Here is a 53,979-nt window from a genome sequence, read left to right on the forward strand (position 1 = left end):
CGCGTCCTCGGGCTCCCCCTCGGGCTCGTCCGGCCCCTCGGGAAGGGGCGACTCGTCCGCCGTACCGGCCTCGTCCTTGGGGTCGCGGGAGCGGTTCTGCGGGCGTTCGGCCTCCTCGGCCGGCTCCGGCTCATCGGCCTCCGGAGGCGCTTCGGTCTCCGGTTCCGGGGCGGGCTCCGGGTCCGACTCCGGCGGCTGATCCTGATCCTTGCCACGGCCAGGGGTGAAGAAGTCCACGACGTCCCGGCCGAACTGATCAAGGGCAGGGCCGAGTCCCAGCGGGTCGAGCGGGTTGAAGTCCGGGCGGCGCTGGTCCCCCTGCTCCGGTTCGGCGGGCGGCTCGGGGCTCTCCGCGTCCGGTGCGGAGCCGGCCCCCGGAGCGGGCTCGGGGGCGGGCTCCGGGTCGGTCTCCCGGCCCTGCCCGGCATCGGGGCCGGGGGCGGGGGCGGGGGCGGTGTCCGGTACGGGGTCGGCGGCGGACTCGCGCTGCTCCGCGGCCCGTTCCTCCTCCTGGCCGGCCGCCGTCCCCCCGTCCTGGTCCCCGGCGGTGGTCTCCTGCCGGGCGGGCGGCTCCTGCGGCCCCTGGACGGGCGGCGGGTCCTGGATCTCGGTGATCTGCTGGTCCGGCAGCTCCACGCAGGCGGTGCCCGAGAACGGGTTCTCCGGCTGCGGGTCGGCCTTGGCCATCGAGGAGGTCAGCCCCATGCCCAGCAGGGCGGCCGAGGGCATCGCCGCGAAGGAGATGGGCATGTGCAGCCGGCGCAGCAGGGACTTGCGCGGCGCGGCGTGACGCGGGTTGCTGCCCGCGTCGTCCGCTGTGGGTATCTCCTCACTCGGCACGGTTTTTCCCCTTCTCCGGGTCGGTCCCCCGCTCCGTGGTGCCTCTGGCGAAGCCGGCGAGCGCGCTGCCCGTGCCGGGCGACGCGTGCGGGATGTTCATGGCCGGCGCGGCCGGTACGACCGCTGCGGCCGGGGCCGTGTCCGTATCCGTACCCGGCGGGGCCTCGGCGGCCGGCTCCCCCGGGACCCAGGCGATGCTCATCCCGCCGCCGACCAGCCCCAGCACAAAGCCGATCCCGAAGCCGCCGACGTTGGAGACCACCAGGGAGACCAGCACCAGCATGATGGAGGCCACCCCGGCGAATATCCGCGAGTGCGGCTGGAACCACATGGTCTGCCCCAGCACGATGAGCAGCACCCCGATGACCAGCGAACTGCCGCCGGCCGTGGTGGCCATGCGGATGGTCAGATCCGCGATGGTGACCGACGCGTACGGGAAGTACACGATGGGCAGCCCGGCGAGCGAGGTGAACAGACCCGCCCAGAACGGGCGGCGCCAGCGCCAGTGCCGGAAGGCCACCATGGCTCTGGCCGTCCGCGACGTCTGGAGGTCTTCCTGGGTGGTGGTGCTCATGTGCGGGTGCTCCCCTGGCGTGACACCGGACTGCGGCCGTCGGCGGACCGGACCCGGCGGGTTGTCTAGGTGCTTCGGCGGGGCCGCCGGGGGCGGGAGCGGTGCTGCCTCCTGCCCCCGGCGGACCTCACACCGTCAGTAGCACTCGTTCTTGCCCCGGTGCAGGTTCAGGCTGAGCCCCGGCAGCTTGAAGGTACCGGCTGACGTGGCCCACGCCGTCTGCTTGACATTCGTCAGCACGGCCCGGTCGGACTGTTGTGCGAACGAGCCCGACTCGTATCTCTCTCCGTCCGGCGGCTTGGGGCCCTTGCTCACGTGGTCGACGCTCACCCCGATGTCGATACCGGTGAACTCGGCGGTACCGGCATCCAGATTGGTCAGGTCGATGAAGAGATTCTGCGCCTCCACCGGCCTGGAACCATAGCCCGCGGTGAGTTTCACCGTGATGTTCCCCAACGGGGTGGGTACGACGACCGACTGACACAGGCCGGTGATGGTCGCCTTGTTGAACGAGGAGACCGCGACCGGAATCCGCTCCCCGTCGTGTCTGACGTCCACCGCCCCGTACTGGGTGAATCCAGTGCCGTCCAGCACCTGGGTGGTGACCTTGAACTGCTGTCCGGAGACAGCGAATGACGCCGCGAGCGCCCCTTGGGCGAACGCGATGCCTATCGCGGCGGTGGCGGCCACGCTCGGCACCATGACCAGACCGAAGCGCTTCCATCTGGTGCCGCCGCGAGGCTGTGACTCCATGAATTTCCTCCTTCTCGGACGAACTGCTCCGGCTCCGGCGCCCGATGGTCCGGGGGTGCCCCCTCTCGGGGAGGACCGCCTGGAGGCCAGGAGGGAGAAGCATTGCCACCGGGCTGCACCCCGACGACAGCCACTGACCGCCGACTGCACGGTCTCTCCGGGGACCAGGACCCGCCGTTGTGACGGCGCGTACCCCCCTGTTCCCCGACCGGTGCGTGGCTCCACCGGTCTGGCCGATCGTGGTGCATCTCACGGAAAGGCACAAGGGGCTGGTTACCCGCCGGTAAATGCCTTATCGCACTGGGTTGTTGACCATCCTCCCCGGTACACGGAGAGTGAGACCCACAACTGCGCCCGCAAGGCCCCCAACTGGACATCCGCCCGCCCAAACGTGAGGCACACCACAGAACGTAGCGGCGGCCGTACAGTGCCAAGTTTTGGCAAAGCACGACCGCCGCCGCTGCTAAGCAGATGACCAGACTATGACTCAGAAGAGCACCCGCGCCAGCGACCCCCGGGCAGCGGTCACCCGCGGATCGTCCGCACCGACCACCTCGAACAGCTCAAGCAGCCGGACCCGCACCGTGTCCCGCTCCTCCCCCGCCGTCCGCCGCACCGTCTCCACCAGCCGGCCGAAGGCGTCCTCCACATGGCCGCCCACCAGATCCAGATCGGCGACGGCGAGCTGCGCCGCCACATCGCCGGGGTCGGCGGCGGCCTCCAGCCGCAGCCGCTGCGCGTCCGCGCCCTGCACCCGGTCCAGCAACCGCGCCTGGCCCAGGCCCAGCTTGGCCTCCTCGTTGGCCGGCTCATCGGCCAGCACATTCTCGTACGCGCGGATCGCGCCGCCCATGTCCCCGGCGTCCAGGGCGGCGTGCGCGGCGGCGAGCGTCGGGTTCGACGGCGGCTCGGGGGCGGCGGGGCGCGACGCGGCGGCCCCCTCGCCCGGCGCGGCCTGGACGCCCACGATCCCGAACCGCTCCTCGGCGGCCTGGATCAGCTGATCGAGCACCTGCCGGATCTGCTGCTCGGGCGCGGCCCCCTGGAACAGCGGCAGCGCCTGCCCGGCGATCACCGCGAAGACGGCGGGGATGCCCTGCACCCCGAACTGCTGGAACAGCATCTGATTGCTGTCGACATCGATCTTCGCCAGAACGATCCGGCCCGCGTACTCCGCGGTGAGCCGCTCCAGTACGGGGCTGAGCTGCTTGCAGGGCTCGCACCACTCGGCCCAGAAGTCGATGACCACCGGCACCTCGGTGCTGCGCTGCAACACCTCCTGCTCGAAGCTCGCCTCGTCGACATCGATCACCAGCTGGGCGCCGGCCGCGTCGCCCTGCCCCTCCGGCTGGGCCGCCCGCTGGGCCCTGGCCTGCTCGGCCTTCTGCTTCGCCTCGGCGGCGGCCTTCACCGCGGAGAGATCGACGGCTCCGCTCATGGACATATTGCGTGGCTGCATGACACCAGTCTCCCCCGTCGCCGCACCGTTCCGGAACGCGGCCGGGCCCATGGCGCTCGCACACCGCCCGCCGACCGTGACGCAGCGTTCAGCGAACGCTTATCGGGGGCGGGTTGACTACGCTGTGGCGCCCGTGGCCGGACGTGCCACGACGGGGGGAGGGCGCGAGCCGAAAGGGAACGCTCGGTGCCGACCAACCAGTTCCACGGACCGGGGCTGCCCGTTGCGCAGCCGTTCGAGCAGTGGCGCGAGGCGGCCTTCGCCAGCCATGCGCCGTGCCGGATCAGGGCGGAGGACACGGATCGCTTCCGGGCCACGATGCGGGCCGTGCGCCTGGGGCCGGTGACGGTGACCGTCACCGACTGCCCGGCGCTGCGCTCGGACCGCACCGCCGAGCTGGTCCGGCGCTCCGACCCGGAGCAGTACCAGCTCTCCCTGGTGCTGCGCGGCCGGGTCGGCGTCTCCCACCTGCGACGGGATGCCCTGCTCGGCGCGGGCGAGCTGGTGCTCTCCGACACCTCACGGCCCTACTGGGGCCGGATCTGGGACGACGAGGGCCCCACCGGTCCGCGGCCGGCCTCGACCATCCACGTCATCGTCCCGCACACCCTGCTGCCGCTGCCGGCCGCCGCCGCCGACCGGCTGCTGGCGACCCGGCTGTCCGGGCAGGACGCGCTGGGCGCGCTGCTCACCCAGTTCCTGGTACGGCTGATGGCCGGCGCCGCCGGGTACGGGCCCGCCGACGCCGCCCGGCTGGGGGTCGCGGCACTCGATCTGATCGCCGTGCTGCTCGGTCATCACGCGGACGCGGCGGCGCCGCCGCAGGCGCACCAGGACGCGCTCATGCTGCGGGTTCGGGCCTTCATCGAACGGTGGCTGGCCGATCCGGCCCTCACCCCGGGCCGGATCGCGGCGGCGCACCACATCTCCACCCGCTATCTGCACCGGCTCTTCCAGCGGCACGGGCTCACCGTGTGCGGCTGGATCCGGCACCGGCGGCTGGAACGCTGCCGCCAGGACATCACCGACCCGGCGCAGTCCCGCACCGCGGTGCACGAACTGGGTGCCCGCTGGGGTTTTCCGCAGGCCGCGGCGTTCAACCGGGCGTTCAGCGCGGCATACGGCCTGCCGCCGGGGGCGTACCGGCGCCGGGCGCTGAGCGGCGGCGAACCGGTCGCCGGGGGCCGCCGAGGGGGTGCGGTCGGCGTCCCGGAGTGAGTGCCGGCGCGGGTACGACGGCGGCCCACGGGGGGACCGGGTCCGCGACGGGGCAGGGAGTCACGTTCACGATGTCGACGGCGCGCCTGGTGGTGCGACGGCGCCACGGTCAGCAACTGTCGCCGGCCGTCCGGTCGGTGGCGGGGGCCGGTGGTAGCGGTCGGTGCCGGTGGCGTGCCAGTTGAGCCAGCCGGCCACCAGGTCCCCGACGGCCGTGGCGCAGCGGTTGGCCGGGGCGGGTCCCGGGGGCAGCCGGTGCAGGGCGGCGGCCAGGCCGGTGGCGCGGTCGTCGATCAGGGTGCGTACGGCGGCCCGCGCCGCCGGCCGGTCCAGGCCGCGTTCGTGTTCCAGCACCAGCACCAGGTTGGTGACCAGGCCGCAGGCGATCTCCTTGTCCAGGGAGTACAGGTCATTGGTCCAGGCGCTGACGTCGATCGCGGCCCGTACGACGCGCTGGTAGTCGGCCGAGTGGTAGACGTCGGGGGGCAGTTCGGCGTCGTGGCACAGCTCAAGGATGTCGATGGTCGGGACGAATCCGCTGGTGTCGCGGCGCAGCGGCCGGTACTCGTCCAGGGTGGGTGGCAGCCCGGCGTCCCGCAGTTCGATCTCGCGGCGTACGGCGGCCAGGGAGTCCGCCATGTGCCGGGCGAACCGCTGCCGCCAGCGGGGCGAGGCGTAGGGCCGCAGCCGGGTGAGCAGATCGGCCAGGGCGTGGATCAGCGGCGGTGCGCCGGGCGGCGGGGGCTGGCCGGCGAGGAGGGACCGTACGGAGCCGGTCACCCCCGACCAGGCGGGCGCGCTGCCGCCGGACCCCTCCTCGTACTGGTCGTCGACGAAGAAGGTCCAGGTCATCCAGCAGGCGGCCAGTTCGGCCTGGGGCCAGTGGGCGTCGGGCAGCATGGCGGCGGCGAGCGCGGCGGGGGCGCCGCGTTCCAGTGCCCGGGCCTGTTCCTCGCCGTGGATCAGGGCGAAGCGCTCGGCCCACTGCCGGGCGCCGAGCGTCATCCGCCGCTCCTGGGGGTGCCGGCGGGCCGGGCGGGGTGCGGGTACGCGGGCGGGGTCGGGGGCGGGGTCGGGGGACGCCACAGCGGGCCGCTCCTGGGGGGTAGCTGACGGGTACGGGGGAACCCTTACGCCTTTCCGCCCGTAGTCCCTTCCCCAAACCACTCCGGAGAGTGAAGCGGCGGCTCCCGATCGCGGGAGGCCGGTCCGCGGAGTCACCACGCCACCCCCGTGCGCACTCATCATCGGTCGGGCCCTTCACGCAAGCTGGCCCAGAAGGCGCTAAAGTGCCCATGACTGCGTAGGGATAAGGGCGATGACCGCTGCTTTGCTGGAAGCGCATCGGGCCATCCGGGAGTACAGCACTACTTGGTACGTGCCGGTGACCACGATGCCGGCGGGACTGAACGAAGCACTTTCATCGGCTTATCTGCTTATGCGGGCGATCGATGAGATCGAGGATCATCCCGAACTCCCCCCCAAGGAAAAAGACATCCTGCTGTGCGGCATCAGCGCCGTACTGCAAGAGCGCTGCCGCCCCGAGGACTTCAAGGCCGTCCTCGCCGACTGCTCCGTGCCGCTCCCCGAAGTCAGCCTGCGTATCGGCGAATGGGCGGCGCTCGCACCGCCGCAGATCGCGCCGCGCATCCGGGAGACCTTCGCGACCATGGCGGAACGGATGGGCGGCTGGGCGCTGCACGGCTGGCACATCCACACCGAGCGGGATCTGGACCGCTACACCTACGCCGTCGCCGGCACCCTCGTCCTGCTGCTGAGCGATCTGTGGAGCTGGTACGACGGCACCCGCTCCGACCGTACCCTCGGCATCGGGTACGGCCGGGCGCTCCAGGCGGTCAACATCTACCAGGACAAGGGCGAGGACCTCGGCCGTGGCGTGGACTTCTGGCCGGACGGCTGGGACGCCGCGCGGCTGCGCGGCTACGCGATGCGGGAACTGTCGCGGGCCGACCGCTATCTGGCGCAACTGCCCGCGCACGGACCGGCGTTCCGGTTCTGCGCCCGCCCACTGGCCGCCGCCTGGCGAGCGGTGCGCGGCGGACCGGGACCCTGAGACGCGGCACGGCACGGCGCAGCGCGGGGGCGCGATCGGGTGCGCGCGCGCCATCGCCAGTGCTTCCGTGCGCGGGCGCGGCCGGGTGTGGGCGGCCTTCCGGTGGAGCAGGGGTGCATCCGTGACCGTTGTAACCTCACTCCCCCTCGCCCCGGGCGCCCTGCCGTTGCTCGGGCACGCCGTGCCCCTGGTGCGCCGTCCGCTGGACTTCGTCTCCTCGCTGCCCGACCACGGCGGCCTGGTCCGTATCCGGATGGGTACCCGCTCGGTGGTCATGGTCTGCGATCCCGGACTGACCCGGCAGGTCCTGCTGAACGACAGCGTCTTCGACAAGGGCGGACCGCTCTTCGAACGGGGCCGCGAGGTGGCCGGGAACAGCCTGCTCAGCTGCCCGCACGACATGCACCGCCGGCAGCGCCGGCTGTGCCAGCCCGCCTTCCACGCCGACCGCTTCCCCGGCTACAACGTGGCGTTCGCGGATCTCGCCGAGAACCTGGCCAAGTCCTGGCAGGACCGCCAGGTGGTGGACGTCACCGAGGCGCTGACCCGGCTGACGGCCGAGGTCGCGGTGGAGACGATGTTCGCCCGCTCACTGCCGTCCGCCGTCGCCTCGCAGATCCTCGACGACTTCATCATCCTCAGCGAGGGCATCTTCCGGCGGGCCGTCACCCCCGCCACCCTCAACCGGCTGCCGGTCCCCGCCAACCGCCGCTATCGGCGGGCGCTGCACCGGCTCAAGGCCACCGTCTTCGACATCATCGCCGCCCGCCGCTCCGCCACCACCGACCACGGCGATCTGCTGTCCTCCCTGGCCAACGCCGTGGACCCGGACAGCAAGGGCGGCGGCTACTCGCTGTCCGACGAGGAACTGGTCGACCAGGTGATCATCTTCCTGTACGCGGGCTCGGACACCACCGCCGCGACCGTGGCCTGGGCGCTGCATCTGCTCGCCCAGCGCACCGATCTGGACATCCTGCTGTACGAGGAGGGCCGCAAGGCCCTGCGTGACACCCCGCTGGTGCTGGTGGATCCGGGCGGCCTGGAGATGGCCAACCGGGTACTGGCCGAGACGCTGCGGATGTACCCGCCGGCCTGGCTGACCACCCGTACCGTGGCCAGCGACACCGAGCTGGGCGGGGTGGTGCTGCCGGCCGGCACCATCGTCGGCTACAGCCCGTATCTCATCCACCGGCTGCCGGACCTCTACAAGGAGCCGGACACCTTCGACCCGGACCGCTGGCTGTCGCCGCCGGCCGACCGCAGCGCGTACATCCCGTTCGGGGCGGGCGCCCGCAAATGCATCGGGGACCGGTTCGGGATGGCGCAGGCCGCGCTGATCCTCACCGCGATCATCTCCCGGTGGCGGCTGATCCCGGCCGGCGGGCGCCCGGTGCGGGCCGCCGCGAAGGTGACGCTCATGCCCAAGGGCCTGCACATGCGGGCGCTGGCCCGCGAACGCCCGTACTGACCCCGGCCGACCCGCGCCGACCCGTGCCGGCACCGAGCGGCACCGAGCGGCACCGAGCGGCGGGATCAGAAGCCGGGCGGCTCGGTGTAGACGCCCCACTCGTCCTTGAGCACACCGCAGATCTCGCCCAGGGTGGCCTCGGCGCGCACAGCGTCCAGCATCGGCTCGATCATGTTGCCCTCGGTCCTGGCCACCCGCACCAGCTCGGCCAGGGCGGCCCGTACCGCCGCGTCGTCGCGGGCGGCGCGGCGGGCCGCCAGGACCCGTACCTGCTCGTGCTCCACCTCGTGGCTCACCCGCAGGATCTCCAGCTCGCCGGTGACGGACCCGGTGTGGCAGTTGACGCCGACGATCCGCTTGTCGTTCTTCTCCAGGGCGCGCTGGTACTGGAAGGCCGCCTCCGCGATGTGCCCGGTGAACCAGCCGTCCTCGATGCCGCGCAGCAGCCCCGAGGTCATCGGCCCGATGGGGTGCTCGGCGCGCCCGGCGCCCAGTTCCCTGATCTGCTCGAAGATCTTCTCGGCGTCCGCCTCGATCCGGTCGGTGAGCTGCTCCACGTACCAGGAGCCGCCCAGCGGATCGGCGACGTTGGTGACACCGGTCTCCTCCATGAGCACCTGCTGGGTGCGCAGCGCGATCTCGGCGGCGCGCTCGCTGGGCAGTGCCAGGGTCTCGTCCAGGGCGTTGGTGTGCAGGGAGTTGGTGCCGGCCAGGATGGCGGACAGTGCCTCGACGGCGGTGCGCACCACGTTGTTGTACGGCTGCTGGGCGGTGAGCGAGACCCCGGCGGTCTGGGTATGGAAGCGCAGCCACAGCGCCTTCTCGCTGGTGGCGCCGTACACCTCGCGCATCCAGCGGGCCCAGATCCGGCGGGCGGCGCGGAACTTGGCGATCTCCTCGAAGAAGTCGAGGTGGGCGTCGAAGAAGAAGGAGAGCCCGGAGGAGAAGGTGTTGATGTCCAGGCCGCGGCTGAGGCCCAGCTCGACGTAGCCGAAGCCGTCGGCGAGGGTGTACGCCAGCTCCTGCGCCGCCGTGGCCCCGGCCTCGCGGATGTGGTAGCCGGAGACGGACAGCGGCTTGTAGGCGGGGATGGCGGCGGTGCAGTGCTCCATCAGGTCGCCGATGAGCCGCAGGTGCGGCTCGGGCTGGAAGAGCCATTCCTTCTGGGCGATGTACTCCTTGAAGATGTCGGTCTGGAGGGTGCCGTTGAGGATGGCCGGGTCCACGCCCTGGCGCTCGGCGGCCACGATGTACATGCAGAAGATGGGGACGGCCGGTCCCGAGATGGTCATGGAGGTGGTGACCTCGCCGAGCGGGATGTCCCGGAAGAGGATCTCCATGTCGGCGGCGGAGTCGATGGCCACCCCGCAGTGGCCGACCTCGCCGAGCGAGCGCGGATCGTCGGAGTCGCGGCCCATGAGGGTGGGCATGTCGAACGCCACCGAGAGCCCGCCGCCGCCGGCGGCCAGAATCATCCGGTAGCGCTCATTGGTCTGCTCGGCGTTGCCGAAGCCGGCGAACTGGCGGATGGTCCAGGTGCGGCCCCGGTACCCGGTGGGGTGCAGCCCGCGGGTGTACGGGTACTCACCGGGCCAGCCGATCCGCTCGAATCCCTCGTAGGTGTCACCCGGACGGGGCCCGTAGACCGGGTCGACGGGGTCACCGGAGAGGGTGGTGAAGTCGGCGTCCCGCTTGCGCGCGGCGTCGTACCGGGCCTGCCAGCGGAGGCGGCCGGCGGCGATGGCATCGGCGTTGGTACCCATGACGCCAATTTACTTGGACGTCCTAGTAAATGTCGAGCGAAGTGCGCCGGTGGCTGCCGCGGGCAGGCACCGGCGCGGGCGTCAGACCTTGCTGAGCGAGGTGGACGCGTCCTGCGCGTCGTCGTCCTCGCCGTCCGCCGCGATCAGCGGCCTGACCTCGGCCACCACCCGCGGCTCCACGAAGAACGCGGCGAACGGGATGCTCCCGGAGACCAGGATCCACAGCAGCTTGCCGAACGGCCAGCGGGCCTTCTGCCCCAGGTCGAAGGCGAACACCAGATAGACCATGTACAGCAGGCCGTGGATCTGGGACACCACGAAGGTGACGTCGTGCCCCATCTTGAATCCGTACTTGAAGACCATGCAGGTGCTCAGCACCAGCAGCATCACAGCGGTGACATAAGCCATGACCCGGTAGCGGGTCAGCACGCTCTGCTTCATGCGGCGCAGCCTATCGGGTCATTCCGGGCGGCCTGCGGCCGGGTCACTCCGCCGCGAAGTCGCCGGACGCCACCCGCAGCGGGCGCAGCATGGCGAAGATCTCCGCGCACTCCTCGGTGTCGTACGCGCCCAGGCCGAAGTCCATCGCCATCAGATCCCGGGTGGCGTCGTCGCACACCTCGCGGCCCCTGCCGGTGATCGAGGCGAGGGTGCCGCGCCCGTCGTTCGGGTTGGGCCGCTTGGTGACCAGGCCGGAGCGCACCAGCCGGTCGATGGTGTTGGTGACCGAGGTCGGGTGCACCATCAGCCGTTCGCCGATCTTGGACATCGGCAGTTCGCCGGCCTTGCTGAACGTCAGCAGCACCAGCGCCTCGTAGCGGGCGAAGGTCAGCCCGTACGGTTTGACGACGGCGTCGACCTCGGCGAGCAGGATCTGCTGGGCGCGCATGATCGAGGTGATCGCGGTCATGGCGGGGGCGGGGCCCCATCGGCGCTTCCACAGTTCGTCAGCGCGGGCGATGGGATCGAACGGCAGGCTGAGCGGCTTCGGCACAGCAAGACCCTACCCGCTGGTCACATCCGGCGCGGTGGCGTCTCAGCCCTTGGCCGGACAACTCCAGCCGTCATCCGGCACACCGAGTTCGCCCGCCATCAGCACCGCCATGCAGGTGTAGGTACTCTCGTCCGGGCCCAGAGGCCAGTCGGTCGCCCAGGGGCCGGCCGGGTCCTCCACGTGATAGGCGGTCTCGGAATCCCGTTCGAGGAGGGTGCGCTGCACCGCGACCTGGTTGCCGCGCTGGGCGATCAGAGTGGTCGCCTCCAGGCCGGACGCGGTCTCCAGGCGCTGCCAGGCCAGCCAGACCACGGAGCCGTCCGCGAGATCGATCTGGCTGTCCTCGCCGGTCTCGCCGGACGCGATCAGCCCGCACCGCTTCGGGTCCCCCTGCAACCGCATGAGCGCCCGCCGCGCCGTCAACTGGTCGGCGAAGGCCATCGCCTCGTAGGAGGCCCACGCGCCGCCCCGGAGTTCACGGTAGAAGTCCGCGCGGTGGGCATCCGCGCCCAACGCCTCGGCGGTCAGCGGCCAGCCGCACTCCGGATCGTCGGTGAACTCCGACAGCCGCTTCTCCACGGCCCGGGGCGGTTCGGCCGCCTCCCACTTCCAGCCGCGCCAGGTGCCCAGCAGGGCCTTGGGCGGCATCTCCGGGAGATCCGCCGAAGAGGGGTCGTCCCGGTCGTCCGGCGGGGCGGGCTGGGCGACGGACGGGGGCGGGTCGTCGTGCCAGGGCGCATGCTGCCAGCCGCCGACGCCGAGCGCGGCCAGCAGGGCGACCGACAGGGTCACCCCGGCCGTGCGGCGGCGGGCCCGGCGGCGGGCGCCGCGCCGCCGCACCATCGCCGGGTCCGGCAGGGCGACGCCGGGGGCGAGGTCATCCCGCAGGGCGCGGAGTCCTTCGTCGAGGCCGTCGTCACTCATGCTGACGGGAGTCCCTTCCGGTTCCGGTGATGGGGGGTACGGCGCGGGGCCGGCGTCCCGGCCGAGGGTCTGTCGGTGGGGCCGCCGTCCATCCGGACGGCGAGCGCCTTGCGGGCCCGGCTGAGCCGGGTGCGGATGGCCATGTCGGTGGCACCCATCTCCCGGGCCACCTGTGCCACGGGCAGGTCCAGCAGGTGATGCAGCACGACGGCGGTGCGCTGATCGGCGGGGAGCGCCCGTACCGCCTCGATCAGCGCCACCCGGTCCGGCGCGAGCGCCGGCACGTCGGGCGGCGGGCCGTGCCGGAACTGGGCCCGCAGCCGGTTGCGGGCCTTGCGCCAGGTGCTGACGGCCAGCCGCAGCGCGACCGTACGGATCCAGGGCGCCGGGTCCCCCTCGGCGCACAGCTTGTCCCACCGCAGCCAGGCGCGCGCGTACGCCTCCTGCACGGCGTCCTCGGCGTCGGCGAGATTTCCGGTCACCGCGTACACGGCGGAGGTCAACCGCGCGGCGGTCGCGGTGTAGAAGGCGTCGAACGCCTCATGATCCCCGCCGCTCACCGGCCGCCTCCCGCCCCGGCTCGCGCCGGAGCGGCACCGGCGCGTCGGGATGCGCGTACGCCGGGCGGCCGGAGGGCCAGGACCCCGGTCGCCCCGGCGCCGGGCGAAGCCGTGGCGCCCCGCCCGGTCAACCGCCGTCCCCCGGCACCCGGCACCGGCACCGGCACCGGCACCGGCGAGCCACCGTCACCGCCCGCCTCGGACCGCCGCCGCCCCGGACCGCCGAAGGGCGGCGCGGCGGCGCAGCCGGCCGGCCGTGGCCGGCCACCGCCGCCGAAGGGCGGCGCGGCGGCGTCGGTCCGTCGCCGCCCCGCCGCGCTCGGACCTCGCCCGGAACGGCCGCCGAGGGACCCGCCCGGCCCCGGCAGGGTCACGCCTCGCGAAACCGGACCACCGCCACCCCGCGCACCCGCCGCACCCGCCGGGTCCGTGGCGCCCCGCCACCGCCGGCCCGTCGCGCGTCCACGGAGTCGGTCCCCGGCCGCCGAACCCCCTGCGGGGCGGCTCATCAGTGGGCTCCCTTGCCGCCGCCTCGGCGGCCCAGCACGGCGCGGGCCCGTGCCGTCAGCGTCGCCACCTCCGTGATCCGCAGCGGGCGGGCCAGCAGCAGGACGGAGGCGGCCAGGGCCAGGGCGCCGGTGAGGAGGCCGGCCGCGTTGGCCGCCAGGCCGAAGCCCAGCCGGTCCGTGAACAGCAGGCCCAGGCCGTACGCCGCCGCCGCGCCCGGGGCGGCGGCCAGCACCAGCCGCAGCTGGGTGCCGGACGTGGCGGGCCAGCGGCCGATGCGCCGCGACAGCACCCGTACCGTGCACAGCAGTCCCACCGTGCAGGCCAGCGCGTACCCGGCCGCCATGCCGGCCACCGCCCACCGGGCGGGCAGCAGCAGATAGCTGGCCACCGCCGCTCCGGCGTTGATCGACGCGATGACCACGTTCAGAAAGAAGGGGGTACGGGTGTCACTGAGCGCGTAGAAGCCGCGCGCCAGCAGGTACTGCCCGGCGAAGGCGGGCAGCCCCGGGGCGAAGGCGATCAGGATCCAGGCCAGCGCCCGGACGTCCGCCTCGCTCGTCTGCCCGTGTCCGAAGACCACACCCATCAGCTGCGGGGCCAGCGCGACGAACCCCAGCACCGCCGGGATGATCACCACCGCGTTGCCGCGCAGCCCGCGCGCGATGTCCCGTCCCACCGCCGCCAGGTCCCCGTCCGCCGCCTTGGCGCTCATCCTCGGCAGCATGGCGGTGACCAGCGAGACGGTGATGATGCCCTGCGGCACCACCCACAGCAGATAGGCGTTGGTGTACGCGGTGAAGCCGACGCCCTCGGCGATGCCCTCGGCCGCCGCCCGTACCCCCGCCGAGGTGGACAGCCGGGTGACCACCCAGTACGCGGCCTGGTTCACCAGCACCAGCAGCACCGTCCAGATCGCCGCCCGGAACGGGGTGCCGAGCCCGGAGTCGCGCCAGTCGAAGCGGGGCCGCCACCGGAAGCCGGCCGCGCGCAGCGCCGGCAGCAGCGCGAGCACCTGCACCGCGATCCCGGCGGTGGAGCCGAGCCCGAGCAGCATCGACTGCCCGTCCGTGATCGCGCCCGCGTCGGTGACCTGGCCGGCGATGGCGATGTAGAGGCCGAAGACGCCGATCACCACAAGGTTGTTGAGCACCGGCGACCAGGTCATCGCCCCGAACCGGCCGCGCGCCGTGAGCACCTGCCCCAGCAGCGTGAACAGTCCGTAGCACAGCACCTGCGGCAGGCAGTAGCGGGCGAGCGCCACGGTCAGATCGCGCTGCGCGCCGGTGAAGCCGGGGGCGTACGCGGTGACCAGCCACGGCGCGGCGAGCACGGCGGCGGCGGTGAGGAGGAGCAGGGCGAGGACGCAGGCGGTGAGCAGCCGGTCGGTGTACGCGGCGCCGCCGTCGTGGTGTTCCTTGGCGGCGCGCACCAGCTGCGGCACGAAGACGGCGTTGAGGGCGCCGCCGATGAGCAGGAAGTACAGGATGTTGGGAACGGTGTTGGCGACATTGAACGCGTCGCCGAGCAGTGTGGTGCCGAGCGCCGCGACCACGATGGCGCTGCGGACGAAGCCGGTGGCCCGGGAGACCAGGGAGCCGCCGGCGGAGATGGCGCTGTCCCGGGCGAGCGAGCTCTTCGGCTGTCGCGGTGTGGCGGCGGCCTCGCCGCTCGTACTCGTGGCTCTTGTTTCCACGGTCACCGTGGTCGGCCCCCTCAACTGATGCTCAGAGCACAGGATTGTGCCCGATGCGATGAGCATCAGAACACTCAAACCTCTGTCGGAAAAATCTCTGTCACATCCCCCCTCCCCCGGACGTGACACCGGATGAGTGGGCGGAGCGCATCCGGTGCGCCCCGCCATCCGTGAAGGGGATGACCCAATGGCGATCATGACCGCGACGCCCCGGCCCGAGCACCGGCACACGCCGCATCCCGGCGCCGCCACGCTGCGGGTACGGCCGCTGTCCGCCGACGACCACCTGGCCTTTCTGCGGGGGCGCCGGGCGCTGACCGACTCCGGGCGCGGCGGCCAGGTGAGTTTCTTGCAGACCCCGGCCTGGGCGCTGGTCAAGGACGGCTGGCGGGCGGAGTCCCTGGGCTGGTTCGACGAGCTCGAACATCTGGTCGGCGCCGCCCTGGTGCTCTACCGGGAGGCCCCGGGCGTCCGCCGGTCCTTCGCCTATCTGCCCGAGGGCCCGGTCATCGACTGGGCCACCCCCGATCTGCCGGGCTGGCTCGATCCGCTCATGGCGCACCTGGACCGGGCCGGGGCGTTCGCCGTACGGATGGGCCCGCCGCTGGCGTACCGGCGGTGGCACGCCCGTACCCTCAAGGACGCCACCGGGCCCGGCCGCCGGGTGTTCGATGTGCTGCCGGACCGGGTGGAGCCGGTGGGGGCCGTGGTCGCCGACCGGCTGCGGGCGGCCGGCTGGGAGCGCTGCGACCCCGAGCAGGGCGGCGACGCCCAGCCGCGCCTGGTCTTCGAGGTGCCGCTGGCCGGCCGCGATCTGGAGGCGGTGTGGCGCGGCCTCAACCAGGAGTGGCGGCGCAACATCAAGAAGGCCGCCACCATGGACGTACTGACAGAGGTGGCCGGCCCGTCCGAACTGCCGGTCTTCCACGAACTGCTGGGGATCACCGAACGCCGCGACGGATTCCGGCTCGGGCGGTCCCTGGCCTACTACCAGCGCCAGTACGCCGTACTCGACGCCCAGCAGCCGGGGTACGGGATGCGGCTGTACACGGCGCGCTACGCGGGGGAGGTGCTGGCCGCCCACACGATGCTGTGCTCGGCGGACATGGCCCGCGTCTGGTACCAGTCCGGCGCCTCGGCCGACCATCTGCGGCACGTACGCCCCAGCAACGCGCTCCAGTGGCAGATGATCCGCGACGCGCACGGGATGGGCGCATCGGCGTACGACATGCGGGGCGTGCCGGAGACCCTCGACCCGGAGGTGCGGGCGTTCGGGCTGCTGCGCTGGAAGCTGGGCACGGGCGGCGACACGGTGGAGATGCTGGGTGAGTGGGAGCGACCGCTGCCGGGCGCGGTGAACCGGTCGCTCCACAAGGCGATGCGCAGCTATCTCGCCCGGCGCTGACGCGTGGTGCGCCGGGCGGTACGTGGGCCGCGGCCGGGGTGCTCCGGGGAATCCCCTGCGGGGTTCCCCGCGGGGTTCCCCGCCGGGGACTTGGCGGGGTCCTTCGAATGGGCGAAATCCGGCCGGTCAGGCGTTGACGACGCCCTCACGGCGGGCGCGCAGCGCGATCAGCGCGTCCTCCTGGGTACGGCGCAGGCTGCGCTCGGCGAAGAACCCGCCCAGCGGGACCACCGACATCGCGAAGTACCAGGCGGCGGTCTTGAGCGGCCACTTCGCACGGTTCCAGGCATCCGCCCAGAACAGGACATAGCCGATGAAGAGGATGCCGTGCACCATGCCCATCACGGGCACGGCGTCGAAGTCGGTGGTGCGCTTGAGCACGGAGCACACGAGCAGCACCAGGAAGGAGATCGCCTCTGGGGCGGACACCAGCCGGAGCCGTCGCAGGGCGGAGACGGTCTTGAGGTCCATGCACGGAATTCTCGCAGCCGCCCTGACGATCATTCCGGGCGGGGGCGGGGTGGGGAGGCGCGGCTATTGTTCGGGCTTATGGACACCGACACCGGCAACAGCTGGCTGACCGGGGTGGAGCAGCGCGTGTGGCGCACCCATCTCGATGTCAGCAAGCTGCTCATGTACCAGCTGGAGCGGGATCTCCAGCCGTTCGGCCTCACCATGAACGACTACGAGATCCTGGTGAACCTTTCCGAGTCCGACGAGCGCCGGATGCGGATGAGCGATCTCGCCGCGGCCACCCTCCAGTCCAAGAGCAGACTCTCGCATCAGATCACCCGGATGGAGAAGGCGCAGCTGGTGCGCAGAGAGCACTGCGACTCGGACAAGCGCGGTCTGTTCGCGGTGCTGACCGATCATGGCTGGGACACGATGCGCAAGGTCGCCCCGCACCACGTGGCCTCGGTACGGCGGCACTTCGTCGATCTGCTGCCGCCGGAGTCGCTGGACGAGCTGTACCAGGCGCTCGCCCCCGTCGCGCGGCACCTGCACAGCGAGCGCGCCGGGCGGGCCTGACCTCTCCCCTCCCCGTCTCTCCTCCTTCTCCCTTCTCCCTTCTCCCTTCTTCTCGTCTCGGATCAGGGACGGACCGGCGCCACCGGCAGCACCAGCCGGAAGCGGGCGCCACCCTCCGGGGCGTCCTGGACGGTGAGCGTCCCGTGGTGGCGCAGCACCACGTCGCGGGCGATGGCGAGACCGAGGCCGGCGCCGCCGGCGTCCCTGCTGCGGGCGTCGTCGAGCCGCACAAACCGTTCGAAGATCCGCTGCCGCTGATCGGGCGGCACCCCCGTCCCGTCGTCGGCGACATCCAGGACGGCCTGCCCGTCCGCCGCACGCAGGGATACCCGTACCCTCCGCACCGCATGCCGCACCGCGTTGTCGAACAGATTGCCGACCGCCCGGCTCAGCTGCGCCCGCGAGCCCTCCACCGTGACCTCGGCCAGTTCGGTGTCCACCCGCAGCCCGGCCCCCGCCAGCAGCGCGGAGCGCGCCGCCAGCTCCTCCCGTACCAGGGCCGCCAGCTCCACCCGGCGGCCCGAGAGCGGCTGCTCGCCCGCGTCGAGGCGGGCCAGCAGCAGCAGATCGGCGGCCAGATGCTGGAGCCGGATGGTGTCGTGGACGGCGCCGGACAGATCCAGCAGATCCGGGTGCGCCTGCCCCACCTCCAGCTGGGTACGGAGCGAGGCGATCGGGCTGCGCAGCTCGTGCGAGGCGTCCGCGACAAACCGCCGCTGCCGCTCCCCCGACGCTTCCAGCGCGGCCAGCGTCTCGTTGGTGGTGACCGCCAGCCGCCCCACCTCGTCGCGGGTGGCCGGCTCGGGCACTCGGCGGGAGAGATCGGTGGAGTGGGTGATGGCCGCCATCTCGCGGCGGATCCCCTCCACCGGGCGCAGCGCGCGGCGGGTCACCAGCCAGGTGACGGCGGCGACGATGAGCAGCAGGGCGGGAATCCCGATGATCATGGAGGTACGGACGCTGTTGACGGCGGTCTGCTCGACGTCGAGCGGGGCGCCGGCGTACACGGTCAGTTCGGCGTCGGCGGGGGTGGTGACCTCCAGGACGGCGAACCGGTAGTCGTTCGCCTTCCCGTTGATCACGGCGCTGCCGGTCACGGTGCGGATGTCGTTGTCCACCTCGCCCGGGCCCAGTTCGGCGTCGTCCTGGGACTCGTCGTCGAAGTCGTCGTCGAAGTCGAAGTCGAGGCCGAAGGCGTCGCCGGGGAAGCCGGCGCCCGAGCCGGCCGGGGCGCCCAGCGGGGTCACCTCGTCGCTGCCGGTGCCCCGGATCTCCTGGAGGCCGGGGCTGACCGCCAGCACCCGGTGCTCGCCGTCCAGGACCTGCACCGGCAGCGCCGCGTCCAGGTCCAGGTCGTGCAGATCGGTGCCGGTGGCCAGTTCGGACGCCACCTCGCGGCCGGTCAGCTCGGCCTGGAGCCGTACCTGGTCCGACAGGTGCGCGCGCAGCAGCATGAGCATGGCGAGCCCGGCGGCGACCAGCGCGACCGCCACCACCACGGTGGCCCCGGTGGCGGCCTTGGCCCGGACGCTAGCCACGGGGATCGGCCGCCAGCCGGTAGCCGGCGCCCCGTACCGTGTGGATCAGACCGGAGCCCAGCTTGCGGCGCAGGGCGCTGATGTGGACCTCGACGACGTTGGGGTCGCCGTCGTAGGCGAAGTCCCAGCCGTGTTCAAGGATCTCCGGCTTGGAGACCACCTCGCCGGCACGGGACGCCAGATGCTCCAGCACGGCGAACTCCTTCGCGGTCAGCGCCACCTCCGTACCGGCCCTGCTCACCTGACGCTTCACCCGGTCGACCACCAGGTCACCGACGCGCAGCGCGGGGGCCGCCCCGGCGCCGCCCGCCGCGCGGCGGCGCAGCAGGGCGCGGACCCGGGCGACGAGCACGACGTACGAGAAGGGCTTGGTGAGGTAGTCGTCGGCCCCGGTGTCCAGGCCCTCCGCCTCGTCGTACTCGCCGTCCTTGGCGGTCAGCATCAGGATCGGCGTCTCGTCGCCGGCGGCGCGCAGGGCGGCGCACACCCGGTAGCCGTTGAGGCCGGGCAGCATGATGTCGAGGATGATCAGGTCGTAGTCGCTCTCGGTGGCCCGGTGCAGCCCGTCGATGCCGGTGTGCACGACGTCCACGGCGAAGCCCTCGGCCGTCAGGCCCTGGGCGAGGGAGCGGGCCAGCCGCGTCTCGTCCTCCACAATCAGCAGGCGCATGGGGGACAGCTTCGCAAATCATTCCTGAAGAAGGCTTCAGGTGGCTTCAGCTCCGCTTCAGCGTCGGTCGGCCAGTGTTCGAGGCGTTGCCGCACGGCGACCCCTACGGGACGACTACCGGGGAGGACCCCCTCATGAAGCACAAGCGCAAGGTCATCATCGCCACCGTCGCCGCCGGTGCGATCATCGGCGGCGGCAGCGTGGTGGGTGCGACGCTGGCCAGCGCCAACAGCGGCGGCGGGCAGCCGACGGCGCCGACGACGTCGTCGGACGCCGCGCCGGCGCCGGCGGGTTCGCCCTCGGACGCGGCGTACGAGACGGCCGTGGCCACCGCGCTGGCGGACACCCCCGGCACGGTCACCCAGCTGGAGCTGGACACCCCGGACGGCGACGGGGCCGGCGAGCCGGCCGTCTGGGACGTCGAGATCCTCGGCAGCGACGGCACCTGGTACGAGCTGGAGGTGAGCGAGGACGGCGGCACGGTGGTCAGCAGCAAGCAGACCGATCCCGAGGACACCAAGCCGGCCGCCGACCAGCTCGACATTCTCCGCGCGATCAGCGCGGCCAAGGACAACACGGCGGGCACCCTCCAGGAGGCCGAGATCGACGACGACGGCCAGTGGAAGGTCGAGATCCTCGGCGACGACGGCGCCGAGCACGATCTGAAGGTCGACGCGGCGGGCACGGTCACGGACGTCACCTCGCAGGACCAGGCCGATGAGGGCGACGACGGCGACCAGGCGGATGGTCAGGACGAGGCCGATGACCAGGAGACCGACGACGACGGTGCCGGCCAGGACCAGCAGGGCCAGCACGGTCAGCGGGGCGACCACGAGGACCACGAGGACGGCGACGACGACTGATCGGCCGCCGACCCCTTGAACCGGCGGGCGCTTCCGGTGCGGACTCCGCACCGGAAGCGCCCGTCCCACGTGCGTGCGCCCGAGTGCTACCTGGGCGGGAACGGCATCGTGGCCAGCACCGGGGAGAGCGTCGCCTCCTCATGGTCCAGATGCGCGATCAGCTCGTCCGTCATCCGGGCCAGCTCCGCCCGGAACCGCTCCGGGTCGGCCTCCCCGACCCCGCCCAGCAGATCGAGCAGCTCCCCCTTGATGCGGCTGACGGTGACGTGCTCGGCCCGCATCCGGGCGATGGCCTCCCGCAGCTCGGGGTGGTGCTGGTCCAGCATCGGGAACATCCCGGCGTCCTCGCTGCGGTGATGAAATTCCAGGGATTCGCAGAAGGCGAGGCAGTGCTGCCGGATCTGCATGCCCAGACCCGGTACGGAGCGGGTGGGGTGGGCGTCGCGGTCCGCGAAGTACGCGTCGGCCTCCGCCCGTACCGCGCGCAGCTGGGCGCGCAGCCAGGCGTGGATCTCCAGCAGCTTGGCGGCGAAGTCGGTGACGGCCGCCGGCAGCTCGGCGGGGTCGGGCTCGGACCGCTCCAGGACGACGACCGGGAGCGTACGGGAGGTCTTGGTCTGATAGTCGGCGTATCCGGGGGCCGCCCGTACCACTTCGGCGAAGAGCCGGTCACGCCGCTCGCCCTCGGCGGGCACGGCGATGGCGTGGAAGGTGTCGGTGCCGATCTCCACCCGCACCATCGGGTGCGCGAGGAGGTTGTGGTACCAGGCGGGATGCCGGTCGGCGCCGCCGGCGGACCCGACGATCAGCAGGTGGCCGGCGTGCCGGACGTAGCCCAGCGGGGCGGTGTGCTCCTGCCCGGACTTGGCGCCGTTGGTGGTCAGCAGCAGCAGATCGCCGCCCTCGAAGGGGCCGCCGACCTGGCCGCCGTTGGCGCGGAACTCATCGATGACGGACTGGTTGAAGGACATGGGTGTGGGTGTCTCCGGGAAGGTGAGAACGCGCGAAGGCGCGCGGAACGCACGCGTGCGGGCGTGCGGCCATGGCGGCACGACGCGGCGTGAGGAAAGGGGCGCGGCAAGGCGCGCGAGAAGAAATGCGAGGGGGACTGCGCGTGGGAGCGGGGCTGAATCAGCCGCTCAGGACGCTCAGATGACCCAGGGCGCTGAGTGAGTACTCATGGCGGAAGCCCTTCTACTCCTGTGCTCGCCCGGCTACCGGCCTGCCCACTGCTCTCTGGCCGGCGCCACGTGGCACACGGCCATTACAAGCGGCGTGCTCGGCCACTGTCAAACGGACGGAAATCACCGGTGAGGACCGGGCCATGGGATGGCGTGCAGATGTGAGGGAGAGTCTGGGGAACCGTGTACACACCGAGCGGGTCGGGCATATCCCTGCGGGGTGGAGAAGTAGGGAATAGGGGAAGAGGGGGGATATCGCATGCCCATGATCGAGTTACCGCTGACCGATGACGGCACCGAGCACGTCCTGGTGCACATCCGGGAGACGGCGCCCGGCGCGGAACAGGGCGTGGTGCCGGTCGGCAGGACCGGCGAGCCGCCGGTCGGCCGGGCCGCCCGCTCGCTGGGCGCGATGCTGGGCGTGGTGCGCCCCGTCGCGGAGTCGTTCGTGGCGCGGTTCTCCGACATGGAGCACCCGCCGGAGGAGATCAGCCTCGGCTTCGGCATCTCGCTGACGGCGGAGGCGGACATCCTGATCGCCACCGCCTCGGGCGAGGCCAACTTCGCCGTCACCCTGACCTGGCGGCCCCAGCCCGTTCAGCGGTGACCGCGCTCGAACCCGCGCCGCTGGCCGGCGGCATTCTGCGGGTGCTGCGCACCGACGGCGCGGTGGTGGGCGCCGCGTTCCTGGTGTCCGAACGGCTCGCCGTGACCTGCGCGCATGTGATCGGTACGAGCGAGTACGTGGGCCCGGGTACCCGGGTCATGGTGGATGTCGGGGCCGTCGACGGCCCCGGGCCCTTCCCCGCGACCGTGCGGGAGTGGCACCCCGCGGCGGATGTCGCCGTCCTGGAAGTGGCGGCGCCGCTGCCCGGCACCCGGCCGGTGCCGCTGGTGGAGACCGGCGACCGGCTGTGGGGGCACCGGGCCAGGACGCTCGGCTTTCCCCGCAGTCACGATCAGGGGGTGTGGCACTCGGCGGTGCTGCGGCAGCAACAGGGCAACGGCTGGCTCCAGTTCGAGCAGGCCGCCGATGGCCGGTACGCCGTCCGCCGGGGGTTCAGCGGCGCTCCGGTGTGGGACGACGAACTGGCCGCCGTGGTGGGTATGGTGGTCGCCGCCGACCTCGGCCATCCGGTGGCGTTCCTGATCCCCACCGACCGGCTGGTCGCCGCCGCCCCCTCGTTGCGGGCGGTCGTCGGCCTGCCGTCCCCGTTCCCCGGCCTGGAGCCGTACCAGGAGAGCGACGCACCGGCGTTCTTCGGCAGGGAACGGGAGAGCGAACGGATCACCCGCCTGGTACTCGATCATCCGCTGGTGGCGGTACTCGGGGCCTCCGGGTGCGGCAAGTCCTCGGTGGTACGGGCCGGGGTGGTACCCCGGCTGCGCCGGGCGGGGATGGCCACCTGCGTGGTGCCGCGCACCCGCGATCTGCTCGGGGCGCTGGCGGCCGGGCTGACGTCCCTCATCCGCCCGGGGTTGGAGGGGCACGCGCAGCGCACCGAGATCCGTTCGACGCGGCGTGAACTGGCCGAGGGCCGGCTGCCCGACCTGGTCGACCAGATCCGCGTCACCTGCGAGGCCGACGGACTGGTCATCGTGGTCGATCAGCTGGAGGAGTTGCTGACCCGCCCCGACGCGGAGGCACCGCTGGCCCTGCTGTTCGGAAGCAGACCGCCGGATGGACTGCGGATCCTGTCGACGCTGCGGGTGGACTTCCTGCCGCAGGTCGAGGAGCAGCAGTCGCTGCGGCGGGCGGTGCAGGGCGCCACGTTCGTGTTGCCGCAGATGACAGAGGGTCAGATCCGCGAGGCGGTGACGGGACCGGTCGCCCGGGTGCCGGCCGTCTCGTACCAGGACGGGCTCGTCGACCGGATCGTCGCGGACGTGGGGAACGCGGCGGGGGTGCTGCCGCTGCTCGGGTTCACCCTCGATCAGCTCTGGCGTGACCAGCGGGCCGGGCTGCTGACCCAGGAGGCGTACACCCGGCTGGGCGGCGTCCACGGCGCGCTGGCGCAGCGGGCGGAGCGCACCTGGCTGCGGTACACCTCCTCCGACCGCACGGAAAAGGGCACGGGGGCGGGTACGGCGACCGGGGTCGGGGTCGGGGTCGGCACGGACGACCGTACGGACGGGGCCGCCGCACAGCGGCTCCGTTGGCTGCTGACCCGGCTGATCCGGCTGCCGCCCGGCACCCACACCCCCGTCCGCCGCACCGTGCGCCGCACCGAACTGCCCGACGGCGCGTGGGAAGCGGCGCGCGCCCTCGCCGACCAGCGGCTGCTGGTGATCGCCCCGCCCTCGACGGAGGAGGAAGTGCGGTACGGGGAGAGCGTCGAGCTGGCGCACGAGGCGCTGATCACCGTCTGGCCGAGGCTGCGCCGCTGGACGGAGGAGGACCGGGACTTCCTCGCCTGGTACGAGCGGCTGCGTCTTGACCGGCTGCGCTGGGAGGCGGCCGGGGAACCGGGTGATCTGCTGCCCGGCGACACGGACCTGGCGGCGGCGGAGCCGTGGCTGACCGGCCGCCGTGACGACATCGACCCGGTGGACGCCCACTTCATCGACGAGGGCCGGGCCCGGCGACGGCGTCAGCGGCGCGTACGGCGCGGGGTGGCCGGCACGCTGGGCACCATGCTCGCTCTCGCGGCCGTTCTCGGATCGCTCTTCGCCTACCAGACACACGTCAGTGCCGATCGCCGGGCCGAGTCCGACTCCCGCGCCATGGCGGCGGCGTCGGCCAGGGCGCTGCCGAACGACCCGGCGCTCGCGGCGGTGTACGCCCTCGCGGCACACGAGCGGTCGCCGACCGATGAGGCGCGGAACGCGCTGCTGGAGACGTACGCCGCCTACGCGACCACCGAGGTGGTGATGTCCGGTGCCCGGGGCGGGGTTCAGCGGGTCGCCACCAGCGACAACGGGCGGGTGATCCTGGTCAGCGGCAGGGAGGGGCAGGTCACGCTGTTCGTGCGGGACGGGGCCGGTCAGCTGTATCGCGAACCGCTGCCGTTCGGCGACGACTACGCCATCTACCCGTTCGTGTCACCCGACGGAGGGCGCGTGGGCTGGGTGAGCTTGTCCGGCGTCCTCGTCTGGTACCAGCTGGGCCCTCCCGGGACGCGGGGGTCGGAGGCGGGCCCGCGACGGGGAGAAGCGCACACCATAGCCGGAGAGAAGTTCGGCATGGACGAGTCCGGCCTGACCCGCGAGCAGCGGTTGATCGCCGTCTCCCCGGACGGCGACCGGGTCGTGGCGGCCTCCACCGGCAATCAGCTGTTCCGGTGGGACCTGGACGCGGGCACCGCGGGACCGACCGTCACGCTCCCGGACTCGTACCTCATCCGGCAGGTGTGGTTCGGCAGGAGCGCGGAGACCGTACTGGTGGAGGCGTCCAACGACGTGTTGAACATCCATCTCGACTCGGGTGAGATCACGACCGTGGTCGTCGAGAACATGACGGGCGCCGCCGTCTCCGGAGACGGGAGGACGGTCGCCTTCTGCGACGGGGCGTCCACGCTGCACGTGGTCCACGCCGGTGAGGAAACACAGACCTCCCTCCCCGACACGTGCTATTCGCAAGCGCCCGCACTGGACCACTCCGGCCGCTACGTATCGAATGGTGCCGTCACGCCCCTCGTGTTCGAACTGACCGAGGACGGGGAGGCCACCCCGCTCGCGCCGGCACCGGGGAACATGCTCACCGAGGATTTCGGGCACCTGGTGCACCGCTCGATCCTCCGCGACGGGGACCGGTACTTCCTGCTCGTCGCCAGCGACGAGACCGTCGCCCTGATAGAGCAGTCAGTGGTACGCGAGCCCATCCACGGGGCGATGGGACTTCTCGGGAACGGCGACCGGCTGATCTCCTACAGCGAAGGCTTCATCGGTGACCCCTCCCTCGAAGACCGCCCCTCCTACGTGATGCTGCACGATGTCAGCGACGTCTCCACGGAGTACGAGGAGTTGGCGAGGGTGGAGCGGCTGGGGGCCACCTTCGTCCCGGAGTTCGACGACCTCGTGATCACCAACGGGGCGGACGAACTGATGGCCGACCTGATGACCGCGGAGGGCCGGATCGTGATCCGGGACACCGGAACCCTCCAGGAGGTGGCGGAACTCCAGGTGGCCGCGCCACCGGCGGAGCCCCATCCGAACACCGGTCCCGACATCACCTACTTCTTCCAGGGCGGGGACCGGCTGATCACCCTCTCGCACACCGTCGTCGAGCGGTGGGACGCGCGCACCGGGCGGCGCATCGACCGCCTCGACCTCGCCGATCTCGGGATGCTCAGCGACGATCCGCTGATGGCGCAGCTCTTACGGATCACCGGCCATCCCACAGAGGGCCATGTCGCCGTCACCAACGGCGGTCCGGAGATGCGCGTGGTGGACCTGTCCGCCGGGCGGGAAGTCGCGGAGCTGCGCGTCGACACGGGAGCACGGATCAACACCGCCGCCTTCAACAACCTCCATGACGACCGGCTGCTGATCGTCGTGCGGCCCGGCACGGCCTGGGAGCAGTGGCTGGTTCCGGAGCCGGGAAGCGGGGAAACGGCGCGGCGGCTCACCGGCCCCACCGAGCTGTGCGGCAGTTGCCGACACCGCTTCGTGATCTCTCCCGCCTCCCGTCCGGACGGCCGGTTCCAGCTGGCCGCTGCCGACCAGGTGGGGATCTACGACCACGATTCCGCCGTCCCGGTCGAGCGCTGGGACCTGGGCCGGGGCGGGGATTTCCTGGCGACCTCGACCGACGGCGACACCCTGCTGTACAGCCCGTGGAAGGAATCCTCCTCGGCCTGGTCGGCCGAGGGAGTCGTGATCATCATCCGGCTGGACGACATCGCCACGCTGCGGGAGGAGGCATGCCGCATCAGTGGCTGGCTCACCCGCACCAATGGCGAAGAGCTGGCGCGGACGACGGAGCGCCCTGTGGCGGATTTGTGTGGCCCTCCGCCGGGCAGGCCCGGGGAGGAGGGGCCCGGGGAGGAGGGGCCCGGGGAGGAGGGGCCCGGGGAACGGGGGTCCCGGGAGGACCACGGGGGTGAGGAGGCGCCGTCGCCCCAGCCTCCCGTGATCCCGGCGGCCGTGTCGCGCGAGGGCCCGGACGTACGGGGCGTGCGAGGGACGTCGTGACCCCGCCCGCCAGGGCCCGGTCGGCCCAGCCACGGTGGCACTCTGGTGACATGGGGACAACGGTCACGGTGTGGATCAAGGACTGGCAGATGGAGTGCTGCGGGGAGCCGTTCGAGCCCGGGGCGGTGGTGTCCTGGCCGACGCGGCGTGGTGGCACCGAGACGGTGGTGACCGTCCTTGGCCCGGAGGTCGCGGGCCGGGTCGATGGCTCGGCGGGGTGGCACGGTGACCACGGCCCGGAGACGGTGTCGGGAAGGGTCATCGCGATCGACGCGGTGCACTGCCGCTTCGATCCCGAGCCGGTGCCGGGTTCGGGCGCGCGCGTCCCGGTCGCCTCGGCGGACCGCCGCTCGCCCGAGCACGACGGGGGGCTGTTCTTCACCGGATATCTCGTCCAACTCGACGTGGCGCCCTGAGCACACCCGCCCCACCCGGGGTGGGCCGCCCGTTCTGTGGTTCACTGGAGTGCACCATTCGGTCGCTTTCGCTGAACCAACGTCGGAACGGAGCTTGCCCACCCATGCCCACCTTCCACCTCACCCCCGCCGTCGCGGCGGCTTTCCCCGGCACGCTCATCGCCCTGGTCACCGCCTCCGGCCTGCGCGGCCGTGAGCCGTGGCCCGCCACCGACGACGCCGTCACCGAACTGGAGCGGCAACTCGCCGACGGCAGCTGGCACCCCGCCGACGAGGCCGACCCGCGCATCGAGGCATGGCACACCGCGTACCGCGCCTTCGGCACCAACCCGCGCCGTATCCGCCCCAGCGTCGACGCGCTCGGCCGCCGCCTCGCCAAGAAGGGCGCGCTGCCGCGCATCAACCCGGCCGTCGACTCCTACAACGCCGCCTCCGTACGGCACGGCCTGCCCGCCGGAGCGTTCGACCTGGACCAGGTCAGCGGCGATGTGCACATCCGGTACGCGGACGGCACCGAGTCCTTCACGCCGCTCGGCGAGCCCGACACCACCGAGACCCCCAAGCCGGGCGAGATCATCTACACCGACGCCACCGATGTACTGACCCGGCACTGGAACCACCGCGACGCCCACCGCACCCGGGTCACCGAGGACTCCACGCATGTCGCGTTCCTCCTGGAAACCCTGCACGCCGACCGCGACGGCGCGCTCGTCAAGCAGGCGGCGGAGGAACTGATCACCCTGCTCACCCCGCACGCCGACGGGACCACGATCCACTGGCTCAGCCCCACCCAGCCGGCGATCACCGTCTGACCGTCTTGAACGGCGTTCCGCGCGGGGCGTACCGTCGGACCGGTGCACAGCAACCACCGGCCCGCCGCCCGGATCGTCTGTCTGGACGCCGCCCAACGCCTGCTCCTGCTGCGCTGGCGCGATCCGTACGACGGGACATGGCTCTGGGAGCCGCCCGGTGGCGGCATCGAGCCGGGTGAGACGCCGCTGGAGGCGGCGCGGCGCGAACTGGCCGAGGAAACCGGCCTCGACCCCGCCGCCGTGCTCGACCGGTCCGTGCCGGTCGACCGCGACTTCCGGTGGAACGGTGAGCGGTACATCGCAACCGAGCGCTTCTTCCTCGCGCGATTCGCCGACGAGCGACCCCCGCTCGTACGGACCGGCCTGCTGCCCGACGAACAGGCCAGCCTGGACACCCACGCGTGGGTCACACGGCCGGACCTGGACTCGCTGCCGGACCCGGTCGAGCCACCGCGACTGGCGGCCGTGCTCCGCGCCCTGGCGCCGGCCGGTCCATGGCGTGAGCGCTAGGTGCGGGTCACCCGTTCGTGCAGCGCGGTCACGCAGTCCTGACAGCCGAAGAGATGCGCGAACCGGCCGGCGACCCGAGCCGACCCGATCCAGTTGACCGCCACCCCCGAGTGGTCGCACAGCGCGCACTCACCGGTCCGGTACCAGCCGTCCCCCTGCACGGTGGCGATCTCGATCCCCAGCGTCACCGCCTGACGCTCCGTGCGCCAGGGCCGGGTCAGGATCTCGGTGAACTGCCGATGCCCCGGATTGCGCGCCGCATGGTCGAGCTGCCAGTCCTGTACGTGCCCGAAGTCCACGCTGGCGCCCGACTTCTTGCGGCACAGATCGCACCGCATCCGGTGCGACATCGGCGCTGCGTCGGCCCGGCGGTCACGCCGGCTGAACCACATGCCCACTGCCCTCCTCCTCCTTGAGATCGAACTCGGCCCACACCGTCTTGCCGACCAGCAGGGGCAGGACACCCCACCGCGCGGCCAGCGCCCCGATCAGCAACAGCCCCCGCCCGCAGGTCGATTCGCCGACCACGGGCCGCTGTACGGGTACCCGCTCCCCCAGCGCATCGGTGACCTCCACCCGCAACACGGCGGGCAGCAGCATCAGATGAACCCGGAAGCAGCGGCCGGGCACCCGGCCGTGCAGTAGGGCGTTGCTCGCCATCTCGCAGACGACGAGCGCGGCATCCCCGGCCAGCCGGGGACACCCCCACTCCCCCACGAGCCGCGCGGCCCGCCGCCGGGCGAGCCGGACGCTGCCGGGAACGGGCGTGTAGTCAAGGCGGTCCTGACGGAGCACCAGGGGCGGATCAGGCGGTGGGGGGAGGGGGACGGCGGCAGCCATGGACGATCACACCTTCCACGAGAGTGAGCGGTCAATGACTGACGGCATGGCCTAGAACTTCGAGAGAGCAATCCATTCAGGGAAGATATTCCTGAAAGAGTGAATCCGGTCGACCTGGAGCCACGGAAAGAGGTATGACTGTCACTGTGAGTTCACCGGTAACGAAGTCCAACCAGACCTCAACTGTCTTGGGTCGCAAGCTCGGTGCCGAACTGCTGCGATTGCGGGTCGCCGCCGGCTTCAAGCAGCAGCAGGCCACCGATGTGCTGAGCGCGACGCCGACCAAGCTCGTCAAGATAGAGCGCGGCTGGGTTCCGGTGCGTGACCCGGACATCAAGGCCCTGTACGAGTTCTACGGCTGCACCGACCCCGAGGCGCTTCAAGCGCTGCTGCGACTGGCCCGCTTGGACCGGGAGCGTCGCAAGGCGAAGGGCTGGTGGCAGCACTACTCACCCGCCGGCAGCATGGCCGAGTACATTTCCATGGAGGACGTGGCGACCCGGGTCCAAAACTGGCAACTGTCGCTGGTACCCGGGCTGCTGCAAACCGCCGAATACTCCCGGGCCCTCGCCGTGGGGGAAGGCAGCTGGGACAACCCGGATGAGATCGAACCCATCGTCGAAGTACGCCAGATGCGTCAGCAGCGCCTCCACGCCGCCCAGCCGCTGCATCTCTATGCCATCGTGTGGGAAGGCGCCCTGAGACAGCAGATCGGCGGGCAGTCCGTGATGCGCAAGCAGCTGAACCACTTGATCGACATGGCCCAACTGCCCAACGTCAACTTGCAGGTGCTCCCCTTCCGGGCGGGTTCGCATGCCTGCATCGGAGGCACATTCAACATCATCTCCTTCGCGGAGTCCGACGCCATGGACGTCGTCCACTCGGACACCATCGGCTCTACCGTGTGGGTGGAGAATGAGGCTGACAGTGCCCTCTACCGGCTTGCTTTCGCTTCCACCGCCAGGGCCAGCCTCGCTCAGCACGACTCGATCGCGCTGATCGACACCATCCGAAAGGAAATGTGACCGTGGTGGCGTTCCGGTTCATCAAGTCCAGCTACAGCACCACCAACGGCGAGTGCGTCGAGGTCGCGACGAACATACACACCACGGTGGCCATAAGAGACTCCAAGAACCCCACCGGCCCCCGGCTCCACCTCCCCCCCACTGCCTGGACCGCCTTCATGACCTCCAGCGCGATTGAAGCCCGCCGCTGACAGACAAGGAGAACGCCCTATGCATGAGTTCGTCTTCCGCAAGTCCAGCTACAGCACCACCCACGGCAACTGCGTGGAGGTCGCGACGAACATACGGACCACGGTGGCCGTACGCGACTCCAAGAATCCCACCGGTCCCCGGCTCCACCTCCCCCCGGCGGCCTGGGCCGCCTTCGTCGCTTCGGCTGGGGCTCGTCAGCAGACGTGACCGGTCATGGCCGTCCCCCATCGCATTCCTGCGGCGAGGTGGTCCAGGTAGCCCGCGTCGCTGACCGTCACCATGATCCGTGCGTAGGGCAGTTCGGCGAAGGGGTGGTCGGCCAGCAGGTCCCACGTCGCGCGTTCGTACAGGTCGGCGGGGCCGTCCCACTCCTGCGGGTCCCAGGACCCCTCGGGGTCCGCCGACGCGGCGACCTCGCTGCGTAGCGGGACGTTCCCGTACCGGCTGATGTCGTACGCGGTCACGACGGCGGCGGCGCGGCGGGTGAACTCCTCCTGATCGCCGGAGGTCCGGACGAAGTGGGTAACGCCGTCGCTTCCGCCGGCCCCGCTCAGCCGGTACACCTCTGCCGCCGCGCGCCGGGGTTCGAGCACGGTGCGGCCGTCCGCCGCCAGGAGGTACCCCTCTTCGGTGACGGGTATGACCTTGCCGAGGATGAGGTCGAAGAGCTGCGAGAGCTCCTCCCGCAGCCGCATGCCCGTCACGATCTCCTTGGCCCGCTCCGCCGTGAAGGGGTACCGTTCGCCGCCGCGTTCCTCGGTGCCCAGGGTGTAGACGTACCCCTGGTCCATGTTGGACCAGGCGTCCGCCAGGAGCGACAGCGGAAAGGCGGCCTCCTCGGGCACGTACGGGGCGTCGGGGTTGACGAGGTGGATCCTCGCCCGGAGGGTCGGGCCCTCGACGGAGTCGATGGATACCTTGTAGATCGTGGTCATACGGAACGGCGCCCCTCAGCCTGCTGCTTGATCACCTGCCACCCCGGATCGTAGGGGCACCCACTGACAGCCTCACCGGATGCGACCGCCCTCGGTGACCAGCCATTCGCCGGTTTCCCAGTCGGTGGGGCCGCCGTCGACGCGATAGCAGAGGTCGAACCTGATGCTCAGCCCCGGCCACGGGGGAGCCACCGGGACGGTGCGGAAGACGTCCCCGAGCCCGGGCAGCGTGAGCCCCTCGGGATCCGGGAACATCCGCTCCAGCGCGGCCCGGGTCAGATCGGTCCACAGCGCGAACTGGAGCTGTGACTGGCTGAGCCACTGGTCGTGTACCAGCTCGAACCTGGGCTCCCGGCCGACGACGAAGTCGTCTATGTCGTCGGCGAACTCAGCCGCCGAGGAGGGCAGGATGAACGGCCACTCCTCTCCGCCCGGATAGCGGTACACCGTGGCCACCGTGGCGAGCGCGCCCACCAGGTCCCGCCACTGCTCAGGTGAGGTGGTGGCGGCGGGCAGGCTCACGCCGGTGTGGTCGATCCGCCGGACATGCCCCGCGAGCCGGCGGGTCAGTTCCGCCATTCCGACGGTGGCGGCGACCGCGCGCGGATCGGGGGTGTCGCCCACCCACACGTCGATGGACTGGCCGGTGTCGAAGTCGATTCGGGGCGCGGGTACATCGGCCAGCTCGAACGCCGTCACCGGCAGGGCGCCGCTGGGCCGGGGCGGGGTGAAGGTCAGGCGGTCGGTGTTGCGGCCGTCCGGTGCGGCGTACGCCACCCCGTCGAGCAGCGAGCGCAGTGCGTGGAGGAAGCGGCGTGCGTCCGGTGTCGCCGGGGCGAGGAGGGTGATCTCGGAGAGACGTTCCATGCGTCCGCATGCTAATGAAATTCGGACAATCGGCGCGGCTTCTTCTCCGGGCGGACATCAGAAGGGGGGACGGCGGTCGCCCGGCGCGTACATCGGCCCGGTTGGGTGGTCGCGTGCGCGAGCCGCCTCCCCGCCGGGCGCCCGGCCTCGTACCTCATCAGGGGCGGGGGGCCGCGCGCAGTGCGGAGCGCCCCGCGAAGCGTGCGGCGTCGCCCAGCTCCTCCTCGATCCGGATGAGTTGGTTGTACTTAGCGGTGCGGTCGGAGCGGGAGAGCGAGCCGGTCTTGATCTGGCCGCAGCCGGTGGCCACCGCCAGATCCGCGATGGTGGTGTCCTCCGTCTCGCCCGAGCGGTGCGACATGACCACCGTCCAGCCCGCCCGGTGGGCCGTGGCCACCGTGGCCAGTGCCTCGGTCAGGGTGCCGATTTGATTGACCTTGACCAGGACCGAGTTGCCGACGCCGGTACGGATGCCCTCGCGCAGCAGCGTCTCGTTGGTGCAGAACACGTCGTCCCCGGTGAGCTGGCAGCGGTCGCCGACGCGGGCGGTCAGCTCGCGCCAGCCGTCCAGGTCGTTCTCGGCCATCGGGTCCTCGATGGAGAGGACGGGGTAGGCGTCGATGAGCTTGGCCAGGTGGTCGGCGTGCTGGGAGGGGGTACGGCGCACGCCCTCGCCGGTGTAGTCGTAGACGCCGTCGCGGAAGAACTCCGAGGAGGCCGGATCCATGATCAGGCCGATGTCCGTACCGGGGCGGTAGCCGGTGCGTTCGATGGCGGCCATCACGAAGTCGAGGGCTTCTTCGGCGGTACGCAACGCGGGCGCGAAGCCGCCCTCGTCGCCGACGCCGGTGGAGTGCCCGGCGGCCAGCAGGTCGCGGCGCAGGGTGTGGAAGACCTCGCTGCCCATGCGGACGGCTTCGGCGAAGGTGTCCGCGCCTACCGGCGCGATCATGAACTCCTGGAAGTCCAGTGGATTGTCGGCGTGGGCACCGCCGTTGACGATGTTCATCATCGGCAGCGGCAGGAGGTGGGCGTCGGGGCCGCCGAGGTGGCGGTAGAGGGGCCGGTGGTGGTGGGCGGCGGCGGCCTTGGCGGTGGCGAGGGAGACGCCGAGGATCGCGTTGGCGCCGAGCCGGGACTTGGTGGCGGTGCCGTCCAGGGCGATCAGGGCGGCGTCGAGGCCGGCCTGGTCGGCCGCGTCCCGGCCGCGTACGGAGGCCGCGATCTCTCCGTTGACGTGGGCCACCGCGCGGTCGACGCCCTTGCCGTGCCAGCGCGCGGCGTCGCCGTCGCGCAGTTCGACGGCTTCCCGGGCGCCGGTGGAGGCGCCGGAGGGGACGGCGGCGCGGCCCAGGGAGCCGTCCGCGAGGACGACGTCGGCCTCGACGGTGGGGTTGCCCCGGCTGTCGATGATCCGGCGGGCGGTGACGGTGGTGATGGTGGACATGGGAGCTCCTCCCGTTGTCGTGTGCCGCGACCCCGGCTGCGACAGCGCTGGCGCTGGGCCCGGCAACCGAAACCCTACAGCAATGCTGCTCAGTTTGGCTGTACAGAATTGCTGTACAGCATTGCTGTGCAGGTCAGCGCACAGCAGCGCCGGCCGGCCAGCGGGGTAAAGTGCCGCATGCCCACCCCGGAAGCCGCCGCCATCGCCGCCGACCTGCGCACCGCCATGGGCAAACTCACCCGGCGCGTCAAACACGAGGACCGCATCCCGCTCGGCCAGGTCGCCGTACTCGGCGCCCTCGACCGCAACGGCGCCATGACCACCAGCGACCTCGCCACGGATCAGCGCGTACGGCCGCAGTCGATGGCCCGGGCGGTGGGGCTGCTCATGGAACAGCACCTGATCACCCGCCGCGCGCACCCCACCGACGGCCGCAAGTCACTGGTCGAACTGACGGCGGCGGGCCGCGCCGCGCTGGAAGCCGAGCGGGGCCGCCGGGCCGGCTGGCTCGCGCAGGCCATCGAGGCCGAACTCACCGACGAGGAACGGGCGCTGCTGGCCCGCAGCGCCACCCTGCTGGAGCGGCTCGCCGCCCGCTGAGGCGCAAGAGGCCCGGCGGTGGCTTACGGGCTTGCTCCTCACCCGGCGTGAGGGACGACGGTGGGAGGCATGAGCAACCACTCCGATGACAACCACTTCAACGCGGCCGGGATGAGCCCCGTCCCGGCGCCCGGCCCCGACGCGGTGGCGCCGGAACCGTTCCGGGGCATCTACGGCATGCCGGCGTTCATCACGATCCCGACCGGCGACCTGGCGGCGTCCGTGGACTTCTGGACCCGGGGGCTGGGCTTCTTCGAGCTGTTCGGCATCCCCGGCCGGATGGTGCACCTGCGCCGCTGGGCCTTCCAGGACGTGCTCCTGGTCCCGGCCACGGCGCTCCCGGGCCCGGCGGGCCCGGCCGGGACACCGGCGGTGAGTTTCAGCTTCGCGTGTGTACTGAACCAGCTCGACCCGCTCGTCGAAGCGTGCCGCGCGCTGGGAGAGGGGGGAGAGGTGCCGGGCTCTGTCGGTGATCCGCGCGACACCCCCTGGAACACCCGGGACGTGGAGGTGATCACACCCGAGAACGTACGGATCGTGTTCACCGCCGCCAAGCCGTTCGACCCCGGCAGCCGGGAGGCGCGCAACCTCCGAGCCGCCGGGATCGGCACGCCGGACGCCGGCCCCGGCGGCCGGGGGGCGCCTGCCTGATCCCGGGCGCGCTCAGTCCGCCGGTGCCGGTTCGGCGGGGCGGGCGGTGAAGAAGCGGACGAGGTCCTCGGCGGCGGTGGGGGACAGCATCATCGCCTGGACCCGTGCGGACATCTCGGCGATCGGGTGGATCCTGGCGAACATCCCCTCCTCGTACGCCCTGATCGCCGAGTCCGGGTCGGCGGGGGTGGCGGCGAGGCGGGCGGCGAGTTCGGCGGCGTCGAGCATGGCCTGGTTGGCGCCCTCGCCGACCGGCGGCATGAGATGCGCGGCGTCGCCGATGAGGGTGACGCCCGGTCGGCCGGGCCAGCGGGTACGGGTCGGCATCGCCTCGATCGCGCGCGGCATGGGCGCGCCGTCGCCGGCCTCGATCAGCGCGGTGAGGCGCGGGGACCAGCCATCGAACACGTCCAGCAGGGCGCGCTTGCTGCGGAAGGCGTCGAGTGGGCGATCGGCCGCGCGCAGCGATATCCCGACCCGCAGGCTGCCGTCGCCGAGGCGTTGCGCCGCGAGGATCCGGTTCTCGCCGACGCACCACAGGTTCCCGGGGCCGACCAGCTCGGCGAGATCGGGACGGCGGCGGTCGACGTCTTCGATCGTCAGCTCCACGAGGGTCGCCACCGGCGACAGTTGAACGTCGGTCAGCAGCGGCCGGACGGCTGAGCGCGCGCCGTCCGCGCCGACGAGGACATCGCAGTCGGCGTGGTGGCCGTCCTGGAACGTCAGCTGCCAGCCGCCGGAGGGTCGTGGCGCCGCCGCGACAAGCCGGCGCCCCCACGCCACCGTGCCGCTGGGGAGGGAATCGAGCAGCAGGTCGCGCAGTGCGCTCCGGTCGATCTCGGGACGTCCGGAGAACGAGCCGGGCTGCGGCTCGTGGTGGATCAGGGTGCGTCCGGCCGGATCGAGGATGCGATGCTCCTCGCCGTCGGGCCGCGCCGTCGAGCGGAACCGGGCGGCGAGACCCGCTTCGGCCAGGGCGTGCTGTCCGGACTCCGGGTGCAGGTCGAGCGACCCGCCCTGCGGCCGGGCGGATCGGCCGGCCTCGCGCTCGTACACCGTCGCATCCATGCCGTGCCGGTGCAGGATCCGGGCCAGCGTCAGCCCGCCGAGGCCACCACCGGCGATCGCGATGCGCGCCGCCATGCCGTTACCGTACGATGTATTCATGAGTACACCGTACGGTAACGAGGCGCTGCCCGTCTGGGAACGGCCCGAGCCTCAGCCACGGGCGGCGCCGGTGCCGTTGAGCCGCGAGAAGATCGCGACCACGGCGATCCGGCTTGCCGACGCGCACGGCCTCGACGGCCTGTCGGTGCGCAAGATCGCCAAGGAACTGGGCATCGGTCCGATGCGGCTCTACGACTACGTGATCAACAGATCCGAACTGCTCGACCTGATGGTCGACGTCGTCTACGCCCGGATCGCAGAGGCCGGCCGGCCCGACGGGTGGCGGGCCACGGCGGTGGCCATCGCCCAGGCGACCCGCGAGGCCGCCCTTGACCACGAGTGGTTCGCCGACCTGCTCGGCGGACGGCCCCACCTGGGGCCTCACGCGCTCGCCGTGGGCGAAGCGACGGCGGCGGCGCTGAGCCGGGCACCCGGCGTGCGCGGGACCGACGACCTCCAGCGGGCGCTGGGGGCCTTCAACGCCTTCCTCGTCGGAGCGATTCGCACAGAGGTGACCGAACGACGCACCGTCCGTGCCACCGGCACCGACAAGGCCGCCTTTCAGGCCGGCCTCGGCCCCTACCTCACCCGCATGCTGAACACCGGCAGGTACCCCACCGTCTCCCGCCTGGTCATCGACGGCGCCCACCTCAACCCCGAGGAGACCTTTCACCACAACCTGACCACGGTCCTGGACGGCATCGGCGGCCGATCGGGGAGGTGATGGGGGGCACTGATCGCCGCCCGCCCATGGCCGTGCTCACTGTCCGTCGAAGTCCGTCGCCCGGGAAAGTTCCTCCCACTGGGCCAGTTCGGCCCGTACCGAGTCCAGGTGTCCGACCAAGGCGTCCACCGCGTCACCGCCCAGGGCGAGCCGCAGCGGGGTGTTCTCCGCGTCCAGCGCCTGCCGGATCGCCGCCGCGGCCTTCGCCGGGTCCCCGGGCTGGTTGCCGTCGCCGTTCCGTACCAGGTCCCGGGTGGCGCCGACCTTCTGCGCGTACGCCGGGTGCGGTTCGGAGAAGTAGGCCGCGCCCTTGCCGAACAGGTTGGTGCGGAACGCTCCGGGTTCCACGATCAGCACCTTGATACCGGCGGGCGCCACCTCATCGGCCAGTCCCTCCGACAGTTGCTCCAGCGCCGCCTTGGTAGCGCTGTACGCGGAGAATCCGGCGAAGGACATCTGCCCGCCGAAGCTGCTGATGTTCACGATCGATCCGCTGCCCCGTTCCCGCATCTGCGGCAGCAGCGCCCGGGTCAGCCGGGCCGGGCCGAAGACGTGCAATTCGAACAGGTCACGCAACTCCCGGTCGGTGGTCTCCTCGAACGCTCCGACCTGTGTGCGGCCGGCGTTGTTCACCAGGACATCCACCCGGCCGTAGCGGTTCAGCACATCGGCGGCCACCGCGTCGATCCGCTCTCCGTCGGTGACGTCCAGGCGGATCGCCTCCACCCGGTCGGGGTGCTCCGCGACCAGGCCGGACAGTGCCTCGGTCCGCCGGGCCGTGCCGATCACCGTGTCTCCGGCGGCGATCGCGGCCTCGGCGACGGCCCGACCGAAACCGCTGCTCGCGCCGGTGATCAGCCATACCTTGCCGCCCTTGTCGCTCATCGGTTGCTCCGTCTCCCTCATCGGTCAACTGCCGTACGCCGTGGCCCCATCCTTCGCCGTACTCCGCAGGCATGTCCAAGACCTGCCGTGATAACCATGGGTTATGGATGTCCACGGGCGTGATCTTCGCTACTTCGCAGCGGTCGCCGAGGAACTGAGCTTCACCCGGGCGGCCGAGCTGCTGTTCATCTCCCAGCCGGCGCTGAGCAAACAGATACGGATGCTGGAGAAGCAGCTCGGCGCCGAGCTGTTCCACCGGGACCGGCGGGCGGTGCGGCTGACGGCGGTGGGCGAGACCCTGCTGCCGCACGCCCGCGCGATGCTGGCCGCCTGGCGGGCGGCCGAGGCGGCGGTGGCGGACGTCCGGGCGGCCGGACTCCAGAACCTGGTGATCGGCATGTCCACCAGCCCGGGCCGCGGGCTGCTGCCCGCGCTGCGGACCCGGCTGCTGTCCCGTTGTCCGGGAGCCCGCCCCGTTGTGCGGCAGGTCAACTGGGCCGACCCGAGCTGCGGGTTGGCGGACGGATCGAGCGATGTCGCCTTCGTCTGGCGCCCGCTGCCGGACGGCGACCGCTACCGGTACGTGGTGGTGGCCCGCGAGCCCTGCCTCGTGGCGCTGCCGCGCCAGCACCCCCTGGTGGCACGGGCCGCCGCCGACCCGGAGGGAGCGGTGGACTTCTCCGATCTCCTCGACGAGCCGTTCCTCGCCCTCCCCCCGGAGGCCGGTCCGCTCCGGGACTACTGGCTGGCTCTGGACGCCCGCGCGGGCCGCGCGCCGCGGATCGGCGGCGAGGTGGGCAGCGCGGAGGAGACCCACGAGGCCATCGCCGGCGGCCAGGGCGTAGTGCTGCTGGCGGGCGGCAACGCCGCGCTGCTCGTACGGGATGGGGTGGTCGCCCTGCCCGTGCGCGGCGTCGCCCCGTGCGAGCTGGCCGTGGCCGCCCGGGTGGGCGATGACCGGCCGGTGGTGTCGGCCTACCTGGCCGCGGCGGCGAGGGCCGGCGCCGGCGTCACCTCCTGACCCGGTCCGCCGCCGCCGGGGAGCCGCAACGCGCGTGCGGGGATCGGATGTTCGGTCACTGGTATCGCTACCGTGCCCACATGAAGCTGGCGCTGTTCGACCTCGACAACACGCTGGTGGACCGCGCGCCCGCCTTCCTGCGGTGGGCCGAGGAGTTCGCCCTGCGTTGGGGGCTGCGCGGTGACGACGCGGTGCCGTGGCTGGTCGAGCTGGACGCGGACGGAATGCGGCCGAAGGCGGAGTTCTTCGGCGCGGTCCGGGAGCGGTACGGGCTCGCCGCCCCTGGCGAGCAGCTGTGGCAGCACTACCGGTGGCACTATCCACGGCACATCCGCTGCGATCCGGATGTTCTCGATGGCCTGGCCCAACTGCGTTCGGCCGGCTGGCGGGTGGGCGTGGTGACCCATGGCAGCGAGGAGACACAGCTGTCCAAGCTGCGCCGCACGGGGCTCGCCGAGCTGCTCGACGGGTGGTGCATCTCCGGGGCGGAGGGGATACGCAAACCCGATCCCCGGATCTTCGCCCGCGCCGGGAGCGGTGCGGTGCCGGGAGCGGCGGGGATGCCGGGGGATGGATGGCCGGCGACAGCGTCACCGCGGATGTACTGGGCGGGCGGGGTGTGGGACTGCGCACGATCTGGATGCGCCGGGACCGCGTCTGGCCCGCCGATCACCCGGCGCCGGACCACGCGGTTGGCTCGCCCGTGGAGGCGATCAAGGTGCTGCTCGGTGCCGGATAGGGTGGGGCACATGCTTTGACGCCGCTCCCGTTGCCGGGGGCCTCCGTTCTTGCTTCTTCGTTGTGTCGCTGTGCCGATGATCTTTGCGAAGGAGTAGGTCCACAGATGAGTACATCGTTTCGCCTCGTCGTGCCCGACGCGTTCCGTGCGGCGCGGCCCGAGCAGGCCGGGTGGGTGGCGGCGTTGCCGGGGGTGGTCGGGGGGCTGCTCGACCGGTGGTCGTTGCGGCCGGACGGGGTGGTCGGGCACGGGATGGCCGGGGTGGTGCTGCCGGTTCGGCGGTGCGCGGACGGTACGGCTGCCGTGTTGAAGATCCAGCCGGTGGAGGAGGACAACGCCGGTGTCGTACCCGGGCTGCTGGCCTGGGACGGGGGTGGGGTCGTCCGGCTGCTGGAGCATGACGCGGACAGCGGGGCGCTGTTGCTGGAGCGGCTGGACGCGGCGCGTCCGCTGGCCCGGCTCGCCGCCGAGGATGATGTCGCCGCCACCGGGGTTCTCGGTGCGCTGCTGGCCCGGCTGAGCGCGGTGCCGGCGCCGGTCGGGATGCGGCGACTGGGGGACGTCGCCGCCGCGATGGTGGCGGCGGCGCCCGGGGCCGTACCGTCGTTGGCCGATCCGGACGAACGGCGGCTGGTGCGTACCTGCGCCGACGCCACCGCCGAGCTGATGGGCGAGGCCGGTGACCGGCTGCTGCACTGGGATCTGCACTACGGCAATGTGCTGGCCGGGGAGCGCGAGCCGTGGCTGGCCATCGACCCCGAACCGCTCGCGGGCGACCCGGGGTTCGATCTGTGGCCGGCCCTGGACTCGCCGCTGAGTGGTGACGTACGCCGTACGCTGCTGCGCCGCTTCGACCAGCTGACCGAGGCGGTCGGCCTGGGCCGGCGGCGGGCGGCGGGCTGGACGCTGGGGCGGATCCTCCAGAACGCCCTGTGGGACATCGAGGACGGCAAGTCCGGCCTCGAACCGTCACAGGTCGCCCTCGCCCACGTACTGCTCGCACACCGGATGCGGTAGCGGTAACCGCCGCTCAGCCCGCCGTCCAGTGCGCGGGGCGGGTGCGGGTGGCGGGGAGGCGGGTGGCGGCGTCGCCCCGGGCGGCGTTGAGCTGGGCCTGGGTGAGGAAGAACGCGCCGGTCAGATCGGCCCCGTGCAGCCGGGTGTCGCGGAGGTCGGCGCCGATCAGATCGGCCCGGGTGAGGTCGGCGGAGCGCAGGTCGGCGGCGATGAGGAGGGCGCCGCGCAGGTTCGCGCCGCGCAGATCGGCGCCCTTGAGTCCGGCGCCGATCAGGTCGGCGCCGCGGTGGTCGCGGCGCTTGCGGCCGGGGGCCCCGGCCCGTACCAGCTCGCTGGTGCGCAGCAGCAGCTCGTTGACGGTGCCGCGGTGGGCGGGCACGTCGAGGGCGAGCAGTTCGTCCGGGGTGCCGGCGGCGAGCCGCTCGGTGGCGGTACGGGCGCGGCGCAGCTCGCCGTACAGCGGTGCGGCGGGCGGGAGGGTGAGGGCCTCGGTGAGGTACTGGAGCAGTTCGTGGAGCTGCCGCATCACGGGGAAGACGGCGAACATCGCGGCGGCGGTGTCCGGGTCGCCGCGCCAGTCGCGGCCCGCGAAGGTGTCCTGGGAGACGCGCTGGCCGGCGCCGAAGCAGTCGTAGACGGTGCAGCCGGTGAAGCCGGCCGGGCGCAGCCGGGCGTGGATGCCGCAGCGGAGGTCGGTGCGGAGGTTGGCGCAGGGGCGGCCGGCGGGTTTGTCGGTGGCGAAGTCGGCGGAGGCGGCGAAGGGCAGGGCGACGCAGCACAGCGCGAAGCAGTTGCCGCAGTCGGCCTGGAGGAGCGGGAGCACAGCGGGGAATTCTGCCAGCGGGTGGGGGGTGGGTGGTATTGATTTTGTGGCGGCCGGCTCTGGCGTCCGGCTACGGTCCTGCCGTTCCCGGGTTCGTCGGCTTCAGGCAGTCGTCGAAGAATGCCAGCACGCTCTCGTGGTAGGCGCGGGCCTGCCAGGAGAGGCTCACGTTGTGCCCGGTTCCCGGCAGTCGCTCGACCCGTATCGTCCGGCTGCCGCCCAGTCGGGCTGTCAGGTCGGTGAGGGCCGGCTCGTCGTGCCGCCACCACTGTTCGTGTTCGGCGAAGGTGAGTCGCAGGGGCAGCCGTACCCGGGGGGCGAGCGCGTCGAAGGTGGTGGGCCAGCGTCGGAGTTCCGCCGCTTCCCGCGCGGGCATCGGCTCCGTCAGCTTCTGGGCGTTGGTGAAGGTGCCCGGCGGGTAGCCGCTCAGCGGGCCCCAGTGCAGGCGCCGGGTACGCAGCCCGCTCGGGGTCGCGGGGTCCGGGGGGTCGGTGGCCCAGCGGTGCCCGAGGCCAGAGATGTCCGCGCCGATCAGGGCCGGGCCGGCGCCCCCGTCCCCGCCCCCGTCCCCGCCCCCCTCGTCGTGCGCGGCCATCGTCAGGGCCAGTTTTCCCCCGTAGGAGTGGGCGGCCAGCAGCCAGCCGGCGCCCACGGGGTGGTTCCTGGCGAACTCCGCCAGGGCGGCGCGCAGCACGGTGGCCTGTTCGGTGCGGGGCAGTCCGTGGGGCAGCGCCTGGGCCGATGCCCCGTAGCCCGGCCGGTCGAGGGCGAGGACGGTCCAGCCCCGGAGGGCGCCGAGTTCCAGGAACGACTGGTCGGGGTGTGGGCGGCTGTGGAAGTAGCCGGCGTTCATTCCGCCGCCGTGCAGGGCGAGGATCGCGGCGCGGGGCGCCGCCGTCCCGCCCGGCTGGGCGAGGAGTCCGGACAGCCGTACGCCGGCCGCCTCCACGGTGATCGGACAAACGGAAGTATCGGTGGTGTCCCGCACAGTGGCGCTCCAGTGGTCGGGCGGTGGGTGGTCACGCCGGGCGCACCACAAGGCGCGCCCGGCGTGCCGGTGTCACTCGTGGGTCTCCCCCACCGGCCGCCGTCCCCATGCGGAGATCAGCAGCGTGGTCATGTCCCGCCCCTCCGGCCGGCCGAGCAGTCCGAGGAACGAGTTCAGCTCTTCCTCGGTCACCAGTCCGCCCGCCACCAGGGTGTGGCCCTCCTGGCGCATGCGCGTACCGATCAGTTCGTCGTCGGCCGGCGACTGTCCCGGGCCGGCGGGGGTCACCCGGGAGCCGATGTCCGTCAGCCCGGCGCGCCCCAGTGTCGCGGGCAGCTGGCGCGCCCAGCTCAGATCGGCGCCCTGGCTCTCCATGCGCCGCACGTAGGCGCCCACCAGCGCCCGGGACACCGGGGTGGCGGCGTGCTCGGCCGGCAGGTAGTAGAAGTCCTGCACGACGAGCCAGCCGCCGGGGGCGAGCCATTCGACGGCGCGGGCCAGTAGCTCATCGGGCCGGGGCAGGTGCTCCAGGACCGCCCTGGCCAGTACGAGGTCGTACCGTCCGGCGGTGAACTCCTCCTCGGTGATGTCCGCCTCGCGCACGGTCAGCCGGGCGGCGGAGCGGCCGGGGTCGAGGTGCCGGGGGTCGGCGTCGACCGCCAGCACGGAGCCCTCATCCACCCGGTCGGCCAGCCAGTGGGCCATCGATCCGGCGCCCGCGCCGAGTTCCAGGCAGTGCCAGGAGCGGCCGAGCGGAAGGGACGACAGGATGTCCGTCGTCACCGGGTCGTACTTCTTCTCGAACAGCCGCAGCTGGTCGAGTTCGGAGAGCTTCCCTCCGGTCAGCGATCCCGTGCTGCGCAAGGCGGTCATCGCTGTCACCTCCTGATGGATCAGGGTGCGTCGATCTGCGCGTGGACGGTGCAGATCACCACCTCCGGCGGGGTGGCCTCCCAGTGCGCGAGGCCGGAGCGGCCCTGGGCGTTGCGGGGGTCGGCCATGAAGGCGTGGTAGGCGGCCTCGTCCACCCACTGCGGATAGTTGATGAAGGTGGCGCCGTCCGGGGTGACGCACGGCTGCGCCCGGATGAAGCCGGGGAAGGTCTTCTTCCAGTCCCCGGTGCCCAGCAGCGCCTCGCTGATCTTCTGGGTGCCCTCCGGCCCGACGGTCCGCCGGATGGCGACCACGGCCATGCCGGGCGGCTCGGCGGCGGCCGGGCCCGTGATGCCGGGGGACGGGGCGCCGGCGAGGTCGGTGACCTCCGTGACGTCCCGGTGAGCGCGCAGGGCCTCCAGTGCCGCGTTCTCGGGGTTCTCCTCAACGCCCTTGCGGTACTGCTCGGCGCTCTCCCACTCGGTGCGGATCACCACGGTGGTCCGGTCCAGGTCCATATGGACGCGGGCGGTACGGAATCCGTCCGCGTGCCGTACCCAGCGGTCGAATTCGGCGGTGAGGGAATCCGCCAGTTCCCGCGCGAAATCCGTGCTACGGGTGCGAAGTGTGCGATAGGTGATATGGCCTGTGGTCGTCATAACGGTCATCGTCCCATCCGTTGTCCGGGGCACCGGCGGATGTCAGCCATCAACGGAAGGCGTCGGCGTTCTCGGTGACCCAGTCACGGAAGGTGCGGGGCGGCCGGCCGAGGACTTCGGCCACGGTGGAGGTCACCGTCTCCGGGGTGTCCACGAGCATCGCGAAGTAGTCCAGCGCGCCGTCGGCGTAGGAGGGCGGCCAGCCGGAGTTGATCATGGCGTCGCGGGCGGACTCGTGCGGGACGTCCTCCCAGCGCAGGTCCGTTCCCGTCACCTCCGCGATGATGGCGAGCTGTTCGGTCTGGGTGAGCGCCTCGGGGCCGGTCACCACGTGGCGTTGGTACGCGTGCCCTTCGGTGGTCAGCGCGCGTACGGCGACGGCGGCGAGGTCGGCCTCGTGGATCGGGGAGCGGGCGGCCGAGCCGTACGGGGAGCGCACCACGCCGTCCGCCGTGATCTGGTGGGCCCAGCTCATCCGGGCGTTGCCGGCGAATCCCGTGGTCTGGAGAAAGGTCCATTCAAGGCCGGTCTTCTCCAGCTGATTCTCTATGTAGGCATGACAGTTGTTGTTCACCGGTTCCAGGCCGATGTGAACACCGATGGAGGAAATGAAGACGACCTTTCGGGCCTTCTGTTCGATCTTCTCCAGCACCTCGGGCGCGGTATCGACATTGAGGGTGAAGAAGGGCCACATCAGCAATACCGCGTCAACTCCTTCCAGGCACGCGGTGAGGCTGTCCGGATCGGCGAGATTTCCGTGGAACACCTCGGTTCCGGCGGGCAGCCGGCCGATGTTCGGATCGTTCTCGATCACCAGGGCCCGGGCGTGCGCGCCCGCTTCGAGGAGCTGGGCCACGGCGAGCGGCCCGACATTGCCGGTCGCGCCGAACACCAGCACCATCTGCTTCTTCTCTGCGTCGGTCATGAGTACCTCTCTCGGGGATGGCTGGGCCGGTCAGCTCACGTAGGGGCGGGTGACCCTGGCGTCCCGCAGGACCTCGGCCCACCAGGTGAGCTGGTCCAGCAGGGTCTTGGCGGCGGCCTCGCTGCCCTCCGGGGAGGCCGGCTCGCCGCCCTTCTCGAAGGACTGCCAGGCGTTGTGGAAGCTGACGACGTCCCGCACGGTCATCGCGTGGACCTCGGCGAAGATCTGCCGCAGATGCTCGGCGGCGCGCAGGCCGCCGCCCATGCCGCCGTACGAGACCAGGCCGACCGGCTTGGCCTTCCACTCGTCCAGGTACCAGTCGATGGTGTTCTTCAGCACCGCGGAGGTGCTGTGGTTGTACTCCGGGGTGATGACGGCGAAGGCGTCGGCGGCGGCGAGCCGGGCCTGCAACCGGTGGAAGATCTCCTGGGTCCGGGGGCCCGGTTCGGCGGCGACGTCCGGCATGGCCAGCGGGAGTGGGTGGTCGAGGAGATCGACCAGGTCCACCTGTACGCCGCCGTGTCGCGCGGCCTGGTCGGCGAACCACCGGGCGACGGTGGTGCCGAACCGGCCGCCCCGGACGCTTCCGACCACCACGGCGAGCTTGATGGGCTGTTCCGACATGCTTCTCCTTTTTTTGGCTTCACGGGTGGCGCACGGACGGCAGGGCGACGGCCAGTCCGGCGACGGCGACGGCCGTGATGAACAGCTGCGCCGCAGCCGGGTCACCGGTGGCGGTGAGCTGTGCGGCGGCGATGGTCAGGACCAGCGCGGCGCCGAGCTGCACCCCCGTCTGGTAGAGGGCGACCGCGCCGCCCCGGTCGGGGTCCGGGATCCGGGAGGTGGCCTGCATGTTGAGCGGGCCGAAGGCCAGGGCGAGCGCGATGCCGAGCAGCAGCAGGGTGGGCAGCACGGCGGTCGGGTACGAGCCGGGGCCGGTGCCGGTGCCGGGGCCCGGGCCCGCCAGCTGCCACCCCACCCCCAGGGCCGCCAGCAGCGCCCCCAGGGCGATAGGGCGCTCCGTGCCGAACCGCTCCACCACCCGGCCCGCGAACAGCGCCGCGCCGGCCAGGGGTACGCAGGCGGGCAGGAAGGCCAGCGCGAGCTGCCAGGGCGCCCAGCCCCCGGCGGCGAGCGTGAAGGCGGTGACCATCAGCAGGCCCAGAAAGCAGCCGTTCAGCGTGGCCGCCCCGGCCGCCGAGCGCAGCAGCGGGCCGTTCCGCAGCAGTTGCGGACGCACCCGCCCACCTCGTACGGATCCGCCGCCGGCCTCCGGGATCAGCCGCAGCGCGAACGGCAGCAGCGCCAGGGCGGCGAGCGCCGGCGCCAGCAGCGTCCACCGCCAGCTCACCGAGGCGAGCGCGCCGGACACCAGCAGGCCCACGGTGAACCCGGCCGCGCCGAAGAACGCGTACACCGACACGGCCCGCCGCCGCCTACGCTCATCGGGGACGGCCGCGCTGATGATGGCCAGCCCGACGGGGGCGGTGAGCGCGGCGCACCCGCCCTTGATCACGCGGGTGGCGACCACCGGCGCCGCGCTGTCCGCCAGGCCGCCGGTGAGTGAGGCGACGACGAAGACGCCCAGCGCCGTCAGATAGACCCGCCGGCGGCCGAAGCGGCCGGTGACCCTGGGGCCGAGCGGCAGCAGCGCCGCGAAGCCCAGCGCGAAGCCGCTCATCACCCACTGCGCGCCCCAGGGGGAGAGCCGCAGCGCCTCGGCGGTGGCCGGCAACGCCGGGAGTACGACGGACACTTCGAGCGCGTCGATCAGCATGTTCCCGGCGAGCACGAAGAGCAGGGCCCAGAACCGGCGGCCGGGGCCCGCGTCCGCCACGGGCGCGGCGGTGGACGGCGCCATGGGCACGGCTCAGCCGCCCAGCAGCGTGCCGCCGCTGGCGTCCAGATAGGAGCCGGTGATCCAGCGGGAGTCGTCGCCGGCGAGGAAGGCCACCACATCCGCGATGTCCTTGGCCTCGCCCACCCGCTGGAACGCCGACAGGGCGGCCATCTGTTCGACGGCCTCGGGGATGTCGAAGACCGGGCCGCCGTTGTTGGTGATGCCGGGGCCGACGCTGTTGACGGTGATGCCACGGGACGCCAGGTGCTTGGCGTAGTGCAGGGTGAGCTGGTCGGCGGCGCCCTTGGTCATCGCGTACACCACCTCCTGGGGGTTGGCGAACCTGGTCAGCCCGGAGGAGATGTTGATGATCCGCCCGCCGCGCGGGATGTTGGGCACCGCCCGCTGGACGAGGAAGAACGGCGCCCGCGCGTTGACGGCGAACAGCCGGTCGAACTGCTCGGCGGTGATCTCCTCGGGGGCCGTGCCGCCCATCACTCCGGCGTTGTTCACCAGGATGTGCAGGTCGGTACCGCCGGTGCGGTCCTTGAGGCCCTGCTCCAGTTGGAGGAAGAGCTCGTGGACGGCGCTGACCTCGGTGAGGTCGGCCTGTACGGCGAAGGCCCGGCCGCCGTCCTTCTCGATGGACGCGACGACCTCGTCGGCCGCTTCCCGGTTGCCGGCGCAGTGCACGGCGACCAGTGCCCCGTCCCGGCCCAGGCGTTGGGCGGTGGCCCGCCCGATGCCCCGGCTGGAGCCGGTGACCAGGGCGGTCTTGCCGGTGAGAGTTCCCATCGTGGTCCTCCTGTGGCTGTGGGAGTGGTCGTCCCGGGCCGCCGGTGCGGTGGCGCGGGACGGTGAGATGGCGGTGGCGGAGATGGACGTGTTGCGGCCGCTGATCATGGCGGCGAGGTGGCGCCGTACCGGGGCGAGGTCCAGCAGTTCGCGGAGCACGGTGCGTACGCCTTCGACCTCGGGTCCGCCGAGCAGCAGTTGCGCCTGCGCCTCGATGTTGGTCAGGGTCCGCCGCCCCGCCGGGTGCCGTACGTCGTGGTAGCCGTCGAGGGTCGCCGCGTGCGGGGTGTCCGTGAACTGGGCGGCGAGCCGGTGCCCCAGCTCGGCCGCGTCCTGAAGGCCGAGGTTGAGCGCCTGCCCGCCCACCGGCAGCTGCGCGTGGGCCGCGTCCCCGGCGAGCAGGACCCGGCCCTGCCGGTAACGGGCGGCCTGGCGGCGGGCGTTGCCGAAGGCGTTGAGCCAGATCGGGGTGCCGTGGCCGATGTCCTCGCCGGTCACCCGCCGCCAGGCGGTGACCACCTCGGCGAACGCGGGTGGCCCGGACCGCTGCCCGGGCGCGCGGCCGAACTCGTGCACCATCACCCGGGTGGTGCCGTCCGGCCGGCGGGCCGCGACGGCGAGCCCCGCCCGGTGGCGTTCGAAGCGGCGGTCGGGGATGTCGATGCCGCCGACGTCCGCCCTGAGCATCTCCTTGGTGGCGTCGGTGCCGGGGAAGGGGATGCCGGCGAGCCGGCGCACCGTGCTGTGCTCGCCGTCGCAGCCGACGACGAACCCGGCCGTCGTACGGAAGGCGGTCCGATCGGGGCCGACCGCCTCGACGGTGACGGACTCCGGGCCGGCCAGGAGTCCGGTGACCCGGGTGCCCCGCCGCACCCGTGCCCCCAGGCCGAGCGCCCGGCGCTGGAGCACCGCCTGGATCCGGGTCTGCGGCGCCTTCCACTGCCCGGCGTACGGATGCGCCGGGTCGGCGGCGGTCAGGTCCAGCGGGATGCCGCCGAAGTGCCCGGCGCCCCCGGGCGGCGGCGGGCCCAGCCCCGCCAGCAGCCCGCGCTCGCCGAGCAGTTCCATCGTCCGGGTGTGCAGCGTGGAAGCGCGGGACTCGGTGGACGGCTCCGCGAGCTGCTCCATGACGGTCACCCGGACCCCGCCCGTACGCAACTCGCAGGCGAGCAGCGTCCCGACGGGTCCGGCGCCGACCACGATGACATCGGTGTCCAGCGCCGGCATGGCTCAGCCCCGCGCTTCCGCGTACTCCTTGGCGTGGCCGAGGGTGGCCCGGCTGTTGCCGCCCAGCGCCTCGCGGATGAAGGTACGGGCCTCGGGCACCCCCGCGTCCTCGCCCAGCACGGTGGTGATGTTGGCGGTGTTGAGGACGACGGTGTGCTGGGAGGTGGCCCGGGTCACCCCGTGGTCGTCCTCCTCCAGCAGCCAGTAGCCGGTGTGCAGGGTCATCAGGGCGGGCAGCGTGGTCTGCTTGTAGACGATCCGGTGGTGCGGGAAGCACACCCGGACCGATTCGGTGGTGTGTGCGGAGCCGTCCTTGGTGAGGGTCTGCATGCGCAGGATCTGCAACCCGGGGGTGTCCTCGCGCAGTTCGACGGAGGCGACGTGCGGCAGCCGCCGCTGCCACAGCCGGGCCTCGTTGAGGAAGTCGTACACGTCCTTGGCCGGGCCGTGGATCTCGACGGTGTCCTCGAAGGAGAGGGTCAGTCCGGCGGCGTGGGTGGCGAGTTCGACGTTGCTCTTGAGGGAGGCCAGCTCGGAGCGGCTGTTGCGGTCGACGGCCTCGTCGATCCACGTCAGGGACCGCGGATCGTCGTCGACGGCGCGGTAGTCGTGCAGCAGCCGTACCCGGCAGGAGGATTCCCCCCGGGGTTCGATGATCCAGGTGCCGCCCATCGCGGCGACGGGGGGCGCCGAGACCTCCTGGCGGAAGGTGATGCGCAGGTGGTGCGGGTCGAGCCGGCGGTGTGAGGTCCAGTGCTTGGCCTCGCCGTTGGCGGTCGCCCAGATGCGGATGCGTTCCTCGCTGGTGCCGTCCGCGCCGCTCTCCCCGCTCTCGACCTGCTCGACGAGTACGGAGGGCGGGAAGATCCGGGGCCAGTTCCCGACCTCCGCGAGCAGCCGGTACACCTCCGCCGCCGGCGCCTCCACCGTCGTCTCGTGCTCAACCTCGTGCACGGTCACGCTGATCTCTCCTCGTTCGTGGTGGGTGTGCTCCGGTGCGTGGTTCAGAAGTTGCCCAGGCCGCCGCAGACGTTGAGGGCCTGCGAGGTGATCGACGCCGCCGTGTCCGTGACCAGGTATCCGACGAGGCCGGCCACCTCCTGGGGGGTGGAGTACCGGCCGAGCGGGATCTTGGCCCGGAACCTGTCGAGGATCTGCTCCTCGGTGGTGTCGTAGGCGCTGGCGTACCCCTGCCGCACCCGCTGGGCCATCGGGGTCTCGACGTAGCCGGGGCACACGGCGTTGACGGTGATGCCGGTCGGGGCCAGCTCGTTGCCGAGCGCCTTGGTGAAGCCCACCACCCCGTGCTTGGAGGCGGAGTAGGGGGCGCCGAGCACGACACCCTGTTTGCCGGCGGTGGAGGCGATGTTGACGATGCGCCCCCAGTTCCGGTCGGCCATGCCGCCGGTGGTGAGCACCTCGCGGGTCATCCGGAAGACGCTGTTGAGGTTGGTGTCGATGACGTCCAGCCACAGCTCGTCGGCGATGCCCTTGGTGGGGCCGCCCCCGGACCGGCCGGCGTTGTTGACCAGGACGTCCACCGCGCCGTACGTGGCGGTGGCGGCGGTCACGCAGCGGGTGATGTCCTCGGCGGACCGTACGTCGCAGGGTGCGCCGGCCACCTCCAGGCCCTCCTCGCGCAGCGTCTTGACGGTGGCGCTCACGCTCTCGGGGGTGCGGGCGCACAGGAATACGTGGTGTCCCGTGGTGGCCAGCAGCCGGGCCACCTCAAGGCCGATGCCGCTGGTCGCGCCGGTGACGATGGCCACCCGCGGGTTCTGCGCCGTCATGCCTGCCATGTCTGCCTCCTTCAGGCTCGGTGGGGTCGGTCGCCGTCAGCCGACCGGGTCGGCGGTCAGCAGGCTGTTGACGGTCTCGATCAGGGCGCGCGGGGTACGGAGTTCGGCCAGTTCCTCGTCGTCGAGACTGATGCCGTACTCGCGCTCGATGCGGCTGCCGGTCTCCAGGAGGGCGAGCGACTCGTAGCCGAGCTGGTCGAACTCGGCGTCGAGGATGTCGCCGTCGAGGCCGCCGTTCTCGTCCGCTCCGGCGCCTTCGAGCAGGATCCGCCTGAGGTCGTTCAGGGTGAAGGTGGGGGAATTCATGGCTGTCTCTTCCTTCTCTTCCTTCTTCTCGGACATGGGCTACGGACGGGGCCGGTCCCAGGCGCGTACGACCATCGCGGAGTTGAAGCCGTTGAAGCCCCGGGCGAGGACCACGGCGGTGTCCACCCGGGCGGTGCGGGGCGCCGCGCCGACCAGGTCGATGTCGTACCGGTCGGCGAGGGACACGTGGGGGGTCGGGGGGATGATCCCGTCCCGGATCGCGAGGAAGGCGGTGGCGAGGTCCAGGGGTGCGCCGCCGGAGTTGAGCCGGCCGGTGAGCACTTTGGGGGCGGTGACCGGCACCGCGCGGGGGCCGAACACCTTGGTGATCGCCTCGGACTCGACCGCGTCCAGGGCGGGGAGGCCGGCCGCGTCGGCGAAGACCACGTCGATGTCGGCGGGTTCGGCGCCGGCGTCCTCCAGCGCCAGTTCGAGGGCCTTGTGGAGCAGCGGGACCCGTCCCGGCCCGGGCCGGGGGTCGAAGGTCGAGCCGTAGCCGGCGATCTGACCGTAGATGTGCGGGGCGCCGCGGCGCAGCGCGCTGTCCGCGTCCTCCAGCACCAGCAGGGCCCCGCCCTCGCCGGGGACATGGCCGCGGGCCGCCGCGTCGAAGGGCAGGTACGCGCGCTTCGGGTCCTCCGACGTGCTCATGCGGGCGCTCGCCAGCTGGGCGACCCAGCCCCACGAGCACAGCGCGGCGTCGATGCCGCCGGAGAGGATCAGCCGGGTGCCCTTGCGGATCTGCCGGCGGGCCTGGGCGACGGCGTCGATGCCGCCGGCCTGATCGCTGACGACGACTCCGCTGGGTCCCTTCATCCCGTTGCGGATGGAGATCTGGCCGCTGTTGACGGCGTAGAACCAGGCGAAGGACTGGTACGCGCTCACGTAGCGGCTGCCCTTGCTCCACAGGTTCCGCAGTTCGTTCTGGCCGAACTCGAAGCCTCCCGAGGAGCTGGCGGTGACCACGCCCATGTCGTACGGGGGGAGGTCGTCCGGCCGTATCCCGGCGTCGGCGAAGGCCCAGTCGGCGGCCACCAGGGCGAGCCGCGTCATCCGGTCGGTCTGCGGGACGAGCCGCCCGGGGAGGTGGTCCTCCACGGCGAAGTCGCGGATCTCCCCGGCGAGCTTGGCGGGGTAGCCGGTGGCGTCGAAGCGCTGGACGCCGCCGATGCCGTGCCGGCCGGCGCGGGAGGCGGCCCAGTAGTCGGTGATGCCGAGGCCGTTGGGGGCGGCGATCCCGAGGCCGGTGACCAGGACCGGGGCCGTCGCGGTGCGGTCGGGGGCGGGGGCGGGGGCGGTCATGCGGGCCTCCGGTCGGGGCCGGCGAGCACCATGGCGCTCTGGAAGCCGCCGAAGCCGCTGCCGACCGACAGCACGGTGTCGGTGCGCTGTTCCCGAGCGGTGAGCGGCACGTAGTCGAGGTCGCACTCCGGGTCGGGGGTGGTGAGGTTGGCGGTGGGGGGCACCACGTCGTGCTCGATGGCCAGCGCGCAGGCGGCGATCTCGATGGAGCCGATGGCACCGAGGGAGTGGCCGACCATGGACTTGATGGAGCTGACCGGGATCCGCCGCGCGTGGTCGCCCAGGCTCCGCTTGAAGGCGGCGGTCTCGTGCCGGTCGTTCTGCTTGGTGCCGGAGCCGTGCGCGTTGATGTAGTCGACCGCCTCCGGGGCGAGCCGGGCCTCGTCGAGCGCGGCGCGGATGGCCTCGGCCATCTCCGCTCCGTCGCGACGCAGTCCGGTCATGTGGTAAGCGTTGCAGCGCGAGGCGTAGCCGGCGATCTCGGCGTAGATGTGGGCGCCCCGGCGGCGGGCGTGCTCCCGTTCCTCCAGGACGAAGACGGCGGCTCCTTCGCCGAGGACGAAGCCGTTGCGGGTGCCGTCGAAGGGGCGGGAGGCGTGCTCGGGGTCGTCGTTGCGCGGGGTGGTGGCCTTGATGGCGTCGAAGCAGGCGACGGTGATGGGAGAGATGGGGGCGTCGGTGGCGCCGGCCACCATCACGTCGACGGATCCCTCGCGGACGAGTTCCACGCCGTGGCCGACGGCGTCGAGCCCGGAGGTGCAGCCGGTGGAGATCACAGTGTTGGGCCCGGCGGCGCCCACCGCCCAGGCGGTCTCGGCGGCGAAGGAGCTGGGGACGAAATAGTTGTAGAGGTGGGGCACCGCGTAGGCGTGGTCGACGAGTTCGAGGCGTCCGCCGTCGCTGACCGTGCGGTATTCCTCGTCGAGGCCGGTGGTGGCGCCGACCGCGCTGCCGATGGTGACGCCGATGCGGTGCGGGGCGATGCCGGCGAACTCCAGCCCGCTGTCGGCGACCGCCTCGCGGGCGGTGACCACGGCGAACTGCGCCGCGCGGTCCATCCGCCGGGTCTCCTGCGGGCCGAGTCCGAGCCGCTGGGCGTCGAAGTCGACCTCGGCGGCGACCTGGGAGCGGAACGGCGCGGGGTCGCACAGGCTCATCCGGCGGGTCGCGGTGCGACCGTCGGTGAGCAGCCGCCAGAACTCCTTGGTGCCGACGCCGCCGGGCGCGGTCACCCCGATGCCGGTGATGACGACGCGGCGCCCGGTCGGCGCGCTCATCGGGCGGTCCAGTGGTAGAAGCGCTGGGCCATCGCGTCGGCCGGCGACCGCCAGGTCGTGGGGTCGTACGCCTGGATGTGCGGCTTGAGGTCTTCGCTGACGCGGACGAAGCGCGGGTCATTCCTGGCCCCCTCGATCCGTTCGCCGCCGGTGTCCGTGTCGAAGTCCTGGAGGTGGAAGTAGAGTCCGCGGTACTCGAAGAGCTGGCGGCGCCGGGTGCCCATCCGGTGGGGCATCTCGGTCTCGTCGAACGCGGCGAAGATTCCGGCGACGTCGTCGACGGAGGGCGCGGCGATCTTCGCCACGATCAGCGTGCTGTGCATCTGGGCTGTCTCCTTGTCGGACCGGTGCGGTACGCGGGGTCGCGGCTGCCCGCCGTCAGGCGCGGGCGGGGCCGAACCAGCGCTCCAGTGCCATGGGAAGGTCGTGGTGGCTGCCGGGGGCGGCCCAGGCGATGTAGCCGTCGGGGCGGACGAGGACGGCCGCGGTGTCCCGGAGGGCGGAGTGGGGCTCGGTCCCGTGCGGGGTGGCGGTGATGACGTCGATGCGGTCGGTCCAGCCGGCGGCGTTGGCGCGCAGCCGCGGGTTGTCGGCGAGGTCGAGGAGTACGCCGCGGCCTCGGTGCAGGGTTTCGGCGCTGCTGGTGTCGCGCCCCTGGGCGGTGCGTA

Annotated in this window: 57 protein-coding genes (2 of these 57 only partly in view); 20 read left to right on the forward strand and 37 right to left on the reverse strand. The window is 72.2% G+C overall.

Annotation, left to right across the window (positions count from 1 at the left end):
• The 4 genes from AC5WRL_RS19030 to AC5WRL_RS19045 all read right to left on the reverse strand — a co-directional run.
• Window positions 1-840, reverse strand: partial view of a hypothetical protein gene (locus tag AC5WRL_RS19030; RefSeq protein ID WP_496089794.1) — the 5' portion only. 600 nt of this gene lie to the left of the window's left edge; only the first 840 of its 1,440 coding nucleotides appear in the window; the start codon lies at window positions 838-840; the stop codon falls past the left edge of the window.
• The gene (locus tag AC5WRL_RS19035) at window positions 830-1,414 is read right to left on the reverse strand and encodes a DUF6114 domain-containing protein (protein WP_496089795.1); all 585 of its coding nucleotides are present in this window, start codon (window positions 1,412-1,414) and stop codon (window positions 830-832) included. Before AC5WRL_RS19035 ends, AC5WRL_RS19030 begins: the two co-directional genes overlap by 11 nt.
• A 135-nt stretch (window positions 1,415-1,549) precedes the next feature.
• Window positions 1,550-2,167 (reverse strand): DUF6230 family protein, encoded by a 618-nt coding sequence (locus tag AC5WRL_RS19040; RefSeq protein WP_496089796.1) that lies wholly within the window; start codon window positions 2,165-2,167, stop codon window positions 1,550-1,552.
• Between the two features lie 487 nt (window positions 2,168-2,654).
• Window positions 2,655-3,626 (reverse strand): tetratricopeptide repeat protein, encoded by a 972-nt coding sequence (locus tag AC5WRL_RS19045; protein ID WP_496089797.1) that lies wholly within the window; start codon window positions 3,624-3,626, stop codon window positions 2,655-2,657.
• Window positions 3,627-3,812: 186 nt separating this feature from the next.
• Between AC5WRL_RS19045 and AC5WRL_RS19050 the strand changes: the two genes are divergently transcribed.
• Window positions 3,813-4,844: an AraC-like ligand-binding domain-containing protein gene (locus AC5WRL_RS19050; protein ID WP_496089798.1), complete on the forward strand. Its 1,032-nt coding sequence runs from the start codon at window positions 3,813-3,815 to the stop codon at window positions 4,842-4,844.
• Window positions 4,845-4,910: 66 nt separating this feature from the next.
• Here AC5WRL_RS19050 and AC5WRL_RS19055 read toward each other — a convergent pair whose 3' ends face one another.
• Window positions 4,911-5,930: a terpene synthase family protein gene (locus AC5WRL_RS19055; protein ID WP_496089799.1), complete on the reverse strand. Its 1,020-nt coding sequence runs from the start codon at window positions 5,928-5,930 to the stop codon at window positions 4,911-4,913.
• A 232-nt stretch (window positions 5,931-6,162) separates the two neighbouring features.
• On the opposite strand from AC5WRL_RS19055, the gene AC5WRL_RS19060 reads away from it, so the two are divergent.
• Window positions 6,163-6,918: a squalene/phytoene synthase family protein gene (locus tag AC5WRL_RS19060; RefSeq protein WP_496089800.1), complete on the forward strand. Its 756-nt coding sequence runs from the start codon at window positions 6,163-6,165 to the stop codon at window positions 6,916-6,918.
• Between the two features lie 121 nt (window positions 6,919-7,039).
• Complete coding sequence (locus tag AC5WRL_RS19065; protein ID WP_496089801.1) at window positions 7,040-8,386, forward strand: cytochrome P450; 1,347 nt, start codon at window positions 7,040-7,042, stop codon at window positions 8,384-8,386.
• 65 nt (window positions 8,387-8,451) lie between these two features.
• Here AC5WRL_RS19065 and icmA read toward each other — a convergent pair whose 3' ends face one another.
• From icmA to murJ, 6 genes are all read right to left on the reverse strand, one after another.
• Window positions 8,452-10,149 (reverse strand): coenzyme B12-dependent isobutyryl-CoA mutase large subunit, encoded by a 1,698-nt coding sequence (gene icmA, locus AC5WRL_RS19070; protein WP_496089802.1) that lies wholly within the window; start codon window positions 10,147-10,149, stop codon window positions 8,452-8,454.
• 81 nt (window positions 10,150-10,230) lie between these two features.
• On the reverse strand, window positions 10,231-10,590 hold the full coding sequence (locus AC5WRL_RS19075) for a DUF3817 domain-containing protein (RefSeq protein ID WP_496089803.1): 360 nt from the start codon (window positions 10,588-10,590) through the stop codon (window positions 10,231-10,233).
• A gap of 43 nt (window positions 10,591-10,633) precedes the next feature.
• A complete protein-coding gene (locus tag AC5WRL_RS19080) occupies window positions 10,634-11,143 on the reverse strand; it encodes a MarR family winged helix-turn-helix transcriptional regulator (RefSeq protein ID WP_496089804.1) in 510 nt (169 codons plus the stop codon).
• A 42-nt stretch (window positions 11,144-11,185) separates the two neighbouring features.
• On the reverse strand, window positions 11,186-12,067 hold the full coding sequence (locus AC5WRL_RS19085) for a hypothetical protein (RefSeq protein ID WP_496089805.1): 882 nt from the start codon (window positions 12,065-12,067) through the stop codon (window positions 11,186-11,188).
• Window positions 12,064-12,627: a SigE family RNA polymerase sigma factor gene (locus AC5WRL_RS19090; protein WP_496089806.1), complete on the reverse strand. Its 564-nt coding sequence runs from the start codon at window positions 12,625-12,627 to the stop codon at window positions 12,064-12,066. The genes AC5WRL_RS19085 and AC5WRL_RS19090 overlap by 4 nt, the downstream gene beginning before the upstream one ends.
• Window positions 12,628-13,135: 508 nt before the next feature.
• Window positions 13,136-14,836: a murein biosynthesis integral membrane protein MurJ gene (gene murJ, locus AC5WRL_RS19095; protein WP_496089807.1), complete on the reverse strand. Its 1,701-nt coding sequence runs from the start codon at window positions 14,834-14,836 to the stop codon at window positions 13,136-13,138.
• Window positions 14,837-15,026: 190 nt separating this feature from the next.
• Here murJ and AC5WRL_RS19100 point away from each other — a divergent pair, with 190 nt between their 5' ends.
• On the forward strand, window positions 15,027-16,235 hold the full coding sequence (locus AC5WRL_RS19100) for a lipid II:glycine glycyltransferase FemX (RefSeq protein ID WP_496089808.1): 1,209 nt from the start codon (window positions 15,027-15,029) through the stop codon (window positions 16,233-16,235).
• A 126-nt stretch (window positions 16,236-16,361) separates the two neighbouring features.
• Here the strand turns inward: AC5WRL_RS19100 and AC5WRL_RS19105 are convergent, their stop codons facing one another.
• Entirely contained in the window at window positions 16,362-16,706 is a 345-nt protein-coding gene (locus tag AC5WRL_RS19105) for a DUF3817 domain-containing protein (RefSeq protein WP_496089809.1), read from the reverse strand.
• Window positions 16,707-16,784: 78 nt separating this feature from the next.
• Between AC5WRL_RS19105 and AC5WRL_RS19110 the strand changes: the two genes are divergently transcribed.
• Window positions 16,785-17,264: a MarR family winged helix-turn-helix transcriptional regulator gene (locus tag AC5WRL_RS19110; protein ID WP_496089810.1), complete on the forward strand. Its 480-nt coding sequence runs from the start codon at window positions 16,785-16,787 to the stop codon at window positions 17,262-17,264.
• A gap of 62 nt (window positions 17,265-17,326) precedes the next feature.
• Here AC5WRL_RS19110 and AC5WRL_RS19115 read toward each other — a convergent pair whose 3' ends face one another.
• A complete protein-coding gene (locus tag AC5WRL_RS19115) occupies window positions 17,327-18,802 on the reverse strand; it encodes a sensor histidine kinase (RefSeq protein ID WP_496089811.1) in 1,476 nt (491 codons plus the stop codon).
• Window positions 18,795-19,472: a response regulator transcription factor gene (locus AC5WRL_RS19120; RefSeq protein ID WP_496089812.1), complete on the reverse strand. Its 678-nt coding sequence runs from the start codon at window positions 19,470-19,472 to the stop codon at window positions 18,795-18,797. The genes AC5WRL_RS19115 and AC5WRL_RS19120 overlap by 8 nt, the downstream gene beginning before the upstream one ends.
• Before the next feature lie 134 nt (window positions 19,473-19,606).
• On the opposite strand from AC5WRL_RS19120, the gene AC5WRL_RS19125 reads away from it, so the two are divergent.
• The gene (locus AC5WRL_RS19125) at window positions 19,607-20,335 is read left to right on the forward strand and encodes a PepSY domain-containing protein (RefSeq protein WP_496089813.1); all 729 of its coding nucleotides are present in this window, start codon (window positions 19,607-19,609) and stop codon (window positions 20,333-20,335) included.
• A gap of 86 nt (window positions 20,336-20,421) precedes the next feature.
• Here AC5WRL_RS19125 and AC5WRL_RS19130 read toward each other — a convergent pair whose 3' ends face one another.
• Window positions 20,422-21,306: a nitroreductase/quinone reductase family protein gene (locus tag AC5WRL_RS19130; protein WP_496089814.1), complete on the reverse strand. Its 885-nt coding sequence runs from the start codon at window positions 21,304-21,306 to the stop codon at window positions 20,422-20,424.
• A gap of 475 nt (window positions 21,307-21,781) precedes the next feature.
• Here AC5WRL_RS19130 and AC5WRL_RS19135 point away from each other — a divergent pair, with 475 nt between their 5' ends.
• From AC5WRL_RS19135 to AC5WRL_RS19155, 5 genes are all read left to right on the forward strand, one after another.
• Window positions 21,782-22,123 (forward strand): CU044_2847 family protein, encoded by a 342-nt coding sequence (locus AC5WRL_RS19135; protein ID WP_496089815.1) that lies wholly within the window; start codon window positions 21,782-21,784, stop codon window positions 22,121-22,123.
• Window positions 22,120-26,649 (forward strand): nSTAND1 domain-containing NTPase, encoded by a 4,530-nt coding sequence (locus AC5WRL_RS19140; protein ID WP_496089816.1) that lies wholly within the window; start codon window positions 22,120-22,122, stop codon window positions 26,647-26,649. The genes AC5WRL_RS19135 and AC5WRL_RS19140 overlap by 4 nt, the downstream gene beginning before the upstream one ends.
• Window positions 26,650-26,699: 50 nt before the next feature.
• On the forward strand, window positions 26,700-27,065 hold the full coding sequence (locus AC5WRL_RS19145; RefSeq protein WP_496089817.1) for a DUF6578 domain-containing protein: 366 nt from the start codon (window positions 26,700-26,702) through the stop codon (window positions 27,063-27,065).
• 104 nt (window positions 27,066-27,169) lie between these two features.
• On the forward strand, window positions 27,170-27,877 hold the full coding sequence (locus tag AC5WRL_RS19150) for a B3/B4 domain-containing protein (RefSeq protein WP_496089818.1): 708 nt from the start codon (window positions 27,170-27,172) through the stop codon (window positions 27,875-27,877).
• A 42-nt stretch (window positions 27,878-27,919) separates the two neighbouring features.
• On the forward strand, window positions 27,920-28,387 hold the full coding sequence (locus AC5WRL_RS19155; protein WP_496089819.1) for an NUDIX hydrolase: 468 nt from the start codon (window positions 27,920-27,922) through the stop codon (window positions 28,385-28,387).
• Here the strand turns inward: AC5WRL_RS19155 and AC5WRL_RS19160 are convergent.
• A complete protein-coding gene (locus AC5WRL_RS19160; protein WP_496089820.1) occupies window positions 28,384-28,779 on the reverse strand; it encodes a DUF7848 domain-containing protein in 396 nt (131 codons plus the stop codon). The two genes, AC5WRL_RS19155 and AC5WRL_RS19160, sit on opposite strands and share 4 nt — an antisense overlap.
• Window positions 28,760-29,227 (reverse strand): ATP-binding protein, encoded by a 468-nt coding sequence (locus AC5WRL_RS19165; protein ID WP_496089821.1) that lies wholly within the window; start codon window positions 29,225-29,227, stop codon window positions 28,760-28,762. The genes AC5WRL_RS19160 and AC5WRL_RS19165 overlap by 20 nt, the downstream gene beginning before the upstream one ends.
• A 134-nt stretch (window positions 29,228-29,361) precedes the next feature.
• Here AC5WRL_RS19165 and AC5WRL_RS19170 point away from each other — a divergent pair, with 134 nt between their 5' ends.
• Genes AC5WRL_RS19170 through AC5WRL_RS19180 form a run of 3 tightly spaced genes read left to right on the forward strand, consistent with a single transcriptional unit; the run spans window position 29,362 to window position 30,651 of the window.
• The gene (locus AC5WRL_RS19170) at window positions 29,362-30,252 is read left to right on the forward strand and encodes a helix-turn-helix domain-containing protein (RefSeq protein WP_496089822.1); all 891 of its coding nucleotides are present in this window, start codon (window positions 29,362-29,364) and stop codon (window positions 30,250-30,252) included.
• A complete protein-coding gene (locus AC5WRL_RS19175) occupies window positions 30,249-30,443 on the forward strand; it encodes a DUF397 domain-containing protein (protein WP_496089823.1) in 195 nt (64 codons plus the stop codon). The genes AC5WRL_RS19170 and AC5WRL_RS19175 overlap by 4 nt, the downstream gene beginning before the upstream one ends.
• Before the next feature lie 19 nt (window positions 30,444-30,462).
• Entirely contained in the window at window positions 30,463-30,651 is a 189-nt protein-coding gene (locus AC5WRL_RS19180; RefSeq protein WP_496089824.1) for a DUF397 domain-containing protein, read from the forward strand.
• Here the strand turns inward: AC5WRL_RS19180 and AC5WRL_RS19185 are convergent.
• The 3 genes from AC5WRL_RS19185 to eno all read right to left on the reverse strand — a co-directional run bounded on the left by AC5WRL_RS19185 (window position 30,639) and on the right by eno (window position 33,693).
• Window positions 30,639-31,379, reverse strand: coding sequence for a hypothetical protein (locus AC5WRL_RS19185; RefSeq protein WP_496089825.1), 741 nt, complete (start codon window positions 31,377-31,379; stop codon window positions 30,639-30,641). The two genes, AC5WRL_RS19180 and AC5WRL_RS19185, sit on opposite strands and share 13 nt — an antisense overlap.
• A gap of 72 nt (window positions 31,380-31,451) precedes the next feature.
• Window positions 31,452-32,246, reverse strand: coding sequence for a hypothetical protein (locus tag AC5WRL_RS19190; RefSeq protein WP_496089826.1), 795 nt, complete (start codon window positions 32,244-32,246; stop codon window positions 31,452-31,454).
• A 157-nt stretch (window positions 32,247-32,403) separates the two neighbouring features.
• A complete protein-coding gene (gene eno, locus AC5WRL_RS19195; RefSeq protein WP_496089827.1) occupies window positions 32,404-33,693 on the reverse strand; it encodes a phosphopyruvate hydratase in 1,290 nt (429 codons plus the stop codon).
• Window positions 33,694-33,870: 177 nt separating this feature from the next.
• Here eno and AC5WRL_RS19200 point away from each other — a divergent pair, with 177 nt between their 5' ends.
• Complete coding sequence (locus AC5WRL_RS19200; protein ID WP_496089828.1) at window positions 33,871-34,293, forward strand: MarR family winged helix-turn-helix transcriptional regulator; 423 nt, start codon at window positions 33,871-33,873, stop codon at window positions 34,291-34,293.
• 69 nt (window positions 34,294-34,362) lie between these two features.
• On the forward strand, window positions 34,363-34,944 hold the full coding sequence (locus tag AC5WRL_RS19205; protein ID WP_496089829.1) for a VOC family protein: 582 nt from the start codon (window positions 34,363-34,365) through the stop codon (window positions 34,942-34,944).
• A 12-nt stretch (window positions 34,945-34,956) separates the two neighbouring features.
• Here the strand turns inward: AC5WRL_RS19205 and AC5WRL_RS19210 are convergent, their stop codons facing one another.
• Complete coding sequence (locus AC5WRL_RS19210; RefSeq protein WP_496089830.1) at window positions 34,957-36,087, reverse strand: FAD-dependent oxidoreductase; 1,131 nt, start codon at window positions 36,085-36,087, stop codon at window positions 34,957-34,959.
• Between the two features lie 22 nt (window positions 36,088-36,109).
• Between AC5WRL_RS19210 and AC5WRL_RS19215 the strand changes: the two genes are divergently transcribed.
• Window positions 36,110-36,835 (forward strand): TetR/AcrR family transcriptional regulator, encoded by a 726-nt coding sequence (locus AC5WRL_RS19215; RefSeq protein WP_496089831.1) that lies wholly within the window; start codon window positions 36,110-36,112, stop codon window positions 36,833-36,835.
• Between the two features lie 36 nt (window positions 36,836-36,871).
• Here AC5WRL_RS19215 and AC5WRL_RS19220 read toward each other — a convergent pair whose 3' ends face one another.
• Window positions 36,872-37,720 carry an oxidoreductase gene (locus AC5WRL_RS19220; protein ID WP_496089832.1) on the reverse strand — a complete coding sequence of 283 codons (849 nt, stop codon included), beginning with the start codon at window positions 37,718-37,720 and terminating at the stop codon, window positions 36,872-36,874.
• A 103-nt stretch (window positions 37,721-37,823) separates the two neighbouring features.
• Between AC5WRL_RS19220 and AC5WRL_RS19225 the strand changes: the two genes are divergently transcribed.
• The 3 genes from AC5WRL_RS19225 (at window position 37,824) to AC5WRL_RS19235 (ending at window position 40,497) form a co-directional block, all read left to right on the forward strand.
• Window positions 37,824-38,741 (forward strand): LysR family transcriptional regulator, encoded by a 918-nt coding sequence (locus AC5WRL_RS19225; RefSeq protein ID WP_496089833.1) that lies wholly within the window; start codon window positions 37,824-37,826, stop codon window positions 38,739-38,741.
• 80 nt (window positions 38,742-38,821) lie between these two features.
• Entirely contained in the window at window positions 38,822-39,499 is a 678-nt protein-coding gene (locus AC5WRL_RS19230) for an HAD family hydrolase (protein ID WP_496089834.1), read from the forward strand.
• Window positions 39,500-39,585: 86 nt separating this feature from the next.
• Window positions 39,586-40,497 (forward strand): aminoglycoside phosphotransferase family protein, encoded by a 912-nt coding sequence (locus AC5WRL_RS19235; RefSeq protein ID WP_496089835.1) that lies wholly within the window; start codon window positions 39,586-39,588, stop codon window positions 40,495-40,497.
• Between the two features lie 13 nt (window positions 40,498-40,510).
• Here AC5WRL_RS19235 and AC5WRL_RS19240 read toward each other — a convergent pair whose 3' ends face one another.
• The 15 genes from AC5WRL_RS19240 to AC5WRL_RS19310 all read right to left on the reverse strand — a co-directional run.
• Window positions 40,511-41,320 carry a pentapeptide repeat-containing protein gene (locus AC5WRL_RS19240; protein ID WP_496089836.1) on the reverse strand — a complete coding sequence of 270 codons (810 nt, stop codon included), beginning with the start codon at window positions 41,318-41,320 and terminating at the stop codon, window positions 40,511-40,513.
• A 70-nt stretch (window positions 41,321-41,390) separates the two neighbouring features.
• On the reverse strand, window positions 41,391-42,308 hold the full coding sequence (locus AC5WRL_RS19245; RefSeq protein ID WP_496089837.1) for an alpha/beta hydrolase: 918 nt from the start codon (window positions 42,306-42,308) through the stop codon (window positions 41,391-41,393).
• Window positions 42,309-42,380: 72 nt separating this feature from the next.
• A complete protein-coding gene (locus tag AC5WRL_RS19250) occupies window positions 42,381-43,181 on the reverse strand; it encodes a class I SAM-dependent methyltransferase (protein WP_496089838.1) in 801 nt (266 codons plus the stop codon).
• A 20-nt stretch (window positions 43,182-43,201) separates the two neighbouring features.
• Complete coding sequence (locus AC5WRL_RS19255) at window positions 43,202-43,840, reverse strand: antibiotic biosynthesis monooxygenase (protein ID WP_496089839.1); 639 nt, start codon at window positions 43,838-43,840, stop codon at window positions 43,202-43,204.
• Window positions 43,841-43,889: 49 nt separating this feature from the next.
• Window positions 43,890-44,765 (reverse strand): NAD(P)H-binding protein, encoded by an 876-nt coding sequence (locus AC5WRL_RS19260; RefSeq protein WP_496089840.1) that lies wholly within the window; start codon window positions 44,763-44,765, stop codon window positions 43,890-43,892.
• Window positions 44,766-44,795: 30 nt separating this feature from the next.
• Entirely contained in the window at window positions 44,796-45,389 is a 594-nt protein-coding gene (locus tag AC5WRL_RS19265; RefSeq protein WP_496089841.1) for an NADPH-dependent FMN reductase, read from the reverse strand.
• A gap of 19 nt (window positions 45,390-45,408) precedes the next feature.
• Window positions 45,409-46,626: an MFS transporter gene (locus AC5WRL_RS19270; protein ID WP_496089842.1), complete on the reverse strand. Its 1,218-nt coding sequence runs from the start codon at window positions 46,624-46,626 to the stop codon at window positions 45,409-45,411.
• A gap of 9 nt (window positions 46,627-46,635) precedes the next feature.
• The gene (locus AC5WRL_RS19275; RefSeq protein WP_496089843.1) at window positions 46,636-48,627 is read right to left on the reverse strand and encodes an SDR family oxidoreductase; all 1,992 of its coding nucleotides are present in this window, start codon (window positions 48,625-48,627) and stop codon (window positions 46,636-46,638) included.
• A gap of 3 nt (window positions 48,628-48,630) precedes the next feature.
• Complete coding sequence (locus AC5WRL_RS19280) at window positions 48,631-49,587, reverse strand: aromatase/cyclase (RefSeq protein ID WP_496089844.1); 957 nt, start codon at window positions 49,585-49,587, stop codon at window positions 48,631-48,633.
• Window positions 49,588-49,631: 44 nt separating this feature from the next.
• Window positions 49,632-50,417 (reverse strand): 3-oxoacyl-ACP reductase FabG, encoded by a 786-nt coding sequence (gene fabG, locus AC5WRL_RS19285; RefSeq protein ID WP_496089964.1) that lies wholly within the window; start codon window positions 50,415-50,417, stop codon window positions 49,632-49,634.
• Window positions 50,418-50,462: 45 nt separating this feature from the next.
• Window positions 50,463-50,732 carry an acyl carrier protein gene (locus AC5WRL_RS19290; RefSeq protein WP_496089845.1) on the reverse strand — a complete coding sequence of 90 codons (270 nt, stop codon included), beginning with the start codon at window positions 50,730-50,732 and terminating at the stop codon, window positions 50,463-50,465.
• Window positions 50,733-50,771: 39 nt separating this feature from the next.
• Window positions 50,772-52,034, reverse strand: a complete 1,263-nt coding sequence (locus AC5WRL_RS19295) for a ketosynthase chain-length factor (RefSeq protein ID WP_496089846.1) — start codon at window positions 52,032-52,034, stop codon at window positions 50,772-50,774.
• Window positions 52,031-53,311, reverse strand: a complete 1,281-nt coding sequence (locus AC5WRL_RS19300) for a beta-ketoacyl-[acyl-carrier-protein] synthase family protein (RefSeq protein ID WP_496089847.1) — start codon at window positions 53,309-53,311, stop codon at window positions 52,031-52,033. Before AC5WRL_RS19300 ends, AC5WRL_RS19295 begins: the two co-directional genes overlap by 4 nt.
• Window positions 53,308-53,634, reverse strand: coding sequence for a TcmI family type II polyketide cyclase (locus tag AC5WRL_RS19305; RefSeq protein ID WP_496089848.1), 327 nt, complete (start codon window positions 53,632-53,634; stop codon window positions 53,308-53,310). The genes AC5WRL_RS19300 and AC5WRL_RS19305 overlap by 4 nt, the downstream gene beginning before the upstream one ends.
• 55 nt (window positions 53,635-53,689) lie before the next feature.
• Window positions 53,690-53,979: the 3' end of an FAD-dependent monooxygenase gene (locus AC5WRL_RS19310; RefSeq protein WP_496089849.1), read on the reverse strand. 1,186 nt of this gene lie beyond the right edge of the window; only the last 290 of its 1,476 coding nucleotides appear in the window; its start codon lies off the right edge, out of view; it ends in the stop codon at window positions 53,690-53,692.

The sequence above is a fragment of the Streptomyces sp. NTD107 genome, assembly GCF_059510435.1.

What these genes read in the sequence shown, in the direction of transcription:
- AC5WRL_RS19235 (WP_496089835.1), top strand. Translation starts at nt 39,586, where the DNA reads ATGAGTACATCGTTTCGCCTCGTCGTGCCCGACGCGTTCCGTGCGGCG.
- AC5WRL_RS19085 (WP_496089805.1), bottom strand. Translation starts at nt 12,067, where the DNA reads ATGAGTGACGACGGCCTCGACGAAGGACTCCGCGCCCTGCGGGATGAC.
- AC5WRL_RS19150 (WP_496089818.1), top strand. Translation starts at nt 27,170, where the DNA reads ATGCCCACCTTCCACCTCACCCCCGCCGTCGCGGCGGCTTTCCCCGGC.
- AC5WRL_RS19185 (WP_496089825.1), bottom strand. Translation starts at nt 31,379, where the DNA reads ATGACCACGATCTACAAGGTATCCATCGACTCCGTCGAGGGCCCGACC.
- eno (WP_496089827.1), bottom strand. Translation starts at nt 33,693, where the DNA reads ATGTCCACCATCACCACCGTCACCGCCCGCCGGATCATCGACAGCCGG.
- AC5WRL_RS19180 (WP_496089824.1), top strand. Translation starts at nt 30,463, where the DNA reads ATGCATGAGTTCGTCTTCCGCAAGTCCAGCTACAGCACCACCCACGGC.
- AC5WRL_RS19215 (WP_496089831.1), top strand. Translation starts at nt 36,110, where the DNA reads ATGAGTACACCGTACGGTAACGAGGCGCTGCCCGTCTGGGAACGGCCC.
- AC5WRL_RS19170 (WP_496089822.1), top strand. Translation starts at nt 29,362, where the DNA reads ATGACTGTCACTGTGAGTTCACCGGTAACGAAGTCCAACCAGACCTCA.
- AC5WRL_RS19125 (WP_496089813.1), top strand. Translation starts at nt 19,607, where the DNA reads ATGAAGCACAAGCGCAAGGTCATCATCGCCACCGTCGCCGCCGGTGCG.
- AC5WRL_RS19210 (WP_496089830.1), bottom strand. Translation starts at nt 36,087, where the DNA reads ATGGCGGCGCGCATCGCGATCGCCGGTGGTGGCCTCGGCGGGCTGACG.
- AC5WRL_RS19035 (WP_496089795.1), bottom strand. Translation starts at nt 1,414, where the DNA reads ATGAGCACCACCACCCAGGAAGACCTCCAGACGTCGCGGACGGCCAGA.
- AC5WRL_RS19060 (WP_496089800.1), top strand. Translation starts at nt 6,163, where the DNA reads ATGACCGCTGCTTTGCTGGAAGCGCATCGGGCCATCCGGGAGTACAGC.
- fabG (WP_496089964.1), bottom strand. Translation starts at nt 50,417, where the DNA reads ATGACGGCGCAGAACCCGCGGGTGGCCATCGTCACCGGCGCGACCAGC.
- AC5WRL_RS19120 (WP_496089812.1), bottom strand. Translation starts at nt 19,472, where the DNA reads ATGCGCCTGCTGATTGTGGAGGACGAGACGCGGCTGGCCCGCTCCCTC.
- AC5WRL_RS19075 (WP_496089803.1), bottom strand. Translation starts at nt 10,590, where the DNA reads ATGAAGCAGAGCGTGCTGACCCGCTACCGGGTCATGGCTTATGTCACC.
- AC5WRL_RS19100 (WP_496089808.1), top strand. Translation starts at nt 15,027, where the DNA reads ATGACCGCGACGCCCCGGCCCGAGCACCGGCACACGCCGCATCCCGGC.
- icmA (WP_496089802.1), bottom strand. Translation starts at nt 10,149, where the DNA reads ATGGGTACCAACGCCGATGCCATCGCCGCCGGCCGCCTCCGCTGGCAG.
- AC5WRL_RS19265 (WP_496089841.1), bottom strand. Translation starts at nt 45,389, where the DNA reads ATGTCGGAACAGCCCATCAAGCTCGCCGTGGTGGTCGGAAGCGTCCGG.
- AC5WRL_RS19190 (WP_496089826.1), bottom strand. Translation starts at nt 32,246, where the DNA reads ATGGAACGTCTCTCCGAGATCACCCTCCTCGCCCCGGCGACACCGGAC.
- AC5WRL_RS19300 (WP_496089847.1), bottom strand. Translation starts at nt 53,311, where the DNA reads ATGAGCGCGCCGACCGGGCGCCGCGTCGTCATCACCGGCATCGGGGTG.
- AC5WRL_RS19040 (WP_496089796.1), bottom strand. Translation starts at nt 2,167, where the DNA reads ATGGAGTCACAGCCTCGCGGCGGCACCAGATGGAAGCGCTTCGGTCTG.
- AC5WRL_RS19250 (WP_496089838.1), bottom strand. Translation starts at nt 43,181, where the DNA reads ATGACCGCCTTGCGCAGCACGGGATCGCTGACCGGAGGGAAGCTCTCC.
- AC5WRL_RS19255 (WP_496089839.1), bottom strand. Translation starts at nt 43,840, where the DNA reads ATGACGACCACAGGCCATATCACCTATCGCACACTTCGCACCCGTAGC.
- AC5WRL_RS19045 (WP_496089797.1), bottom strand. Translation starts at nt 3,626, where the DNA reads ATGCAGCCACGCAATATGTCCATGAGCGGAGCCGTCGATCTCTCCGCG.
- AC5WRL_RS19135 (WP_496089815.1), top strand. Translation starts at nt 21,782, where the DNA reads ATGATCGAGTTACCGCTGACCGATGACGGCACCGAGCACGTCCTGGTG.
- AC5WRL_RS19110 (WP_496089810.1), top strand. Translation starts at nt 16,785, where the DNA reads ATGGACACCGACACCGGCAACAGCTGGCTGACCGGGGTGGAGCAGCGC.
- AC5WRL_RS19270 (WP_496089842.1), bottom strand. Translation starts at nt 46,626, where the DNA reads ATGGCGCCGTCCACCGCCGCGCCCGTGGCGGACGCGGGCCCCGGCCGC.
- AC5WRL_RS19225 (WP_496089833.1), top strand. Translation starts at nt 37,824, where the DNA reads ATGGATGTCCACGGGCGTGATCTTCGCTACTTCGCAGCGGTCGCCGAG.
- AC5WRL_RS19205 (WP_496089829.1), top strand. Translation starts at nt 34,363, where the DNA reads ATGAGCAACCACTCCGATGACAACCACTTCAACGCGGCCGGGATGAGC.
- AC5WRL_RS19275 (WP_496089843.1), bottom strand. Translation starts at nt 48,627, where the DNA reads ATGCCGGCGCTGGACACCGATGTCATCGTGGTCGGCGCCGGACCCGTC.
- AC5WRL_RS19230 (WP_496089834.1), top strand. Translation starts at nt 38,822, where the DNA reads ATGAAGCTGGCGCTGTTCGACCTCGACAACACGCTGGTGGACCGCGCG.
- AC5WRL_RS19105 (WP_496089809.1), bottom strand. Translation starts at nt 16,706, where the DNA reads ATGGACCTCAAGACCGTCTCCGCCCTGCGACGGCTCCGGCTGGTGTCC.
- AC5WRL_RS19220 (WP_496089832.1), bottom strand. Translation starts at nt 37,720, where the DNA reads ATGAGCGACAAGGGCGGCAAGGTATGGCTGATCACCGGCGCGAGCAGC.
- AC5WRL_RS19295 (WP_496089846.1), bottom strand. Translation starts at nt 52,034, where the DNA reads ATGACCGCCCCCGCCCCCGCCCCCGACCGCACCGCGACGGCCCCGGTC.
- AC5WRL_RS19145 (WP_496089817.1), top strand. Translation starts at nt 26,700, where the DNA reads ATGGGGACAACGGTCACGGTGTGGATCAAGGACTGGCAGATGGAGTGC.
- AC5WRL_RS19165 (WP_496089821.1), bottom strand. Translation starts at nt 29,227, where the DNA reads ATGGCTGCCGCCGTCCCCCTCCCCCCACCGCCTGATCCGCCCCTGGTG.
- AC5WRL_RS19260 (WP_496089840.1), bottom strand. Translation starts at nt 44,765, where the DNA reads ATGACCGACGCAGAGAAGAAGCAGATGGTGCTGGTGTTCGGCGCGACC.
- AC5WRL_RS19305 (WP_496089848.1), bottom strand. Translation starts at nt 53,634, where the DNA reads ATGCACAGCACGCTGATCGTGGCGAAGATCGCCGCGCCCTCCGTCGAC.
- AC5WRL_RS19290 (WP_496089845.1), bottom strand. Translation starts at nt 50,732, where the DNA reads ATGAATTCCCCCACCTTCACCCTGAACGACCTCAGGCGGATCCTGCTC.
- AC5WRL_RS19130 (WP_496089814.1), bottom strand. Translation starts at nt 21,306, where the DNA reads ATGTCCTTCAACCAGTCCGTCATCGATGAGTTCCGCGCCAACGGCGGC.
- AC5WRL_RS19160 (WP_496089820.1), bottom strand. Translation starts at nt 28,779, where the DNA reads ATGTGGTTCAGCCGGCGTGACCGCCGGGCCGACGCAGCGCCGATGTCG.
- AC5WRL_RS19200 (WP_496089828.1), top strand. Translation starts at nt 33,871, where the DNA reads ATGCCCACCCCGGAAGCCGCCGCCATCGCCGCCGACCTGCGCACCGCC.